This is a genomic window from Aeromonas sp. ANP5, assembly GCF_963870295.1.
GTDB lineage: Bacteria > Pseudomonadota > Gammaproteobacteria > Enterobacterales > Aeromonadaceae > Aeromonas > Aeromonas veronii.
The window spans coordinates 1-45,204 of sequence record NZ_CAWMRY010000041.1 but is presented as its reverse complement, the minus strand read 5'-3'; the positions used below and the strand labels follow the sequence as shown (position 1 = coordinate 45,204).

At 57.4% G+C, this 45,204-nt stretch carries 47 protein-coding genes; 4 read left to right on the top strand and 43 right to left on the bottom strand.

Going from position 1 to position 45,204, the window contains the following annotated elements; genetic code table 11:
• Positions 1–84: 84 nt before the first annotated feature.
• Positions 85–429, bottom strand: coding sequence for a Grx4 family monothiol glutaredoxin (locus AACT07_RS19120; RefSeq protein ID WP_005353650.1), 345 nt, complete (start codon positions 427–429; stop codon positions 85–87).
• Positions 430–717: 288 nt separating this feature from the next.
• Here AACT07_RS19120 and sodB point away from each other — a divergent pair, with 288 nt between their 5' ends.
• Complete coding sequence (gene sodB / locus AACT07_RS19115; protein WP_069529554.1) at positions 718–1,302, top strand: superoxide dismutase [Fe]; 585 nt, start codon at positions 718–720, stop codon at positions 1,300–1,302.
• A gap of 112 nt (positions 1,303–1,414) precedes the next feature.
• Here sodB and AACT07_RS19110 read toward each other — a convergent pair whose 3' ends face one another.
• From AACT07_RS19110 to fliE, 39 genes are all read right to left on the bottom strand, one after another.
• Entirely contained in the window at positions 1,415–2,227 is an 813-nt protein-coding gene (locus AACT07_RS19110) for an MlaA family lipoprotein (RefSeq protein ID WP_069529552.1), read from the bottom strand.
• A gap of 85 nt (positions 2,228–2,312) precedes the next feature.
• Positions 2,313–3,581, bottom strand: a complete 1,269-nt coding sequence (gene ccmI / locus AACT07_RS19105; protein WP_069529551.1) for a c-type cytochrome biogenesis protein CcmI — start codon at positions 3,579–3,581, stop codon at positions 2,313–2,315.
• Positions 3,578–4,057 carry a cytochrome c-type biogenesis protein gene (locus AACT07_RS19100; protein ID WP_019444734.1) on the bottom strand — a complete coding sequence of 160 codons (480 nt, stop codon included), beginning with the start codon at positions 4,055–4,057 and terminating at the stop codon, positions 3,578–3,580. Before AACT07_RS19100 ends, ccmI begins: the two co-directional genes overlap by 4 nt.
• Before the next feature lie 11 nt (positions 4,058–4,068).
• Positions 4,069–4,599 (bottom strand): DsbE family thiol:disulfide interchange protein, encoded by a 531-nt coding sequence (locus AACT07_RS19095; RefSeq protein ID WP_064335794.1) that lies wholly within the window; start codon positions 4,597–4,599, stop codon positions 4,069–4,071.
• Entirely contained in the window at positions 4,596–6,551 is a 1,956-nt protein-coding gene (locus AACT07_RS19090) for a heme lyase CcmF/NrfE family subunit (protein ID WP_069529549.1), read from the bottom strand. The genes AACT07_RS19095 and AACT07_RS19090 overlap by 4 nt, the downstream gene beginning before the upstream one ends.
• Positions 6,552–6,633: 82 nt before the next feature.
• Positions 6,634–7,125, bottom strand: coding sequence for a cytochrome c maturation protein CcmE (ccmE, locus tag AACT07_RS19085; RefSeq protein ID WP_005334685.1), 492 nt, complete (start codon positions 7,123–7,125; stop codon positions 6,634–6,636).
• The gene (ccmD, locus tag AACT07_RS19080) at positions 7,122–7,328 is read right to left on the bottom strand and encodes a heme exporter protein CcmD (protein WP_005353657.1); all 207 of its coding nucleotides are present in this window, start codon (positions 7,326–7,328) and stop codon (positions 7,122–7,124) included. Before ccmD ends, ccmE begins: the two co-directional genes overlap by 4 nt.
• Positions 7,329–7,330: 2 nt before the next feature.
• On the bottom strand, positions 7,331–8,071 hold the full coding sequence (locus tag AACT07_RS19075) for a heme ABC transporter permease (protein WP_043820935.1): 741 nt from the start codon (positions 8,069–8,071) through the stop codon (positions 7,331–7,333).
• Between the two features lie 170 nt (positions 8,072–8,241).
• Positions 8,242–8,910, bottom strand: a complete 669-nt coding sequence (gene ccmB, locus AACT07_RS19070) for a heme exporter protein CcmB (RefSeq protein WP_069529547.1) — start codon at positions 8,908–8,910, stop codon at positions 8,242–8,244.
• 4 nt (positions 8,911–8,914) lie between these two features.
• Entirely contained in the window at positions 8,915–9,559 is a 645-nt protein-coding gene (gene ccmA, locus AACT07_RS19065) for a cytochrome c biogenesis heme-transporting ATPase CcmA (protein ID WP_064335790.1), read from the bottom strand.
• A 198-nt stretch (positions 9,560–9,757) separates the two neighbouring features.
• A complete protein-coding gene (locus AACT07_RS19060) occupies positions 9,758–10,135 on the bottom strand; it encodes a DUF2802 domain-containing protein (RefSeq protein WP_005334692.1) in 378 nt (125 codons plus the stop codon).
• Positions 10,136–10,163: 28 nt separating this feature from the next.
• Entirely contained in the window at positions 10,164–10,652 is a 489-nt protein-coding gene (locus AACT07_RS19055; protein ID WP_005298836.1) for a chemotaxis protein CheW, read from the bottom strand.
• Positions 10,653–10,721: 69 nt separating this feature from the next.
• A complete protein-coding gene (locus tag AACT07_RS19050; protein ID WP_069529546.1) occupies positions 10,722–11,594 on the bottom strand; it encodes a chemotaxis protein CheW in 873 nt (290 codons plus the stop codon).
• Positions 11,591–12,385 carry a ParA family protein gene (locus AACT07_RS19045; RefSeq protein WP_005334696.1) on the bottom strand — a complete coding sequence of 265 codons (795 nt, stop codon included), beginning with the start codon at positions 12,383–12,385 and terminating at the stop codon, positions 11,591–11,593. The genes AACT07_RS19050 and AACT07_RS19045 overlap by 4 nt, the downstream gene beginning before the upstream one ends.
• 4 nt (positions 12,386–12,389) lie before the next feature.
• On the bottom strand, positions 12,390–13,310 hold the full coding sequence (locus AACT07_RS19040; protein WP_005334698.1) for a flagellar motor protein MotB: 921 nt from the start codon (positions 13,308–13,310) through the stop codon (positions 12,390–12,392).
• A 2-nt stretch (positions 13,311–13,312) separates the two neighbouring features.
• Positions 13,313–14,050, bottom strand: coding sequence for a flagellar motor protein (locus AACT07_RS19035; RefSeq protein WP_005334700.1), 738 nt, complete (start codon positions 14,048–14,050; stop codon positions 13,313–13,315).
• A gap of 2 nt (positions 14,051–14,052) precedes the next feature.
• Positions 14,053–15,168 carry a protein-glutamate methylesterase/protein-glutamine glutaminase gene (locus AACT07_RS19030; RefSeq protein ID WP_069529544.1) on the bottom strand — a complete coding sequence of 372 codons (1,116 nt, stop codon included), beginning with the start codon at positions 15,166–15,168 and terminating at the stop codon, positions 14,053–14,055.
• 32 nt (positions 15,169–15,200) lie between these two features.
• Positions 15,201–17,438: a chemotaxis protein CheA gene (locus tag AACT07_RS19025; RefSeq protein ID WP_069529543.1), complete on the bottom strand. Its 2,238-nt coding sequence runs from the start codon at positions 17,436–17,438 to the stop codon at positions 15,201–15,203.
• 11 nt (positions 17,439–17,449) lie between these two features.
• Complete coding sequence (locus AACT07_RS19020; protein ID WP_005353668.1) at positions 17,450–18,190, bottom strand: protein phosphatase CheZ; 741 nt, start codon at positions 18,188–18,190, stop codon at positions 17,450–17,452.
• A 12-nt stretch (positions 18,191–18,202) separates the two neighbouring features.
• Complete coding sequence (gene cheY, locus AACT07_RS19015) at positions 18,203–18,574, bottom strand: chemotaxis response regulator CheY (protein ID WP_005334709.1); 372 nt, start codon at positions 18,572–18,574, stop codon at positions 18,203–18,205.
• Positions 18,575–18,697: 123 nt separating this feature from the next.
• Positions 18,698–19,417: an RNA polymerase sigma factor FliA gene (locus AACT07_RS19010; protein WP_019444723.1), complete on the bottom strand. Its 720-nt coding sequence runs from the start codon at positions 19,415–19,417 to the stop codon at positions 18,698–18,700.
• Entirely contained in the window at positions 19,410–20,285 is an 876-nt protein-coding gene (locus AACT07_RS19005; RefSeq protein WP_013723550.1) for a MinD/ParA family protein, read from the bottom strand. The genes AACT07_RS19010 and AACT07_RS19005 overlap by 8 nt, the downstream gene beginning before the upstream one ends.
• A 1-nt stretch (position 20,286) precedes the next feature.
• The gene (gene flhF / locus AACT07_RS19000; RefSeq protein WP_069529541.1) at positions 20,287–21,711 is read right to left on the bottom strand and encodes a flagellar biosynthesis protein FlhF; all 1,425 of its coding nucleotides are present in this window, start codon (positions 21,709–21,711) and stop codon (positions 20,287–20,289) included.
• Between the two features lie 16 nt (positions 21,712–21,727).
• The gene (gene flhA, locus AACT07_RS18995; protein ID WP_005353675.1) at positions 21,728–23,830 is read right to left on the bottom strand and encodes a flagellar biosynthesis protein FlhA; all 2,103 of its coding nucleotides are present in this window, start codon (positions 23,828–23,830) and stop codon (positions 21,728–21,730) included.
• Between the two features lie 107 nt (positions 23,831–23,937).
• Positions 23,938–25,068: a flagellar biosynthesis protein FlhB gene (flhB, locus tag AACT07_RS18990; RefSeq protein ID WP_069529539.1), complete on the bottom strand. Its 1,131-nt coding sequence runs from the start codon at positions 25,066–25,068 to the stop codon at positions 23,938–23,940.
• Complete coding sequence (gene fliR, locus AACT07_RS18985) at positions 25,061–25,858, bottom strand: flagellar biosynthetic protein FliR (RefSeq protein WP_069529538.1); 798 nt, start codon at positions 25,856–25,858, stop codon at positions 25,061–25,063. The genes flhB and fliR overlap by 8 nt, the downstream gene beginning before the upstream one ends.
• Positions 25,855–26,124 carry a flagellar biosynthesis protein FliQ gene (gene fliQ / locus AACT07_RS18980; protein ID WP_069529536.1) on the bottom strand — a complete coding sequence of 90 codons (270 nt, stop codon included), beginning with the start codon at positions 26,122–26,124 and terminating at the stop codon, positions 25,855–25,857. The genes fliR and fliQ overlap by 4 nt, the downstream gene beginning before the upstream one ends.
• Before the next feature lie 25 nt (positions 26,125–26,149).
• A complete protein-coding gene (fliP, locus tag AACT07_RS18975; protein WP_005334729.1) occupies positions 26,150–26,923 on the bottom strand; it encodes a flagellar type III secretion system pore protein FliP in 774 nt (257 codons plus the stop codon).
• Entirely contained in the window at positions 26,910–27,290 is a 381-nt protein-coding gene (fliO, locus tag AACT07_RS18970; RefSeq protein ID WP_005362049.1) for a flagellar biosynthetic protein FliO, read from the bottom strand. The genes fliP and fliO overlap by 14 nt, the downstream gene beginning before the upstream one ends.
• A complete protein-coding gene (gene fliN / locus AACT07_RS18965; protein ID WP_005298791.1) occupies positions 27,287–27,679 on the bottom strand; it encodes a flagellar motor switch protein FliN in 393 nt (130 codons plus the stop codon). The genes fliO and fliN overlap by 4 nt, the downstream gene beginning before the upstream one ends.
• A 49-nt stretch (positions 27,680–27,728) precedes the next feature.
• Entirely contained in the window at positions 27,729–28,799 is a 1,071-nt protein-coding gene (gene fliM, locus AACT07_RS18960; protein ID WP_005334736.1) for a flagellar motor switch protein FliM, read from the bottom strand.
• Between the two features lie 7 nt (positions 28,800–28,806).
• Positions 28,807–29,322 carry a flagellar basal body-associated protein FliL gene (gene fliL / locus AACT07_RS18955; protein WP_069529534.1) on the bottom strand — a complete coding sequence of 172 codons (516 nt, stop codon included), beginning with the start codon at positions 29,320–29,322 and terminating at the stop codon, positions 28,807–28,809.
• Between the two features lie 57 nt (positions 29,323–29,379).
• Entirely contained in the window at positions 29,380–31,296 is a 1,917-nt protein-coding gene (locus AACT07_RS18950; protein WP_069529529.1) for a flagellar hook-length control protein FliK, read from the bottom strand.
• Between the two features lie 67 nt (positions 31,297–31,363).
• A complete protein-coding gene (gene fliJ / locus AACT07_RS18945) occupies positions 31,364–31,804 on the bottom strand; it encodes a flagellar export protein FliJ (protein ID WP_069529528.1) in 441 nt (146 codons plus the stop codon).
• A 27-nt stretch (positions 31,805–31,831) separates the two neighbouring features.
• Entirely contained in the window at positions 31,832–33,163 is a 1,332-nt protein-coding gene (fliI, locus tag AACT07_RS18940) for a flagellar protein export ATPase FliI (RefSeq protein ID WP_005334747.1), read from the bottom strand.
• A gap of 52 nt (positions 33,164–33,215) precedes the next feature.
• Positions 33,216–34,040, bottom strand: a complete 825-nt coding sequence (gene fliH / locus AACT07_RS18935; RefSeq protein ID WP_069529526.1) for a flagellar assembly protein FliH — start codon at positions 34,038–34,040, stop codon at positions 33,216–33,218.
• Positions 34,041–34,108: 68 nt separating this feature from the next.
• Positions 34,109–35,170, bottom strand: a complete 1,062-nt coding sequence (gene fliG / locus AACT07_RS18930; protein ID WP_005334749.1) for a flagellar motor switch protein FliG — start codon at positions 35,168–35,170, stop codon at positions 34,109–34,111.
• Positions 35,163–36,872: a flagellar basal-body MS-ring/collar protein FliF gene (gene fliF / locus AACT07_RS18925; RefSeq protein WP_005334750.1), complete on the bottom strand. Its 1,710-nt coding sequence runs from the start codon at positions 36,870–36,872 to the stop codon at positions 35,163–35,165. The genes fliG and fliF overlap by 8 nt, the downstream gene beginning before the upstream one ends.
• A 62-nt stretch (positions 36,873–36,934) precedes the next feature.
• Complete coding sequence (gene fliE / locus AACT07_RS18920; protein ID WP_005362062.1) at positions 36,935–37,252, bottom strand: flagellar hook-basal body complex protein FliE; 318 nt, start codon at positions 37,250–37,252, stop codon at positions 36,935–36,937.
• Positions 37,253–37,405: 153 nt separating this feature from the next.
• Between fliE and AACT07_RS18915 the strand changes: the two genes are divergently transcribed.
• On the top strand, positions 37,406–38,317 hold the full coding sequence (locus AACT07_RS18915; protein WP_171902786.1) for an AraC family transcriptional regulator: 912 nt from the start codon (positions 37,406–37,408) through the stop codon (positions 38,315–38,317).
• A gap of 66 nt (positions 38,318–38,383) precedes the next feature.
• Positions 38,384–40,135, top strand: coding sequence for an amidohydrolase (locus AACT07_RS18910; RefSeq protein ID WP_069529524.1), 1,752 nt, complete (start codon positions 38,384–38,386; stop codon positions 40,133–40,135).
• Positions 40,136–40,226: 91 nt separating this feature from the next.
• Here AACT07_RS18910 and befA read toward each other — a convergent pair whose 3' ends face one another.
• The 3 genes from befA to AACT07_RS18895 all read right to left on the bottom strand — a co-directional run bounded on the left by befA (position 40,227) and on the right by AACT07_RS18895 (position 43,683).
• Positions 40,227–41,012 (bottom strand): beta cell expansion factor BefA, encoded by a 786-nt coding sequence (befA, locus tag AACT07_RS18905; RefSeq protein ID WP_064340915.1) that lies wholly within the window; start codon positions 41,010–41,012, stop codon positions 40,227–40,229.
• 213 nt (positions 41,013–41,225) lie between these two features.
• Positions 41,226–42,665 (bottom strand): pyruvate kinase, encoded by a 1,440-nt coding sequence (pyk, locus tag AACT07_RS18900; protein ID WP_005362071.1) that lies wholly within the window; start codon positions 42,663–42,665, stop codon positions 41,226–41,228.
• A gap of 163 nt (positions 42,666–42,828) precedes the next feature.
• Positions 42,829–43,683, bottom strand: coding sequence for a MurR/RpiR family transcriptional regulator (locus AACT07_RS18895; RefSeq protein WP_005334759.1), 855 nt, complete (start codon positions 43,681–43,683; stop codon positions 42,829–42,831).
• A 350-nt stretch (positions 43,684–44,033) separates the two neighbouring features.
• On the opposite strand from AACT07_RS18895, the gene glk reads away from it, so the two are divergent.
• Entirely contained in the window at positions 44,034–45,002 is a 969-nt protein-coding gene (glk, locus tag AACT07_RS18890) for a glucokinase (RefSeq protein ID WP_069529523.1), read from the top strand.
• Positions 45,003–45,204: the final 202 nt, after the last annotated feature.

Sequence of the window (45,204 nt, the reverse complement as noted above, 5' to 3'; positions counted from 1 at the left end):
CATATACCCCGCGGGTTGGGACTCAAATTCTCTTAACTGACTGGCATTAGCCTATAAGGCTCCCTCTCGACAACACAGAACCGATTACTCGGCTGCAGCATCATCTTTCTTGTACTTGGCAGCAGTCTCTTTGATCAGAGCCTGCAACTCGCCGGCCTGGAACATCTCGATCATGATGTCACAGCCACCGATCAGCTCACCTTCAACCCACAGTTGGGGGAAGGTCGGCCAGTTGGCGAATTTTGGCAATTCGGCGCGGATATCCGGATTTTGCAGGATATCAACGTAGGCAAACGGCTCGCCGCAGGACATCAGAGCCTGGGAGGCCTGGGCAGAGAAGCCACAGCTGGGTAGCTTGGGGGAGCCCTTCATGTAGATGATGATGGGGTTGTCAGCCAGCTGCTGCTTGATCTTTTCAATAGTTTCCATAGGTGCCTCACTAGAGCGATTTCGGCGGCCATTCTACTGCAATCTTGCCCGAGCACAAACTGACAAAGGGGTGACCCGGCTCGAATTGTGCAAAGAACCCACACAGGATTGATCGCGATCATGGCGCCAATCAAGAGTTGTTAGGCCATCTTTGATACTGCTACAATCCCTTGGCTTTGGGCTACCCAGCCCCATCATTTTAAAAACAACTCTTTTCACATATAGAAAAGAGTACGCAATGTCTTGCAACCGTCGCCTTCGCACGGTCCAGCCAATGGAGAGTAGAAAATGGCATTCGAACTTCCCGCTCTGCCCTATGCAATCAACGCTCTGGAACCGCACATCTCCCAGGAAACTCTGGAATATCACCACGGCAAGCACCACAACACCTACGTGGTCAACCTGAACAATCTGGTGCCGGGTACCGAGTTTGAAGGCAAGTCTCTGGAAGAGATCATCAAGACCTCCAACGGCGGCATCTTCAACAACGCCGCCCAGATCTGGAACCACACCTTCTACTGGCACTGCCTCTCCCCGAATGGCGGTGGCGAGCCGACTGGCGCCCTGGCTGAGGCCATCAACAAGGCATTCGGCTCCTTCGCCGAGTTCAAAGATGCCTTCACCAAATCTGCCATCGGCAACTTCGGTTCCAGCTGGACTTGGCTGGTGAAGAAAGCTGACGGCTCTCTGGCTATCGTCAACACCTCCAACGCTGGCTGCCCGCTGACTGAAGCCGGTACCACCCCGCTGCTGACCGTTGACCTGTGGGAGCACGCCTACTACATCGACTTCCGCAACCTGCGTCCGAAGTACATGGAAACCTTCTGGGCTCTGGTTAACTGGGAATTCGTGGCCAAGAATCTGGCTGTTTAATCAGCCTCGCTTGCCAAAACGCCCCGCACTGCGGGGCGTTTTTTTATCTCGATAGGGCTGCGTAAATGAATAAGGCGCCCGCAGGCGCCTTTTACATATCGAGATGACCCGCTTACTGGTCCAACTCGTCCATGTATTCATCCAGATTGGCATCGTCAGCCTGCTCTTGCTGAGACGCTTTCAGCTCGGTCTGCTTGCCCATCACCTTGCCCTGGTTATATTGCAGGTAGAAGTCCTTGGTCAGCGCATAAGGATCGAGGGAGTTGTCGATGATCCGCTCCTGATCGATCAGCTTGGCACGTGTGCCCAAGCCATCCAGTGCCCAGTGTGCAACCTTCATCGGGAAGGTTAACAGGGCATAGGGGAAGTAGAAGCTGTCAATCGCATCGCCAACCAGCTCCCGGGTGGTAGTCGGGCCGTAGACAGGCACCATGATGTAGGCACCATTACCGATATCGGCCCTGCCCAGCACTGTGTCCATTTCCAGCTTGTTACGCTCGAGGCCGGCATGTTTGGCCACATCAAAGATACCCAGCAGACCGACCGTGGTGTTGAGGGTAAAGCGCCCTAGGTTGGTGCCCGCCCCCTTCAAATCACCGGTGATCAGATGGTTCACCATGCTGCTTGGCTCATCAAAGTTGGCAACAAAGTTGGCAATGCCATCCTTCACCCCTACCGGAATGTAGCGGGCATAGGCATGTACCACAGGACGTGCCACATAGGGCTCCAGCACATCATAGTTGACCGCCCACATGGCCCGGTTGGCCCCCTGGAAGGGATCGCGGGGATCGGCCGCCGTACTGGTGGCACCCGGATTATTCATGCCGGGATTGAGATCCAGACTCTCTGGGCCAGGCTTGGGTGGGCCACCGGCACAGCCAGCCAGCAAGAGGGCTGCCAGTATGGCCCCTGAACGAAGATACATATGATTGTCCTGACGTTTTATTTTGATTTATCAGAAGTATAGATAACCCGGCTCCTATCCAGGAGCCGGGTTATCCAAAGGCATATTAGAGGGCGTGATCGATGCGGATGTCAATCGGAGCAGCAGGGATCTCGGCCGTCTTGACCGGCACGGATACCCCTTCGAAGGCTCCTTCCTTGTTCATCACATTGCCACCGCGCGAGAGACGTGCCTTGAACTGCAGCTCCGGATAGGCCGCCAGTTTGCTGCCTTCCATCATGGCATCGCCATCCCCGAGTGACAGGGTTACAGGCAAGGTTGGCCCTGCGATACGCTTCACGGCGATGGGCATGGGCGGCCCGTTAGGCACCACGGCAAAGACGAAGAGATGGGCATCTTCCGGCATCTGAATGCCCGCCGCCAACGTGACGTGGATGGGGAACTCCCCCTCCTTCACCGCCAGCGGTTTTCTCTCAGCTTCACCCGCGTTGGCTGCGCCTGAATTCGTCACCTCGATGCCGCGCTGTTTAAGCTGCGCGCGGGCATACTCCATGGAGCGCTCGACCATCACGTAACGGGGAGTGCCTTTCTCCATCAGTGGCAACATCGCCTGCCAGCGAGCCAGCGCGGTCTGGAAGTCCTCTTTTTGCAGCGCCATAAAGGCATAGACGGAACGCGCTTCAATATTGTCCGGATCCTGCGCGATAGCAGTCTGCAACAGGGTATCCGCTTGCGCCTCATCCCCCGTCATCATCAGCGCCTGCGCATAGGGCACCGCCACCAGCGATTTCTGGGGGGCAAGCGTGTAGGCCCGCTCCAGCGCCTCGCTGGCCATCTCGGGATCATTGCCATCCAGCGCCAAGCGTCCCAGCAGCAGCCAGCCGCGGTAGTCGTTCGGTTCATCCTTGAGGCGGGTACGCAGTGCCAGCGTGAAATCCAGCAGATCCTGCTCGGTCACCTGGGCATCGCGTTCCACCAGAATGCGGTTGCTCAGCTCGCCAAGACGGCTGCTGGCATCTTGCCAGCGACTCACCTCTTGCCAGGAGCCCAACTTGTAGTAGAGCCCCAGACTCACCACCAACAGCACCAGTACACCCGGGATCCAGGTCAGACTCTTGCCACTGCGGGCAGTCTGCTCCACATCAGGGATATCATCCAAGAGGCTTCGTTGCAGCTCGACCAGCGAGTCGGACTCCTCAGCCAGGACACCCTGCTCGCGCTCTTCGCCAATCTCCAGCAGCCGCTGGCGATAGAGCTGTTTGTTGAGCGCCGAGCGACTGATGCTCTGTTTGCCTTCACCACGCCACAGCGGCACGACGAGCGCCAGACTCACCAGCACCAGCAAGCCCGCAATCACTATCCAAAAAGCGGTCATTGTTTCTCTTCCTCTTTGAGCAGCTCGGCCAGTCGGCGCTGCTCCTCCTCGCTCAGGGCGTTATCCAGTTGTTTTTTCACCGCAGGGGACCGGCGACTGCGCATCACGACCACGGCGCCACCGATCAGGATCACCAGCAGCGGACCAAGCCAGAGGATCAGGGTGGAGGCCATCAGGGGCGGGTTATAGAGGATAAAGTTGCCGTAGCGGGCCACCATGTAATCCACGATCTCCTCTTTATCCTTGCCCTCGCGCACCATCTGGTAGGTCTTGTCGCGCAAGTCCTTGGCCAGCCCCGCATTGGAGTCGGCGATATCCTGGTTCTGGCACTTGGGGCAACGCAGCTCCTTGGTCAGTTCGCGAAAGACCTGCTCCTGATTGTCGTTGTCGAAGGTGTAGACATCGATAGCGGCCATGGCCGGCGCTTGCACCACCCATCCCAGCAACAGCAGCAGGGAAGCAATAAATACTCTCATCAAGACTCCCCTCACTTCATGGCATCAAAGATAGGTTTGAGGGTCGACGCCCAGTTCTCGGGGTTGATATCCCCCACGTGGCGATACCGGATGATCCCCTTGCTGTCGATAAAGAAGGTCTCCGGCGCGCCGTATACCCCGAGATCCAGCCCCAGCATGCCGTCCGGATCATAGAGGTTGACTTGATAGGGGTTGCCCAGCTCAGCCAGCCATTTGATCGCCTTGTCGCGCTCATCCTTGTAGTTCATGCCGATGATGGGAATACCCTGCCCTGCCAGCTGTTTGAGGTAGGTGTGCTCGCCATAGCAGGTGGGACACCAGGTAGCCCAGACGTTGAGCAGCATGGGGCGACCAGTCAGGATACTGCGATCGTGCTGCTTTTTCAGATCGTAAATGTCCTGCAGGGTGAACACCGGCACCTCTTTACCCACCATCACGGACTCAAGCTTGGTGGGATCGGAGTAGAGCCCCTTAAACAGGAACACAGCCCCCAGCAAAAAGACGATAAAGGGGATTAAAAACAACCAGGTCTTTTTGTTCATGCCTTGGCCTCCTCCTCACGACGGCCGAAACGGTAACGCTTGTCCAGCATCGCCAGCACGCCACCAATGGCCATAAAAACGCCGCCGAACCAGATCCAGCGCACGAACGGCTTGTAGTAGATCCGCACCGCCCAGGCACCGTTGTCGAGCTGTTCCCCCAGCGCCGCATAGAGATCGCGGGTGATACCGGCATCGATGGCCGCTTCGGTCATCGGCATCCGGGTCACCTTGTACATCCGCTTCTCGGGCTTGAGCAGGGCGACCTGCTTGCCATTGCGGTGCACTTCCAGCACGCCCTTGAAGCCATCGTAGTTGGGGCCGTTCTTCTCCTTGATCCCGGCAAAGACGAACTCGTAATCGGCAAAGTGCACCCGATCACCCGCCTGCATCCGCAGATCCTTCTCGATGCTGTAGTTCTGGGTGCAGGCGATACCTATGATGCTGACTGCCAGCCCCACATGGCCGAGGATCATGGCCCAGTGGCTGTTGCCAAGCTTGCGCACACCTACTGCAAAGCTGTGCTTGTGGGTCGCTCGCGCCCAGGTCTCCTGCACGCTGGTGACGATGATCCAGACGCCCAGACCAATCCCTACCGCCGCCCACGGCTTGAAGGTTTCGGCCAAGAGCAGCGGCAACAGCAAGGCTGCGGCCAGACTCAGCACCAGTGCCACGACCACCTTGCTTTTGAGTTCCCCCAGCTCCTGACGACGCCAGCGAAACAGCGGGCCAACCCCCAGCAGCAGGGCAAACGGGATGATCAGCCAGCTGTAGATGTGGTTGAAGAAGGGAGTACCGATGGAAATGCTCCCCAGCCCCAGCTCCTTGTGCACCAGCGGCAGCAAGGTACCGAGCAGCACGGTCAGCAGACCTGCAACCAGCATGATGTTGTTGCAAAGCAGCAGGGTCTCGCGGCTCCACAGCTCGTGTTTGCCGTGGCTCTTCACCTGCGAGCCTTTGAAGGCAAACAGCAGCAAGGATGAGCCGATCACCGCCAGCAGGAAGCCGAGAATAAACAGACCGCGGGTCGGATCGGAGGCAAACGCATGGACCGACACCAGCACGCCGGAGCGCACTAGGAAGGTACCCAACAGGCTCAACGAGAAGGCTGACAGGGCCAGCAGCACGGTCCACGCCTTGAAGGTGGCGCGCTTCTCGCTCACCGCCAGCGAGTGCAGCAGAGCGGTACCCGCCAGCCAAGGCATAAACGAGGCGTTTTCTACCGGATCCCAGAACCACCAGCCGCCCCAACCGAGCTCGTAGTAGGCCCACCAAGAGCCGAGCACGATGCCGAGGGTCAGGAATACCCAGGCAGCCATGGTCCAGGGGCGCGACCAGCGAGCCCAGGTCGCATCGAGACGGCCGGTCATCAGCGAAGCAATGGCAAAGGCAAACGCCACCGAGAAACCCACATAACCCATGTAGAGCATCGGCGGATGGAAGATAAGACCCGGATCCTGCAGCAGCGGATTGAGGTCACGACCATCTACCGGGAAATAGGGAAAGGTGCGGGTGAAGGGATCGGAGGTGAACAGCACGAAGGCAGTGAAGCCGACCGAGATCAGCCCCAACACGCCGAGTACCCGCGCGACAGCATCGAGCGGCAGACGGCGACTGAACATGGCCACCGCCGCAGTCCAGCCACCCAGGGTCAGTACCCACAGCAGCAGGGAGCCTTCGTGGGCCCCCCATACCGCCGAGATGCGATAGGCCAGCGGCAGCAGGCTATTGGAGTTAGTGGCCACATACTGCACGGTGAAGTCGTTATCGATAAAGGCCCAGGTCAGGCAGAGAAACGACAGCAGCAGCAACAAAAACTGGGCATAGGCGAGCGGACGGGCCGCCGACATCATGCCAAGACGCCCCCAACTAGCGCCTAGCAGCGGGTAGCTGCCCAGCAGCAGGGCGGTGGCAAAGGCCAGGATCAGCGCAAACTGACCTAATTCCGGGATCATGAAGGCATTCCTTTCAATTGAACGGTGACAACAGCCGCACCACGCACGGCAGGCAAAGCGGAAAAGGCAAACACCACAGGGATCACTGCTTGGCTCCCTTCAACTGCGCCTCGGTATACTCCGGCTTGAAGTGCATACCGTTGGTGGCATCGGCCACTTCCGGCGGCATGTAGTTCTCATCGTGCTTGGCCAACACCTCGAACGCCTCTACGGTCGTGGCATCCTTGAGGGTGCCCTGGGCAACAATCCCCTGCCCTTCACGGAACAGGTCCGGCAGGATGCCGTCAAACTCGACCTTCACCAGATGACCGCCGTTATCCACCAGCTTGAAGGCAACCTTGAGGCTCTGGGGATCCCGCTGCACCGACCCCGGCACGACCAACCCACCGATGCGCAGGCGCTGCCCCTCTTCCGGCTTGATCTTGTCCGGCCCCTTCCCCTCCACCAGCTCGCTCGGGGTATAGAAGAGGTCGATATTCTGACTGAGGGCGTAGAGCACCAGCCCGCTGACGGTCGCCAGACCCAGGGTGATGGCAAGAATGATGGTGAGGCGTTTTTTGCGTCTCGGATTCATAGGGTGTTCTCCATCTGCTGGGCCGCCTTGCGACGGGCCTCACGCGCCTGTTTGCTGCGCAACTCGGCGAGCAGGCTGCGGGTTTTCATGCGGGTAGAAATAATGATGCCGACCAGACACACCAGCGTCAGGCCAAAAGAGAGCCAGACATAGAAGGCGTAACCGCCCATCGCCATAAAATCACTGAAAGAGGCAAAGTGCATGCTTACTTCTCCTGCTCTGCAATCTCTTTGACCCAGGGGCGATGCCACTCCCGCATCAGGAGTTCATTGCGAAAACGCATCAGGGTCAGGGCCCCGAGAAACGTGGCAAACGCCAGGATCATGATCAGCAGCGGCCAGAGCATCTCGGGTGAAATGGAGGGTTTGTCAAATTTGGTGATGGTGGCTCCCTGATGCAGGGTATTCCACCACTCCACCGAGTAGTGAATGATGGGCAGGTTGATCACCCCAACCAGCGCCAGAATGCCGGCCGCACGGCCAGCGACCACCTTGTCGCTGAAGGCGTTGTAGAGAGCAATCACGCCGAGGTAGAGAAACAGCAGGATCAGCTCAGAGGTGAGCCGTGCATCCCACACCCACCAGGTACCCCACATCGGTTTGCCCCAGGCGGCACCGGTAAAGAGGGCAATAAAGGTAAATACAGCGCCAACCGGTGCAATGGCTGCAACCGTCATGTCCGCCATCCGCAGTTGCCACACCAGGCCGATAAAGGCAGCCACCGCCATGGTGGAGTAGGCCCCCATGGAGAGAATGGCGGAAGGCACGTGGATATAGATGATCCGGAACGAATCTCCCTGCTGGTAATCCGCTGGCGCAAACGCGAGGCCCCAGACAGTACCGATCACAAACGAGAGCAGACTAATCACCGCAAACCAGGGCAACAGCGTGCCTGCCAGCTGATAGGCACGCTCCGGTTTGGCATAAGGGTGCAACCATTTCCACATAGCTCACAAAACCTTTTTGTTATTAATCGTTTGGCGAGGCCTACCATACCGACCGCAGGGCAGCATCAAATACCCCGAAAGCAATAAGCGGCACTCTCCTTGATCCATCGCAACATTATTTTTTGCAAAAAGACTCCGTTCGGAGCCAAATCCGGCTCAGCTCACGGCCATCAGTTGAGGCTGACCCGCAACGCCGCCGACACAGCCAGCGGTGTCAGTGTCAAAGCCCCCACCAGCATGGCGGCCAGAATGGCAAGCTGCCCACCATAGGGCAAGCTCATCCCCGCGGCATCGATGGCTGAGGTGGCAAAAATCAGTACCGGAATATAGAGCGGCAGGATCAGCAGACTGAGCAGCACCCCGCCTTTGCGCAATCCCACCGTCAACGCAACCCCGACCGCGCCGAGCAGACTCAATACCGGAGTGCCAAGTGCCAGCGTCGAGACGACAGCCAGATAGGTGTTCATATCCAGCGACAGCAAAATCGCCAGCAAGGGAGAGATCAGCAGCAGCGGCAAGCCGGTCAGCAGCCAGTGAGCGACCACTTTCGCCAGCGCCAGCAAGCCCAGCGGGTGCGGCATCAGCATCATCTGCTCCAGCGCGCCATCGGCAAAGTCGTCGCGAAACAGTCGCTCCAGCGACAGCATGGCCGCCAATAGCGCCGCCACCCAGATGATCCCCGGGGCAATACGGGCCAGCAGTTTGGGCTCAGGGCCAATGCCTAACGGAAACAGGGTGATGACGATGAGGAAAAACCAGAGCGGATTGAGAATATCGGAACGCTGGCGCAGAGCCATCAGCAGTTCACGGTGAATAAGGTGCATAACAGCGCGCAACATGGCGTTACTCCTGCAATGTCGAGGCGAAGGGGATCAACGAGATAGTCTTCAGCCGTCCCTGCATCAGGGTCAGATCCTGATGGGTGGTGAGGATCACCATGCCGCCCCGCTCAGCGTGGGCCAGAAAAAGCTGCTCGAGCACCTTGACCCCCTGCTTGTCGATGGCGGTAAAGGGCTCATCGAGGATCCAGAGTGCCGGTTTCTGTGACAGCCAGAGTCTGGCCAGAGCCACCCGGCGTTGCTGGCCTGCAGAGAGTTGCCCGGTCGGGTTCTCTTCAAATCCGGCCAGCCCAACCCGGGCCAATATCTGCCACAAGTCAGTCTCTGTTTGCTGCGGGTGATGTAACTGCTGGTAGAACTTCAGGTTTTCAAAAGGGGTCAGCGCCGCTTTGACACCGGGCTGATGGCCGAGATAGAGCAGATTGGCATGATACTCATCGCGACAGTGACGAATATTCTCCCCATTCCAGCACACCTCACCGGCAAACGGCTGCGACAGCCCGGTCAACAACCGCAACAGGCTGGTCTTGCCGACCCCGTTGGGCCCTTCAATTTGCACCAGATCGCCGGGCGCAACAGAGAAAGAGAGGTGTTCAAACAGAGTGCGATCTTCACGCACGCAGCTCAGATTGTTAACTTGAAGCAGCATGGGGATTTTTTCAGAGAAAATGAAGCGGTCTGCATCTTAACACAGTATTGGAATACGTCTTTTCAAAGATGCAACAATTGAACTGACTGGCGACCGGGATCACAAAGAAAATGCGGTAGAAACCATCCGCTCAACGCAGCTGAGGGGCAAGCGGCTGCACGCCATAAAATTCAGGAAGGCAATTGCCTTCCTGAATCATCAAGAGCGACCTTTTCGCAACGATATCAAGAGCTCAGCCTCTGCCTTTGGCAACTCGCACTCACTCATGACTTCATCAAGATCGGCGCCCAGTTCGACCATCTTTGCCGCTCGGCTGTAGAGCCTGCGTTCGGGATCCTGCATGGTCAGCTCTTGCTGGCGCTCATTGACCTGCTGCATCGCCCCTTCCACCGACTGCAGACGCTGCCCCATGCCAATGGCACCGGTATGGAGTTCCATCATCTGCTTGCGCAAGCTTTCCAACTGACCTTGCAGGGTTGCCACACTGGCCTCGGACTCCTGCTTGCTGCGCTTGCTCTTGAACCAGATATAAGAGGCAAACGCCAAGGCAATCAGGGACATCCCCAAGGCAACCATCTCGATTATCAAAACATCACCTTACTTATCAGAGGGAACCGATATCTTCCCACTCTTCATCGGAGAGCAGCTTGTTCAAGTCAACTAGGATCAGCAGTTGCCCATCACGGTTGCTCACCCCCTGAATAAACTTGGCGCTCTCTTCAGTACCGACCGCAGGTGCCGCATCGATTTCGGAAGAGCGCAGATAAACCACTTCTGCCACGCTGTCGACCATGATGCCAATCACCTGCTTCTCGGCCTCGATGATCACGATCCTGGAGTTTTCACTCACATCACCGGAAGGCAGACCGAAACGGGAACGGGTATCGATAACAGTCACCACATTGCCACGCAGGTTGATGATCCCCAGCACGTACTCAGGCGCACCCGGCACCGGTGCAATTTCGGTGTAGCGCAACACCTCCTGAACCTGCATCACATTGATGCCGTAGGTTTCGTTTTCCAGTTGGAAGGTTACCCATTGCAGCACTTCATCTTCGGCCAGATTCTGTGCAATATTGCGCTTTTCTGTCATGTTTTTATTCCTTTTATGAAAACGTCTACTGCTAAAACTAGCAATAAAACAGCTCGATTGCAGAAGTTATCAGCGACCTTCTATGTTAACCCCACGCTCCAGCAACAGGAGCAATTCGCGGACGTGTAACAGGGCACACATTTTTTCTTTAACCATGCCCGCCAACCAGGGGCGCTTGCCCTCCTGATGGCGCCATTTCACCTGGTCACGGTGTAACAATTCAGTCCCTTTGAGATGGTGGCAGGCTAATCCCCACGGCGATTCACCAAGCATAATCAGATACTTGTAATCATCCATCTCGAGATGTTGACCCGGCATGACCCACTGGGCAGTATCGACCACATTCATCTTCTGCTCGCGAGAGGTCATGATCCCCTTGTACCAGCCCGGCTGGCCAAACAGGGAGGTGATCTCGCCCAGCTGATGAATACCACCCAGCTCGGTCAACGGGACCGCAAACGTCACACCCGCGACTTCAAAGAAAAGGGCCTGAAACTCTTTGCCAGTATCGATATTTTCCCAGGTAACAGGTTCACTGGCCTCTACCGGAGCAACCTCCAGCGCTGTCTCGGTCAGGATAGTAGTATGGGGCTCCGCAACCTCGGGGAGCAGCACCTCCGCAGGCCACTCAGGCTCCACCGGCAACAGTGACTCCTCCGCCACAATCTCCAGCGGTGCGGTGAGTGTTATCTCCTGGGTGAAGGCGTCATTCTCAAACTGGACTTGTCCCACCTGAGCCAATAGCTCACCAAGTTGGGCAAGCCGTGGATCGCTTTCGAGGTAAGGTGCGGCGACTACCTCGGGGACGCTTTGGGGCTGACGTTGCAACTGTAAAACAGGGGCGGATTGAGCCTCTTCTACCTCATCCAGCACCAGTGGCTCATCGAGCAGCAGGGAATGGAAATAGTCATCCATCGCCCGAACTTGAATGGTATCTCTCATGCCGTCACCTCATGAACCCGTTGCCGCTCAAGGGCATCAAGATGATTGAGCAGCGTTTCATATGCATAGGTTCCACGACTCCCGGGAGAATAGATAGACGGGGGAATATGCAGCAAGCTGGCATCCCGAAACTTGGTATCAATAGGGATCACCGCATTCCACACTGAATCCCCATATTGATCCTTGATCGATTTCAAGGTCATCAAAGAAGCACGGGTGCGCTTGTCAAACATGGTCGGGATCACGGTATAGCGAAACTTGTCACGCTTGGAACGCTGCATGATCTCGAATGTTTTCATCATCCGCTCCAACCCCTTGAGGGCCAGAAATTCGGTCTGGACAGGCACCAGAATGCGATCGCAGGCAGCCAGCGCGTTGACCATCATCACCCCCAGCACTGGCGGGCAATCGATCAGCACGTAATCATATTGATCCTGAATGCGCAGCAGTGCCCGTTTCAGTACCAGTCCCATCCCCTCACGATTGCCCATCACCCGATCAAGGGTCGCCAAGGTAATAGATGCTGGCAGCAAGTTGATATTTTCGAATTTGGTCTTGAGCGTCAGTTTATTGACAAGCTCGGCTGTCGGTTTGACAGCTTGAAACAACTCATAGAGGGTTCCATCCAGGCGATCTGAATCAAAATCAAGATATGCAGTCAGCGAAGCATGGGGGTCGGTATCAATCAACAGCACCCGCTGGCCACGCTGGGCCAGGATCCCCGCAAGCGAGACCACTGTGGTGGTTTTACCCACACCACCTTTCTGGTTGGCAACCGTCCAAACAATCACTGTATCAATCCTGCCTTGTTGTTATGCGTATGCCACCACCGGGCAAGGTGATCACCTTTATCTCTCCTGCATCCACCGCCTGCTGTACAGCAGGAACCGGTTCAGCAACTACCGTCGGTGTTGCAACCACAGGTGCCGGCGGCACCCAGGCAAATTTGGAGATAGCGACCACAACCTTGCGATTCTGCAGTCTGCCCTGCTCGCTGCCGTTGTCAGCAAAAGGGGAAAACTCGCCATATGCCTCGAACGCCAGACGCTGGGGGGCGATCCCATCTGCAATCAAACCATTGAGTACCGCTTCGGCCCGAGCAGCAGAAAGCGCCCAGTTAGAACGATAAATTTCATTATTTATCTGTTGGTTATCGGTATAACCCCGAACCCTTACATAGTTATCGACCGGTTTGAGAATACTTGAAAGAGTATTAATGACCGGTGCAGCGTTTGGTCCCAAAAAGGCACTGCCGCTGCCAAACAACAAGCCGGAACTGAGTTCAACCGTCAGCCAGTTCTCATCTTGCGTCAGTTTGACGATACCGGCATCCACCAGCGAGCCCATGCTCTGTTGCAACTGCATATCGAGTTTTGCAAGTGTCGCGCCATCTTGCAGCACTGGCACACCAGAAATAGGAGCAAGTGAAGGAGAGGGGGATGCTGGGCTTTCCAGCAACGATGGAGAGGCAGATACCGGGTTATCCAGCAGGGAATTACCCTGCCCTTCAAGCAAGCCATTGCCGCCAGACTGCATGACACTGAACGCCTGGCTCATACCATCAATCACCGCGCGATACTTGTCCTTGTTCACCAGCGCAACAGAGTAAAGCACCACGAACAAGGCAAAGATCAGCGTCATATAATCGGCATAGGAGACCAGCCAACGGTCAAGATGCTCGCGACCCTGCAAGTGCAACCGATAGCGCTTGCGCATGGCTACTCTCCTTTCAAATAGGCCCTGAGCCGGCGTTCAACCTGCAAGCCGTTTTCACCATGGGCGATAGCCAGCAGCCCTTCCAGGGTCATCTCCTGAAAGAGTGCATAGTGATAGTGAAATGCACGTAGCCGGTTGGCGATAGGCAGGTAGATGAGGTTGGCAAACCCCACTCCATAGATGGTTGCCACAAATGCCACTGCGATCCCCGCCCCAAGTGCTGACGGGTCTTCGAGATGAAACATGGCCTGGATCAGGCCCAGCACGGCACCGATGATCCCGATGGTCGGACTGTACCCCCCCATGGCTTCAAATACCCTGGCGGCATGTTCATTGCGCTCCTGCTCGATATCGATGTCCGCTTCCAGCAGCATACGGATATCCTCTGTGGAGACCCCATCGACAATCATACCAAGCCCTTGGCGGGTAAAGTTATCCTCCTCCTGCTCGGCCTGGTTTTCAAGGGCAAGCAGCCCTTGCTGGCGCGCAAAGACGGCCCATGACTGCAACCGTTCGGCCTGCGTCGCAAGATCTTGGTGGGGAGGGGTAAAAATCCATAACAGCTGGCGCAACGCCAGCAAGATGTACTTGGCTGGGGTCTGCAACGTGACGGCACCAACGGTACCACCCAGTACGATCAAAAAAGCGGGGCCGTCCACCAGCGTCAAAAGGGAACCGCCATGCCACAGTTGCGCGATGGCAATAGCCCCCAATGCCAGGAGCAGACCGAGCAAGCCCATGATTAGCGCCCCAACTCAACCAGAATACGCTGGGCCACCTTGTCCAGAGGGAGTGATTCGCTGGCAATCCCCGCTTTGGCTACTGCTTGGGGCATACCATATACCACGCAGGAAGCCTCATCCTGAGCCCAGATGGTTGCTCCCTGCTCTTTCAGCAGTCTGGCTCCATCACGGCCATCAGCCCCCATACCGGTCAGCACAATCGCCAATACCTTGTCGGCATAGGTTTTGGCCGCAGAGGCAAAAGTGATGTCCACACAAGGCTTGTAATTGACCTTGTCGTTGCCATCCACAATGCGAATGCGGGCCCCTGCACCACGACCTTCCAGCAGCATCTGTTTGCCACCGGGAGCAAGATAGGCATGCCCTGGTTTAAGCACATCGCCATCTTCCGCTTCCTTGACGCCAATCTGACATAACCCGTTGAGACGGGCAGCAAACGCGGCAGTAAAAGTGGCTGGCATATGCTGGATAAGCAGGATGGGATGGGGAAAATCCCCCGGCAACTTGGTCAGCACATTTTGCAAAGCAACTGGTCCGCCGGTAGAAGTGCCAATCGCCACCAACTGATAACTCTTGCCACTGCGCTTGAATGAGGCACTTGGCACCGTACGTTGCAGGTCAAGCTGACGATCAGGAGTTCTGGGCGCAGTGCTGCCCAGCGGAGCACGAGTAACCGGTTCAGGTGCTTTGGGGCGAGCAGCAGATGTCATCAGGAAGCGCTTGCGGGAGATCTCCTTCACCCGCTGTTGCAACAGTCTGACCGCTTCATCTTTGTCTCTGGCAATGTCCTCAAACTTCTTGGGTAAGAAGTCGAGGGCACCGGCGTCCAGCGCATCCAGCGTAGCCTTGGCCCCTTCATGGGTCAGGGAGGAGAACATCAGAATGGGGGTTGGGCACTTGGCCATGATCTCCCGCACCGCACTGATGCCATCCATCACGGGCATTTCGATGTCCATGGTGATCACATCAGGGCGCAGCGACATCGCCTTGTCCACCGCCTCACGTCCATTCTGGGCCGTATCAATCACCGTCAGCATGGGATCCTGATTGATGATCTCGCTCACCCGACGGCGAAAGAAGCTCGAATCGTCGACAACTAATACCTTGACTGCCATTGTTGTTTTTCTAACTCCTTGGGCCTGAGCTATTAATGTCTACGCGCATATGCTTTGAGCAGACTCGGCACATCCAAAATAAGAGCAATTCCACCATCACTGGTAATGGTCGCCCCGGCCATGCCAGGGGTGCCTTGCAGCAGGTTATCGAGTGGCTTGATCACCACCTCTTCCTGACCAATCAGACTGTCTACCACAAACCCGATTTGCTGAGTGCCAATCTGCACGATCACCACATGTCCGGTATCCTGACGTGAACGCTTGTTGGCGCCACGAATCAACCATTTATGCAGATAGAAGAGCGGTATCGCCTTCTCGCGCACAATGATGGTGAGCTGGCCATCAACCATGTTGGCCTTTTTCAGATCCAGATGGAAAATCTCGTTCACACAACCAAGGGGAAGTGCGAAGGTCTGCTCACCCACTTCCACCATCAGAGTCGGCAGAATGGCTAGCGTCAACGGAACCTTGATTTCGAGACGGGTACCTTTCCCCCAGGTGGAATCGATGTGCACCGACCCATTGAGACTGACAATGCTGGTTTTAACCACATCCATTCCGACACCACGGCCAGAGATATCGGAGATCTCGGCCTTGGTTGAAAAGCCCGGGGCAAAGATCAGGTTATAGGCATCGTTGTCGCTCATGCGAGCGGCAGTATCTGCATCCAGAACACCGCGACTGATTGCGATGGACTTGAGTTTCTCAGGATCCATCCCTGCTCCATCATCCTCGATGCAAAGCAGAATATGGTCACCTTGCTGGGAGGCGCTAAGGGTGATCGTCCCTTGCCGCGGTTTGCCCGCTTTCTCCCGCACATCCGGCATTTCGACCCCGTGATCGCATGAGTTGCGAACAAGGTGAACCAGAGGATCGGCGAGCGCCTCCACCAGGTTTTTATCCAGATCTGTCTCTTCCCCCACCATCACCAGCTCAATCTCTTTCTTAAGGGTTCTGGCCAGATCACGCACCACACGCGGGAAACGACCAAATACCTTCTTGATTGGCTGCATGCGGGTTTTCATGACCGCACCTTGCAGGTCAGCCGTTACCACATCCAGATTGGCAACCGCCTTTGACATCTCTTCATCATTACTGGCAATACCCAGGCTCACCAGCCGGTTACGAACCAGTACTAACTCACCTACCATGTTCATGATGACATCGAGGGTCTTGGTATCCACCCGCACCGTCGTATCACTTTGCACGGCACTGTTTTCTGCTGGCGCAGGCGCAGACTTGGCGGCTGGCGCTGGTGCCTTGGCTGCTTCGGCAGGTTTTGCGGGGGCAGCCGGTGCAGATTTGGCTACAGGAGTGGTCGGTTTGGGCGGAGTCACCGCAGCAGGTGCAGCAGGTGCAGCAGGTGCGGCAGGTGCAGCAGGTGCGGCAGGTGCGGCAGGTGCGGCAGGTGCGGCAGGTGCGGCAGGTGCCATAGTACTCTGAGGCCCTTGGCCACGGCCATGCAATTCATCAAGCAGACGCTCAAACTCATCATCATCGATAAGCTCGTCCACCTCTTTTTGCACCGACTTCAGAGGATTTACCTCTGGCGCCCCCATGTGCTGTCCCTGGCCATGTAGCTGGTCCAGCAAGGCCTCAAACTCATCATCGGTGATATCGCCAGAGCCACCAGCTATCGGGGCTGCTGCAGCCGTCTTGGTCGGAGCCCCACCCACGCCGTGGAGCTCGTCCAGCAGACGTTCAAATTCGTCTGCAGAAATTTCATCGATCGAGCCGCCGCCATTGACAGGAGCAGGCTCGCTGCTGATGGCTGCGGGTTCAACAACTTCTGGAGCAACTTCTTCAACAACTACCGGTGCTGCAGGTTCAGATTCTACAGCCGCTGCCGCACTGGTAGCCGTGCGCAGTTGCTCTTCCCCTTCCGGCTTGCACAACTCATGGAGGTCATGAAGCAAATCATCTGACGCAGGGCTGGGTGCTTCGCGATTTTGAACCTGGGCGAACATGACATTGATGGCATCCAGCGCTTGCAGGATCACATCCATCAGCTCCGCAGTAACGGTTCGCTTGCCATTACGCAAGATATCGAACACGTTTTCCGCACCGTGGCATACATCAACAAGTTCACCGAGCGACAGAAAACCTGCCCCCCCTTTCACGGTATGGAAACCGCGAAAGATGGCATTCAACAGGTTCTTGTCATCGGGCCGCTTTTCCAAGTCGACCAGTTGTTCAGACAACTGTTCCAATATTTCGGATGCTTCGACCAGAAAGTCTTGCAGTATGTCTTCATCAACTTCGAAGGCCATGCGTCACTCCATTAGAATCCCAAGCTAGACAGCAGATCGTCCACATCATCCTGACCATTGACCACATCGGCACGAGCCTCGGGGTTCATGATAGGGCCCTCTGCTTCAATCCCGTTGACAGGAATACTACGAGTTGAATGCTCAGCAGAAGCCTCACCAAACATGGTCAGCATTTCTATTAATTTTGTTTCAACTTCCTGAACAAGCTTGATGACCTTGCGGATCATCTGACCTGTCAAATCCTGAAAATCTTGTGCCATCAGGATTTCTGTCAGCAGTTGCCGTAATTTATCGGCATCAGACTCTGAAGCCTTAATAAAATCATCAAGTTGGTGACATAAGGATTTGAACTGCCCCACGCTCATGTCACGAGACATGAGGGCATTCCAGTTCGGCATCACCAGCTGGATATTGTCATTCAGGCGATCCGCTATCGGCAAACTGGCTTCCACCGCATCCATTGTGCGATTGGCCGCTTTGTCGGTCATATCGATAACGTAGCTCAAGCGTTCCCGAGCATCGGGAATATCATGAGTAGCCAAATCGGGAATACGGGGATCGAGGCGAAATTCTTGAAGTGAATCATGCAGTTGTCGGGTCAGCTGACCTACTTTTTCAAACAGATCGGCTGCGTTGGGGGCACATACTTCGGCAAGCAGTTCATCGGCCAGCTCAAATTCGCCTTGCTCCAGATGAGCAACAAGCATCCTTGCCTGGTCGAGCGAAATCATTGCTCTCGTTTTGGCCATCATCCCTGCAGCTCCTTAGCCAATTCGTTCGAAAATTTTGTCGAGTTTTTCTTTGAGCGTTGCTGCGGTGAAGGGCTTGACGATGTAACCGTTGACGCCAGCTTGGGCGGCTTCAATGATCTGCTCACGTTTGGCTTCAGCGGTTACCATCAGAACCGGCAGATGCTTGAGCTTCTCATCGACACGGATGGCTTTAAGCAGGTCAATACCTTGCATGCCAGGCATGTTCCAGTCGGTAACTACAAACTGAAAATCACCATTTTTCAGCATCGGCAGCGCTGTATTGCCGTCATCCGCCTCATGGGTATTGTTGAATCCCAAGTCGCGCAGCAAGTTCTTGATAATCCGGCGCATCGTTGAAAAATCGTCAACAATGAGGATTTTCATGTTCTTGTCCAAAATTCCCTCCTAAATAGCCACCAGAGTGGCTCACTTACATGATGCTAAAAACGGGTTGTGTCGTGCGGATTATGCCTTAGAGTTTCATCTCAGTGTAGCCAGTACAAACACTTATAGATGCCAATCTCTCAAACGAGCACGCAATCTGTGCATTGCCTGACTGTGGATCTGGCTCACACGCGACTCGCTGACATTCAAAACCTCGCCAATTTCACGCAAATTCAGCTCTTCATCGTAGTAAAGAGAGAGAACCAAAGCTTCTCTCTCTGGTAGACGACCAATTTGCTCGGATAATTGAATCTGAAATCGCTCGGCAGCCAATTCATCGAATCCCGAGCCTGAAGGAGCATCATCGGGGTTACCGATCACATCCTCGCTGACCCCCAGATCCTCGATACCGATAATTTTGCCGCAAGAGACGTCTTGCAGCATCGCATGGTAATCAGCGATGGAGACCCCCATCTCGGCAGCAACCTCGGTATCTCGCGCGTCACGCCCGTGAGTCTGCTCGACATTCTCGATCGCTTCTGCAATAGCCCGACTGTTGCGATGCACAGAGCGGGGTACCCAGTCACCACGCCGGATCTCATCCAGCATGGCGCCACGGATCCGGATCCCGGCATACGTCTCGAAGCTGGCCCCCTTGCTACCGTCAAAGTTGCGGGAGGCTTCAAGCAGCCCAATCATACCTGCCTGGATCAGGTCATCCAGCAAGACACTGCTGGGCAGGCGAGCCAACAAATGCTGGGCAATTCGCTTGACCAGGGGAGCATGACGCTCCACCAGCACGTAGGAATCCTGATGACGCAAGTACGCTTGGGCTTTATTCACGGGAACCTTCCTGTGTTGTGGCCGGTTTCTGCAACAAATTTTCCAGGAAAAACTCCAGATGGCCGCCCGGCTGGTTGGGCACCGGCCAGCTCGCCGCCTTGTTGGCAAGGGCCCGGAACGCCAGTGCGGCCGGCGACTTGGGAAACGCCTCGACAATCAGCTTCTGCTTGCGCACGGCGGCACGCAGATTGGTGTCATAGGGTACACAGGCGACCAGTTCCAGCGAGGTGTCGAGGAAACGATCCGTGACCCGGGTCAGTTTGGCAAAGAGCTCCTGCCCTTCGCGCAGACTGCGCACCATATTGGCCACCACCTTGAAACGAAACACGCCGTGATCCTTGGATAGGATCTTGATGAGGGCGTAGGCATCGGTGATGGAGGTCGGCTCATCACAGACCACCACCATGATGTCCTGAGCGGCACGGGTGAAGCTCAGCACCATGTCGGAGATCCCCGCAGCCGTATCCACCAGCAGGATGTCGACCTGGGTCTTCATTTCGCTGAAGGCACGGATAAGCTCGGCATGCTGCACCGGAGAAAGCTCGACCATGGACTGGGTGCCCGAGGTCGCAGGCACGATCATCATGCCGTAAGGACCTTCGACGATGATGTCGTCGATGGTGCATTCACCCGCCAGCACGTGAGAGAGGTTACGATGAACCCGCAGCCCCAGCATGACGTCGACGTTGGCCAGACCCAAGTCGGCATCCAGCACCATCACCCGCTTGCCTTGGGCGGCCATGGCTCCGGCCACGTTCAGGGTCACGTTGGTCTTGCCCACGCCACCTTTACCACCGGAAACGGCGATTACTTTTACTCGATTGTTTTGACGCATTTTGCGCAGACCACTCGCCTGATCCATATACATGTTACTCATAAAACTCCGAATCTTCGGCCTCGCCAAAGCCTGCGCCCCAGAAATAGGGCTCCTCTGTTTCTCGCTCCAGCGAGCCCATGGCAGCTCCGACGAGCTGCGCCGCATTGGCAACCTGAATATCTTCCGGAACCCTTTGTCCATCAGTGATATAGCTGATGGGTAATGAATTCTGGATACACACGTTAATCACTTCGCCCAGATTCAGACTTTCATCCAATTTGGTAAGTATGCAGCCGCTTAATGGAATACGCCGGAAATGGTCAACCGCCTCCTGCATCACCCGACGCTGGGAAGTTGCCGACATCACCAGATAACTGCGGATCCGCACCTTGGCATTCTTGACCAGGGTATCGAGCTGCTCGGTCAGCCGGATATCCCGCTGACCCACCCCGGCCGTATCGATAAGTACCAGCCGACGGTGGCGGAACTGATAAAGGGCATTGGCCAGCTCTTCTGCATCACGCACCTGCCGCACCGGACACCCCATGATGCGACCATAGGTCTGCAGCTGTTCATGGGCACCAATCCGGTAGTTGTCGGTGGTGATCAGCGCCACCTGCTCGGCACCATACTTCATGGCGAAACGGGCCGCCAGCTTGGCAATAGTGGTGGTTTTGCCCACCCCGGTCGGGCCAAGCAGCGCCACCGCGCCGCCCTGACGCATGATCTCGTCCTCACTGATCTTGAGCTGGGCCGTCAGCACCTCGGCCAACTGGGCCATCGCCTGATGGATGGACATATCTTCGGGGATCAGTCCCGCCAGTTGATCGGCAAACGCATCGTCAAAGCCCAGCTTCTTGAGCTCCTTGATCAGCAGGGCCCGCATCGGCTCGCGGCGCTCCACCTCTTGCCACATCAGCCCGGATATCTGATGCTCCAGCAGTTTGCGGATGCTGGCCATCTCCTTGCGCATCCCTTCCATCTCCTGATCCCGCTGGGCAGGTTGAGGGGCGCGCTGGCCGGAGGCAACCCGGGCCTTGGGTTTGGCAGGTTCCGGAGCGGCGCCCCACTGCCCCTGCTCGGCCAATGTTCTGGGCGCTGCATTGGCAGCGGCCAGCCCGGCCGATTGGGTATTGCCCATTGGCGCCCCATTGCCCGGCTTGAGCTTCTGCTGGCGCGCCAGCAAGGCGGCCAGGGTATCGGCATAATGTTCGTTCTGCTCCTTCGCCGGCGTCGGCTCGGGGCGGATCATCTGCCGTGCAGCAGACGAAATATTGACGCTCTCATCGTTCAGCTGACGGCGAACCGGCGCATCTTTGGGCCCCGGGACCTGGGATTGATAATCGACTGCGGCGACTATCTCTACCCCTCCGGTGACCTTCTTGTTGGACATAATGACGGCATCCGGCCCGAGAGTCTCCTTGACCTCGGCCAGAGCCGTTCGCATATCCTTGGCAAAAAACCGCTTAATCTTCACCCGTCGTCTCCGCTAACTAGTTCTGCCCTACCGCACTGACGATGCGGATCTGCTTGTCGTCGGGCACTTCCTGATAAGACAGAACGCGCAATCCAGGAATGGCATTCTTGACAAATTTCGCCAGGGTATTGCGCAAGATCCCCGATGTCAGAAGCACGGCCGGTTGGCCTTCCAATTCTTGTCGTTGAGTGGCCTCCACCAGCGAACGCTGCATCCGCTCTGCCAGACCCGGTTCAATACCGGCACCATCACCGCCACCAGCCTGCAGGGATTGATGCAATATACGTTCCAATTCCGGCGCCAAGGTAATCACCGGCAGCTCGGGATCGGGGCCTGCAATCTCCTGCACAATCAGGCGACGCAGGGCAATCCGGCAAGCGGCCGTGAGCACTTCCGGATCCGGACTGCGCGGTGCGTATTCAACCAGGGTCTGCAGGATAGTGCGCATATCGCGGATTGGCACGCCTTCATTGAGCAAATTCTGCAATACCTTCACAAGGTTACCCATGCTGATCACTTCCGGCACCAGCCCTTCGACCAGCTTGCTCTGATGTTTGCCAATCATGTCGAGCAGCTGTTGTACCTCGTCATGACCCAGCAGCAGAGCCGCATGGTTGGTCAGGATCTGGCTCAGATGGGTAGCCACCACGGTCGCGGTATCCACCACCGTATACCCCAGTGTCTGTGCCTGAGAGACCATCTCCTTGGCAACCCAGACCGCTTCCAGTCCGAAGGCGGGATCCCGGGTGGCTATCCCCTGGATCTGGCCGAACACCTGCCCCGGATTGATGGCCATCTCCTTATCATGGTAGACATTGGCCTCGCCGGTACTGACCCCCATCAAGGTGATGCGGTATTGGTTTGGCGCCAGATCCAGGTTGTCGCGAATGTGGACGGCCGGGACCAGAAAGCCCAGCTCTTGCGAGAGTTTCTTGCGCACCCCTTTGATCCGGTTGAGCAGTTCGCCACCCTGATTGCGATCCACCAGCGGGATCAGCTGATAACCCACTTCAAGCCCGATGATGTCCACCGGCATCACATCATCCCAGCTCAGCTCTTTCTGCTCATGAGGTTGTTCGGCAGTGGCAGGCAGCAGCTCGCCCTTAGCCGCTTTGGCGGCCGCCAGTTTCTCGCGGCGCAGCAACCACCAGGCGCCAGCGGCGGCAAGAGCCCCCAGACTCAGGAAGGCGAAATGCGGCATCCCCGGCACCAGCCCCATCATCAGCAGAATCCCGGCCGAGATGATCAGGGCTTTGGGATTGTCAAACAGCTGGCCTAGTACTGCGGTACCCATGTCCTGATCGGTATTCTGACGGGTCACTATGATGGCGGCAGCGATGGAGAGCAGCAGGGAGGGGATCTGCGCCACCAGACCGTCACCGATGGCCAACAGGGTATAGATCTCGGCAGATTCGCTGAAGGTCAGCTGGTGCTGCATCATCCCGATGATGAAGCCGCCGATGATGTTGATAAAGAGGATCATGATGCCCGCAATGGCATCCCCTTTGACAAACTTGGAAGCACCATCCATGGAGCCGTAGAAGTCAGCTTCCTGGGTTACATCCTGACGACGCTTCTTCGCCTCTTCCTGATTGATGAGACCTGCGTTCAAATCGGCATCGATGGCCATCTGTTTGCCCGGCATCGCATCAAGGGTAAAACGGGCACTCACTTCCGCGATCCGCCCGGCACCCTTGGTGATCACCACAAAGTTGATGATCATCAAGATGGTGAAAACGATGATGCCGACCGCATAGTTGCCGCCGATCACCACGTTACCGAACGCCTCGATCACATGGCCGGCCGCCGCACTGCCATTATGACCTTCCAGCAACACCACCCGGGTCGAGGCAACGTTCAACGCCAACCGCAGCAAGGTAGCGAGCAGCAGTACGGTCGGGAAGGCAGCAAATTCGAGGGGGCGGCGGGTATAGACGGATACCAGCAGCACCACGATGGAGAGCGCAATGTTAAAGGAGAAGAGCACGTCCAGCATCAGCGGCGGGATGGGTAACACCACCATGCCGAGCGCGGCCAATACCAGTAGAGGGGTACCAAGGCCTTTGCCCAATACTCCCCGGTACTCTTTGAACTGGCCCAATACTGCCTTGAATTCCATCGCGCTTCTCAATTTCAACCTGCTGGTGCCAGATTAAAGCAAACATCAAGCCAACAATACAAGACATTGAAATGCAATGGATTTATTTTGACTACGTCAGAACTTTGTCATTTCCGATATTCGGTCGGAATAGGCAGATCTTTAGCCAGCGGCTGGGGACGGCGCCCCTGACCACGGCGGAATTTCTTGAGCTGGAAGACATAGGCGAGCACCTGGGCAACCGCCGCAAACAGCCCTTCCGGGATCTCGTGGCCCAGCTCGGTTGAGTGGTAAATAGCCCGGGTCAAGGCTGGTGACGGCATGATGGGGATCTCGTACTCTCTGGCGATCTCCCTGATCTTCATTGCAATTTCATCGGTGCCCTTGGCCACGACCTTGGGCGCGGCACCGGGTTTGCCCGCATCATACTTGAGCGCTACCGAGTAGTGGGTCGGGTTGGTGATCACCACATCAGCCTTGGGTACATCCCCCATCATTCGACGCATCGCCATCTGCATCTGCAACTGGCGGATCTTGCCCTTTACCTCGGGCTTACCTTCGCTGTCCTTGAACTCGTCCTTGACCTCCTGCTTGGTCATCTTGAGCTGACGCATGTGGTTCCACTGCTGGAACGGCACGTCGATGGCAACGATGGGAAGCAGGGCGCAGCAGAGGATGATCAACATCCAGAGAAACAACTCCAGCGCATCGATAATACCGCCGGGGAAACCCTCCATGGAGAGGTTGAGCAGGTGATTGAACTGGCTGGATAACATCCACCAGGCAAACAGGGTGATGAACACCACCTTGGCGATGGATTTGACCAGCTCAATCAGTGACTGCACCCCGAACATTCGCTTGATGCCGCTGAGTGGACTCAGCTTGCTCATCTTGGGCATCATGGCTTCAGTGGAGAAGTTCATCCCCCCCATCAGGGAGTTGCCGATAAAAGCGGCAATCGCCACCAGTGCAAACAAGAGTCCCAGCGGAAGCACCAGTTCCCCCAGCAGCGCCGGCAGCATGGCGATCATGGCATTGGGATCGAAAGCCTGCTCCCTGTCCAGAGTAAAGCCCATGGTGACAACCTTGACCATGGCGGTCGCCAGCGAGCCCTTGAGCATCAACAGGCCAAAGACCGCCGAGAGCAGAACGCTAGCGGTCCCCAGCTCTTTTGAACGTGCAATCTGCCCTTTTTCACGAGCCTGTTGCAGTCGTTTGCCCGTGGGTTGTTCGGTACGTTCCTGGTCGGTATCAGCCATGAGCGCCCCCGAAGCACTGGGTGTTGATCAGCTCGCAGCTGACCTCCTGCACCCGCTCCCACATGATGTCGAAGTGACCGAGGAACCCGCCGATAGTAAGCCAGAGGATCAGCAGACCCGACATCATGCTGACCGCAAAACCGATACTGAAAATGTTGAGTTGCGGCGCCGCCCGGGTCATGACACCAAAGGCGAAGTTGATTAAGAGCAAGGCGACGATGGCAGAAAGGGCCATCACCAGTGAAGCCTGATACATCACACCGAGAAAACCGATCAGGGTACGGATGGCCGGTAAAGTGAGCCCTGAGTCCGACACCGGCAAGGTCTCAAAACTGAGGATCACCAGCCGCAGCATCACCAGATGACCATCCAGCGCCAGAAACACTAGGGTCGCCAGCATCAGATAAAACTGCCCCACCACGGGGGCCGACTGGCCATTCATCGGATCCACCAAGGTGGCAAAGCCGAGGCTGGTTTGCATGGCGATGACCTGACCGGCCATCACGAAGCTCTCCATCAGAAACTGGGTCATCAGACCAAGGGCAATACCGATCAGCAACTGCTGGCCCAATACCAGAAAACTGCCGGCCGAGAAGAGTTCAATTGAAGGCATTTTCGGGAGCAGCGGGGCAATCAGAAAGGTGATGGCAAGAGCCAGCCCCATCCGTACCCGCGCAGGAGCGAGGCGGCTGCCGAACACCGCCATCACCATCAGCAGGCTGCTCACCCGCGCCAGCGGCCAGAGGATGGAAGACAACCACTCCATGATCAGAGCGGTTGTGTAGGTCATCCCACCACCTCGGGGATTTGATTGACCATCAGTATGAAGAAGTCCATCAGACTCTGCAGACCCCAGTGAGCGCCCGCCCCCAGCGCAAACAGAGTCACGATAAGACGGGGCAGAAAGCTCAGGGTCTGTTCGTTGATGGAGGTGGCCGCCTGAAAAATGGCTACCACCAGCCCGATAGCGAGGCTGGGCAGGATCACGGCGCTGACCATGATATTGACCAGCCAGAGCGCCTCGCGAAAGACGTCGACAAAGGTTTCAGGACTCATGTTCGGGCTCCTTGCGCTCGACCGGCTAACCGGCACCCAGTCCGAAACTGTTGGCCAATGACCCCAGAATGAGATTCCAGCCATCCACCATCACGAACAGCATCAACTTGAAGGGCAGCGAGACGATCATCGGCGAGAGCATCATCATCCCCATCGCCATCAGAATACTGGCGACCACCAGATCGATGACTAGAAATGGCAAGAACAGCATAAAACCAATCTGGAAGGCGGTTTTCAGCTCGCTGGTGACAAACGCCGGGATCAGCACCCGTAGCGGCACATCGGCAGGTTTCTCCACCTGCACGTTGGCGATCTCCATAAAGGTATTGAGATCCTTGATCCGGGTCTGGGCCAGCATGAACTGGTGGATGGGCAACTCGGCCCGCTCCAGCGCCTCCTTTGCCTGAATGGTTTCGGCCAGATAGGGCTGCAACGCCTCATCATTGATGCGATCCAGCACCGGCGACATGATGAAGAACGACATAAACAGGGCGATGCCGATCAACACCTGGTTGGAGGGACTCTGTTGCAGACCGATCGCCTGGCGCAAGATACCCAACACCACAATGATGCGGGTAAACGAGGTCATCATGATCACCATGGCCGGCAAGAAGGAGAGCGCGGTCATCAGCGCCAGTACTTGCAGGGTCAGGCTGTACTCCTGAGAGCCATCCCCCATGGTCTTGACGGTCACCGCCGACATGGCATCCTGTGCCAGCGCAGGCCAAGAGCAAAACAGTGGTATCAGCAGGCTGACCAGCAGCCCCGTTTTCAGCCATAAGCCGTTAGCTTTTTTCATGCTTGCCCATCAATTTGCCAAGCTGCTGGGAAAACGCCTGCGGCTGGTTTTCGTCCAGCGGCTCCTCCAGCCGGTAGAGAAAGTTGACCTGCTGCGGTGTTACGCCGACCAGCAGTTGCTGTTCGCCCACCTTGACCACCAGCAGCTTCTCTTTGTAACCCACCGGCAACGAGGCGATGACCCGCATCTGGCCGCCACCCATGGCGGTCGCCAGCTTGCTCTTCTTGAGCAGAAAGCCCAGCACCAGAATGAGACCAATCACCATCAGACTGGAGAGCAACCAGGAGCTCAGACTAGGCACGTTGGCAGATGCCGCTGTCTCGGCAAAGGCCGGAACAGGCAGCAATAACAACAGGAGGCGCATCATTTAAGCTTCTTGATCCGTTCAATCTGGCTGATGACGTCGGTCAGGCGAATACCGAACTTGTCGTTCACCACCACCACCTCGCCGTGAGCGATCAGGGTACCGTTGACCAATACATCCAGCGGCTCGCCTGCAACACGATCCAGCTCCACCACCGAGCCCTGGTTCAGCTGCAACAGGTTGCGAATACTGATCTGGCTGCGGCCCACCTCCATGGCGATAGTGACCGGAATATCGAGAATGGTGTCGAGCTTGCGACGCTCCTCGGCACTGATGGGGGCATCATCTTTCAACTCTTCCAGCGGGGCTGGCTTGGCTTCCGCCGTCACCTGCTCCTCCAGAGCCGCAGCCCAGGCATCAGCCATCAGATCCTCTTCCTCAGTTCCGCTCATCTTGTTTCCTTATGCTACTTCGTGACCGTTTACCGTAATAAACCGTCAATTATCGCTGTTGATCTTCGATACTGCGCTCGAGCTCTTCCAGCTCGGCCTCGCCATCAATTCGTACCCCGCCCCGGGTCACCAGATGCATCTCCGTCTTGACCCCTTCAGGACGTTTGAGCTTGTCGGTGATCTTGAGCGCCACATTATCCTTGGTGCGGCCCATCTTGGCGTGGAAAGTGGGCAAGTCCTCGACAAAAACCAGCAGATTTTCCGGCATATCGACCGGAATGATATCGCCAGGTCGCAGCTCCATCAGCTCACGCAGGGTGAGTTCGGTCTCCAGCAGCTTGGCGCGCAGCTCTACCTTGACATCCATGATCTCGTCACGCAGCGCCTTGCTCCAGCGTACGTCGGTATCCCCCTTGTCACTCTGCACACCGGCGTCCAGCAGCTCGCGGATCGGCTCCAGCATGGAGTAAGGCATCGCCACGTGGAAGTCGCCGCCGCCACCATCGAGCTCGATGTGGAACGAGCTGACCACGATCACCTCGGTCGGGCTGACGATGTTGGCCATCGCTGGGTTCACTTCGGAGTCGAGATACTCGAACCCCACGTCCATCACCGGCGCCCAGGCATCCTTGTAATCCTCAAACACCAGTTTGAGCAGCATCTGGATAATGCGCCGCTCGGTCGGGGTAAATTCGCGCCCTTCAATCTTGGCGTGATAACGACCATCGCCACCGAAGAAGTTCTCCACCAGAATGAAGACCAGTCTGGCCTCCATGGTGATGAGCGCCGTCCCCTTGAGCGGGCGGAAGCGCACCATGTTGAGACTGGTCGGCACAAACAGGGTATGAACATACTCGCCAAACTTGAGCATCTGCACGCCGTTGATCGAGACCTCGGCGGTACGACGCATCATGTTGAACAGGCTGATCCGCATATGGCGGGCGAAACGCTCATTCACCAGCTCCAGCGTCGGCATGCGACCACGGACGATGCGGTCCTGGGAGGAGAAGTCAAATTGGGCTACGCCGGGGTCTCCAGCGCCGCCTATCTCTTCCTCTTCGACATCATCGACACCGTGCAAGAGGGCATCAATTTCGTCCTGACTTAACAGATCGCTCACGCTTCACCTACTGCATTACAAAGCCGGTAAACAGCACTTGTTCGATAACGGGGGAAGAGACCAGGTCCTTGAGCACCCGACGGCACTCTTCCAGTGAATCCTTGCGCAGCTTCTCCTTGCCTTCAAAGGTCATCAGCTGTTCGGCACTGGCTGCGCTGAATACCCGCAGCAAGGTGCCTTCAATCAGGGGAATATTCTGTTTGGCCAGCGTCTCGTCGGCGGTACCGCGCACCATCAGCTGGATCTTGATCTGCACCAGTCGATCTCGCTGGGCACCTGCGACGTTGAAAACAAAGGGACGCGGCATACCGACATAGAGGGAAGGTTTAGGCGCTTCCTCCTTGGGTGTGGCCTCGGCACCTTCCGCCGCTTCAGCGGGCGGTTTATCGGAGCCGGAGAGCATCAGGAAGGCACCAGCACCACCAGCGCCCAGCAAAATTACCGCCAGGGCAATGATAATGATCAGCTTCTTTTTCTTGCCCGCAGCCGGGTCTTTTAGCGTCAACTCGTTATCGTCAGCCATCCCTTGTCCACCCTAGTCTCAAACTTGTTCGATATCATAAACTTACTCGGGATTGCATCAAGCATAGAAATCAATTCCGGAACCGTTTGTCGATTCCACCAGCAAACTGGGGTTAGATGTGGTGAGTTCCCCTTCAACCAGCCCGTTACCGGACCGCTGCTGACCACTACTCTGACCCTGCTGCCCCTGCCCGTTAAAGGTGGGCTGGCCCTGTTGCTGCTGTTGTTGCGACTGCTGCTGTACCTGCGTCTGACCAAGCTGGATCCCCTGCCCTGCCAGCATGTCACGCAGCCGGGGCATCGCCTGCTCCAGCATCTCGCGGGTCTGGCCATGTTGTACCACAAAATGGACGTTGGCCTGGCTGTCGGCTCCCATCTGGATCTGGATCTTCATCTTGCCAAGGCCGAGGGGGTCGAGCTGAATTTCCGCCTGTTGCAGTTTTTCGGCCAACATCACATTGACCTTCTGGTGCAATTCGGCAGGTGCTTCCTGACTGGCCAGTTTCAAATGGGGTAAATTCTGCGGCTCACGGCGCAGCGTCGTCTCAGCGGCGGGCGCCCGGCTATCGGCTACCTGTGGCTGAGTCTGGCTGTTCTGGCCATGCTGAACGGTCTGGCTCGGACTGCTCTCACTGCTAGATGTCGTCGCAACCAGGCTCTTCTCCGCCTCACCGGCCTTCGGTTTTACCTCCAGCTGCACCGCTTTGCGTACCTCGTCGGTGCCCGTTACTTCCATCTGTTTGATGCCGGCTGAAATGGTCGACAACGGCGCTTGCGGCCCCTGAGATTCAGCCTGTGCCAACACCTGCTGTGGCGCCACCATCACGGGGGCGGCAGCGCTATCGGTCTGAGCCGTCGCATTTGCTGTCACGCTGCTCTGGGCTGCGGCACTTTGAGCCGTCGTCACGGGCGCCGAACCTTGATTCGCGGCGGTGGCTGGCTGCTGGCTTCCCTCGGCAGCACTCTTTTCTGCCCCCTTTCCAGCTACCCCACTTCCATCCGCAGTTGCTGAAGTGGTTGCAGCGCCCGCCTCAGGCTGCTTGAGCCCCTCGCTGAAGGCCTTGAGCGCAGCCCCCTGAGTCGCGGCTTGCATCGCCTGCCCCTTGTTAGTCAAAGCATTGCTGGCGGCGGGATCGGATTTGCTGTCGCCAGCCTCTTTTGCAGCGAGAGACTCCGCGGATTTGGCGGTGCTTGCCAACTCATCGACCGGCAGCACCTTGGCCAGCAGGGCCATTCGCTCTACCCCCGTGAGGGGCTTGGTCTGCTTGCCATCTGCCCCGAGGGTTTCGCCCTTGGCAAAGGCTTTCTCCCCGGTCTGCTCATCCGCAGTAGTGGCGGCATCTTCACCTTCAGAGGAGAGAACGGCAGCAGAGGCATCGCCCTGTGCCACCACTCGCGCCGCTGAGGACGATACGGTGGTTTCTGAAGTCGAGTTGGCGGTCGTCGCCAGCGGCGACTGCGCCCCGGTCTGACCTGAAAGCTGTTGGGCAATCCTGGCAGCGGCAGGAGTCTGCTCGCCTTCATCAAGCACAATCCCCTCGAGCTCACCCTCTTGCGGCAACGGATTGCCGTCTACCGCAGTGGCGCTCTGTTGGGCCGCCACCGCCAGCTGGGGAGTCACTAGCGAGGTATCGAGCTTGAGGGAGTCTTGCAGGCGCAGCAGAAAGTCGGTGGCAGGGACCTCCTCCACCTTGTTGTCGGCGTCAGGATCCTGCTCCTTGCCGGTCTCCTCTTTGGGAGAGGCGCTCTCGGTCGCCAAAGATTTGGCTGATCGGACATGGTTACCGCCCTGAGTAGCCTCGGCAGCGCCCTGTTCGCTGTTCCGGGCCTTGGCAATCAGGGTGGCGAAATCCCCCTTGCTGTCGCTGCCGGTTCCCCCATCGATACTTTTGCTCTCGACGGAACCGCTCAGAGGCGCTTTGTCCAACCCGTTGGCCGGAGCCGAAGGCGTTTGTGTCAACAGTGTCTGCATCATGATGGGATCCCTGAATTCTGGTGGCCCCCAAAGAGATGGCCGCCGACAATGTCCATATCAAAGCAAGTTACAGGCCAGATTGATGAAAGCGTCGCGACATGGCGTACTCATCCAGCATCTTCTGCTCCTGACGCTGGGCTTTCTGCTGCTCGCGGCTCGCTTGCTTATCCAGCAACAGCTCTACCGCCTTGCGCCGCTGCTGGGCCGCCAGCCACTCTTCACGGCGCTGTTCCAGCGCCTGACGCACCTGCAACACCCCTTCGTACTGCTGGGTCGCTGCCTGTTCGAGCTTGTTGATAAAGGCGTGATACTGGGTATTTTGCTGGGGCGAAATCCCCTGCAGGCCGCGATCGGTCCACTGCTGGTGATAGATCTGGCGGTACTGGTTGAGGGCATTTTGCTGATCCATGAACAGCTTGAGATCCTGCTGCGCCTTCACCAGCGCCAGCGCACACTGCTGCTCCGCCTCCACCAGCCGATCGGCCAACAATACCAACCCTTTACTCATCGTCGACCTCTCTGTTACCGACCATCATCAGCGCATCAATGGCATCGCCACCATCTGCAAGGCTTGCAGGCCATCATCGTAGTGAATGACCTCGCGCATCCCCTGCTGCAAGAACTGATCCAGATAGGGTTTTTGAATGATGGCACGGTCGATGCGCGGATCGGAACCCTGGCTGTAAGCACCGATGGTGATGAGGTCACGGTTCTGCTGATAAAGGGAGTAGAACTGCTTGAGGGTACGCGCCAAATCCATATGTTCCGGCGAGGTGACCATGGGCATGACCCGACTAATGGATTTTTCGATATCGATGGCTGGATAGTGCCCCGCATCAGCCAATTCGCGCGACAACACTATGTGGCCATCGAGGATCGCCCGCGCCGCATCGGCAATGGGATCTTGCAGGTCATCCCCCTCGGTCAGTACGGTGAAGAATGCCGTGATGGAGCCCTGGCCGTCACTGCCGTTACCCGCCCGCTCCACCAGCGCCGGTAATTTGGCAAATACCGACGGTGGATAGCCCTTGGTTGCAGGCGGCTCGCCCACCGCCAGCGCGATTTCACGCTGGGCTTGGGCATAACGGGTCAGTGAATCCATCAAGAGCAGCACATTAAGCCCCTGATCGCGGAAATATTCGGCAATGGCCAGCGCCGTTTCACACCCCTTTAGCCGCATCAGCGGCGAGGCGTCGGCGGGAGCCGCTACCACCACGGAGCGGGCTCGCCCCTCCTCTCCCAGAATGTCTTCAATAAACTCTTTCACTTCCCGGCCCCGTTCACCGATGAGGCCGACCACCACCACATCCGCCACCGAGCCACGGGTCATCATGCCAAGCAGCACCGATTTGCCGACACCGGAACCGGCAAACAACCCCATCCGCTGGCCCTGCCCCACCGTCAGCACAGCATTGATAGCGCGTACCCCTACGTCCATCGGCTGATGGATTGGGCGGCGAGAAAGCGGGTTGATGCGGTGCTGGGCAAACTGCACGGTCTGGGAGGAGAGAATGGGACCGAGGCCATCGAGTGGCTGGCCGATGCCGTCGATGACCCGACCGAGCAGGTTCATCCCAACCGGAATGCCGTGCTCTTCGGTAATGGGCACCACTCGGGCACCGGGGATCACCCCCTTGAGCTGCTCGCTCGGCATCAGATAGAGGCGATCGCCAGAGAAGCCGACCACCTCAGCCTCCAGCGTCCCATCAAGGGTATCGATACGGCAGAGGGCACCAATGGCGGCGCGGCAGCCAATGGCTTCGAGGGTCAGCCCCACCACCCGGGTCAATTTGCCGGCGACCGGCGGTTTGGGGGCGCTGTCGCGTACCTTGTACCCTTGCAACCGGTTCAGTAGCGAGCCGCTCATCTGGCCTCCTGAGAGCTAAAAAGTGCAGCCGGACGGCAACGTCCGGCATCGGTTATGGACGTGAGTCCTGCGAAGCCGGTTTCTGCGACGCATTGTCCCGCAAGAAGTTACGCAGCAACTGATCGATGCGACCGGAGAGGGTCAAATCGATGCTGGATAGCTCGGTCGCCAGTTGCAGATCGCCGGGAGAGAGGGTGGGATCGCTTTGCAATCGCCAGTGGCGCTTGGCGCACTCTTCGGCGCCAAATGCCTGTTCGATTCGCGCGATATCGTCGGGATGCAACATCAGAGTTACCCCCTGTTCGGCGGCAGGCAGCAAGGCCAGCCCCTCTTTAAGCGCCTCCAGCAAAATGCGTGGGGTGGTCTCCGCTTCGTGACGAATAAGCGCGCGGGCCAGTTGCATCACCAGCGAGACCAACTGCTGCTCCACCGCCTGATCCAGCTCGTTAAGCGGATTGGCAAGGCGCGCGGCGAGCCCCTGCCAGTGGGCAATCTCCTGCTCCACCAGCTCGCGGCCCATGGCCAGCCCCTCCTCGCGCCCCTGTTCGAGACCGGCAGAGTGGCCCTGTTGCAATCCTTCCAGCTTGCCCTCTTCCATACCCTTGGCATAACCGGACTCGCGCCCCTCAGCCATTCCCTCTTCCCAGGCGGCCTGACGGATCGCTTCAAGCTCTTCGGCGGTGATGCTGGGGGCCGGCTCCTGTTCGGGCTCCGGCTCCACCACCTCCTCTTCCTGCTGATACCAGTCAGGGGCAAGGCCGAGGGCATTGGTAGGCGCTCCCGCCTCCACCTCGACCTCCATCTCGGGCCAGCCCCAGGTCTCAACCCGGGCATCATCACCCTCGGGGCGCACATAACCACGCAGTTTGTTGTTCATGCTTTGCGCGGCTCCTCACCACTGCCTGATGCGGGCTTGGCATCGCGGTTTTGTTTATGGGCCATGGCTTAGAGGAACTCCTCACCGCCACCGGCACCCAACATGATCTCGCCGGCATCCGCCAGACGACGGGCGATGGAGAGGATCTCTTTCTGGGCCGCTTCCACTTCGGAGACCCGGATCGGCCCCATGGCCTCCAGATCGTCCGCCAGCATTTCGGCCGCCCGTTTGGACATGTTCTTGAAGATCTTCTCGCGCATCTGATCGTCGGAGCCCTTGAGGGCGCGTTGCAGCAGATCCCCCGGCACTTCCCGCAGCATGGTCTGGATGCCGCGATCGTCCACATCGATGAGGTTTTCGAACACGAACATCAAATCCTGGATCTGCTGGCTCATCTCTTCGTCCGACTCGCGGATGGAGTCCATCAGCTGGCCTTCGATGTTGGTATCCAGGTAGTTCATGATGTTGGCGGCTGCTTTCAGGCCGCCCATCTTGGCTGCCTGGGCACCGGCCGCACCGGCGAACTGTTTCTCCATGATGTCGTTCAGCTCTTGCAGTGCTGCCGGTTGTACCTCTTCGAGGTTGGCGATACGCATCACCAGATCGAGGCGCACCTGCTCCGGGAACTGGCTCAGGATCTCGGCGGACTGCTCCGGCTCCAGATAGGAGAGCACGATAGTCTGGATCTGCGGGTGTTCGTTCTGGATGATGCTGGCCACCTGACGGGCATCCATCCACTTGAGCGAATCGAGGCCACGGGCGCCGGAACCGAGAATGATCTGGTCCACCAGGTTGCTCGCCTTGTCCTCGCCAAGGGCCGCCACCAACGCCTTGCGCACGAAGTCTTCGCTGCCGATACCGATGTTGGTGTACTTCTGGATATCGTCGATGAATTGACGGTGCACCGCAGCCACCCGATCGTGACTGAAGTCGGACATGGAGGCCATTGACATACCGAGCCGCTGCACCTGCTTGGGCTCGAGATGACGGAAGATCTGGGCGGCATCCTCTTCATTGAGGCTCAGCATCAACACCGCAGCCATCTCCATTCCCGACATCTGGTCGAGGATCTGGCGCTGACTGTCGGTGATGTCATTGCCGGTGACTTGACTCTTCTTTTCTTCAGGCATCTTTGTTCGTTACCCATTCTTTAATGACCTGAGCGGCCAGATCCGGCTCGTTCGCCACCAGCGCACGTACCGCCTTGAGCAAGTCTTCGTCACGGTGCAGATCCGGCAGTTTCAGCTGGCCATCGCGTACACCAAATACCTGATCGTTCTCGACTTGTGCTGACAGCAGACTCAACTCGTCGTCGCCACCCAGTACGGTGTGGTTGTCGAAATCCACTTCCCCTTCCGGTTTGGCATCCGGGTAGAGCAGTCGCTTGAGCATGGGGCGAACCACTGTGACGATCAAGACAATGATCACCAGTACCGAGGCGGCAATCCGCACCGCACGCCAGAACCAGGGCTGATCGTAGAGCGGCACCTCGGCCACGGTATCCAGCTCTGGGCGATTGAACGGAATCGCGACCACCTCAAGGGTATCACCACGGGTCACATCAAAGCCAAGACCACCGCTCAGCAAACGGCGCAATGTATCGAGTTCTGCCTGGGTGCGCGCCTCACGAGTCACGGCCCCGTCGGCACCGGGTACTGCTTTGTAATCCACGGCAACCGAGACGGTCATGCGGCGAATGCCACCCATCTGGCGACGGGTATGGCTGACGGTGGTATCCAGCTCGAAGTTGCGAGTCGCCTCTTTGCGGGAACGGCCAGAAGCGGCAGCGCTGGCACCATCACCACCGGTCGCCTCCTCGGGAATATTGGAGGCGGCAGGGGGCTGGTTGGAGAGGGCGCCGGGCACACCACCGTTGCTGCCGCTGGCGCTGTTCTCTTCCATGGTCATTTCGGAGCGCACAGCAGGCAAGTCAGGGTTGTAAGTCTTGCGGGTCTGCTCCTGCTGGGAGAAGTCGAGGGAGAGATCCACTTCCGCCGTATAGTTGTCGGCCCCCAGCACCGGGATCAGAATGGCGTCAATTTTTTGTTTGTACTCCAGCTCCTGCTTCTGCTGCATGGCAAACTCTTTGCGAGTCTGGGCCGAGATCGGGTCTTGCGAGCCGGAGTTGAGCAGACGGCCATTCTGGTCGGTGACGGTGACGCGGGTCGGCTCAAGGCCATGCACGGCGGAAGCGACCATATCGACGATGGAGTCCACCTCCCCCTGCCCCAGCGCCGCCCCTTTCAGGTTGAGTACCACGGTGGCACTGGGTTTACGTTCGTTGCGGGCAAACACGTTGTCTTTCGGAATGGCCAGCAGCACCTGGGCCTTGGCCACATTCTGGAACTGCTCGATGGCGCTCGCCAGCTGACGCTCGCGGCTCAGTTTCAGACGTTCGCTCTCCATCCGCTGGCTGACGCCGAAACTGGAATCTTTGAGCAGGATATCTTCACCACCGATGTTGCTATCGGTGGCATTGGCAAGACCGGCACGGGTCAGGGCCAGCTGGATAGTGGGGTAACTTTCGGCGTTGACCAGCACGCTCTTGCCATCCACCTCGTAGGGGATCTTCTGCTGATCGAGGAAGTCGAGAGTCTTCACCAGCTCCTGGGTGGTGTAGGTGCCGAGGGGACGCATATCCGGCTCCTTGCCCCACAGCAGGATAAACACCGCGATGGCCAGACAGATGGCAAGCCCCAGGATCAGGGTGATTTGCCGCAGCACATCGGTGTTGGACAGGAAGCCCAGCGCCGAACTCTTCTGCTCATTTTCATCGAGGGCGGCGGTGCCCTCATCGTTTATCAGCAGATCGCCGTTTTGGTCAGTAGCCACGATTTATGTCCTTATTGCTGACATGTTCATGATGTTCAGTCGTCATGGTTTATTGGCGTCGCTTATACCGGCATGTTCATGATGGTCTTGTAGGCATCGACCATCTTGTTGCGCACCTGTACCGTGGCTTCAAAGGCGATGGACGATTTTTGGCCCGCGATCATCACCTCGGCCAGATCCACCGACTTGTCACCCATGTCGAAACGGGTGCGAAGGTCATTGGCGGCGCCTTGCAGCTCGTTGACGTTGCCAAGCGCCTGTTGCAGCAGCTGACCAAAGTCGGAGGTTACCTGACGACCGGGTTGTGCCAGCGGCGTTGCGCCTGCTTCGATCTTGAGCGCCTGCATCTCTTGCATCAGGCTGCTTGCACTAATTTCCATTTTCCATCCCCAGACAAATCATTGACGCTGGCATGCAATAAGCAATTAGAGTGCCAATGCGTTAAAGCATGACACGGATGAGTGGCCTGACCAGGCTGGACGGGTTCGACAACGGCAGATGGCTCTGATTAAATCCGACTCTGACGCCCACTTTTGCTGGCTGGCAAGGAGTCCGATCTGGATTATCGCAAACCCGTGTTCAAGGCGATGGACTACATCAGCCACCATCTGGATGACAATCCGGGCCTGGATGAGGTCGCAGCGGCGGCGGCCATCTCCACCTTCCACTTCCACCGTATTTTCAAGACGATGGTCGGCGAGACCATTGCCGGATTTACCCGGCGCCTGCGTATGGAGCGCGCTGCCCGTCGCTTGTTAGCCTCCCCCCAAAGCGACATCACCACCCTCGCACTGGCCGCCGGGTTCTCCAGCTCGCAGAATTTCGCCAAGGCCTTTCGCCTGCACTTCGCCATGAGCCCTTCGGAATACCGCCAGCAGCAGGGGGGAAACTGGAAAAGCAAGATTGGAAACGATCCCCTTCCCTTTGACACCTATGATGGCCTGGTCATGCACCCGGTCACCGAACACCCGGGTCTGTTGCAGGGGGCTAGCGTCAGGCAGATGCCCGCCCGGCGCGTGGCGTACATGCGCCGCCTGGGTCCCTATGGCAAAGAGACCTGCGAGCAAGCTCATCGGGATTTGCTCGCGCTGTTCGCCTCAGACGAGGCGATGACACCGGCGGGTACCCTGAGTCTCTATTGGGATATCCCCGATATCACTGATGAGACCCGTTGCCGTACTGACGTCTGCATCGAGCTGGGGCCAGAGATCCCCGCTGGGCGCCAGTTAACCACCCAGACCATCGCAGCGGGCCCCTATGCGGTTTGTCAGTTTATCGCTCGCGGCGATCAACTGGTCGCTTGCTGGGAAACGGCGTTTCGCTGGGTAGTGGGCCAAGGGCTGAACTGCGACGATCGCCCGTGTTACGAGCAATACCACGCAGGCACGGACCCCGACCGGGATCATTACGTGTTTGATATCTGTATCCCGCTGATCAACCGATAAGCCGATACCTCATTTCCATTTACCCACTTCGGTGCCTTCGGGCACCGAAGCGACGGAGTCATGCCCATGAATATCAAAACGCTGTTTCTAGCCAGCCTGCTGGTAACGCTTCCCGCTGCCGCCAATGCCCAGTCACAGAGCCAGACGCTGATCTTTGGCGGCACCATCTACAGTGGTGATCCGGCGAACCCTCACCCGGAAGCGGTCGGCATTGAAGGTAAAAAGATAGTGGCAGTCGGCAGCTATCAGGAGGTCAGCGCCCGCCTCGGCAACCATGCCAAGCGTCTTGATCTGAAAGGAAAGTACCTGATGCCAGGGCTCATCGACAGCCATGTTCATGCGGCATTTGCCGGTTTTCAGGGGATGACAGTTAACTTTCCCGATGCCATGAGTGAGGTTGAGCAGGTGCAGCAATTTCTGACCCGCAGCAAGGATGACCCCCGCCTGACACTGGGCGATATAGAGCTATACAGCAATGTCTCCCTCGACTACTGGCATCAGCTTCCCCTGCTCGATCAGGTGTTCAATGGCCCGCAATACCAGCAAATACCCGTAGTACTGGCCGGTTCGGATGCCCACACCGGTTGGGCAAATCAGGCCATGCTGCGCAAGGCTGGCATTGATGCCGACACCCTTGCCGGTCGTTATGCTCCGCTGAAAGGCAATTTTGGCCTCACCCCATCCGGCAAGCTCAATGGCTTTGCCTCGGAAGGCGGCTGGGATGCCATCCTCAAGGCGCTGCCACCTGTCAGCGACGAGACGATTGCCAGTGCCATCATGACTGCCGCCAAACAACTCAATCAGGTGGGCATTACCGCCTGGATGGACCCTATCAGCAACATTCGCCCCCTCGCCCCCATCTTCAACGCCGAGCCGGATCGCCGCGATACCGGCCTGCTGCCGGCGTACAGCATGCTCTCCCGGGAAGGCAAGCTGACCGGACATGTGTCCGCACTGGCACTGGTGGGGATACATGCATCACCCGCCATCATTGATGACGTATTGGCGCTGCAACAGCAGTTTCAAGATGCCCCGGACGTGAAACTGGTGGGGATCAAGATCCTGCAGGATGGTGTCATCGAGTATCCATCCCAGACCGCCAAGTTGAGCGAACCCTACCTCAACCGTCCCGGTTACAGCGGCAAGGACGATTTGGACAAGCAGCGTTTCAACGAGCTGATCCGCACCGCGGATGCCCATCAACTTATCGCTCACTTTCATGCCATCGGCGATCGGGCCGTCCGTGAATCCCTCGATGCCATCGCCTATGCCCGGGCCCACAATCAGGATCACAGCCTGCTGCACAGCATCACCCATCTGGAGGTGGTGAGCCCGGCCAGCATTGCCCGCTTCAAACCGCTCAATGTGGCCGCATCGATGCAACTGTTGTGGGCCGGGAAAAACGTGGCGACCACCCTGTTGCTTGAGGGAAAAGTGCCTCCGGCACTGCTAGCCCGCCTCTATCCGGCAGGCAGCTTGCTGCAAAGCGGCGCCATTATCGCCGGGGCCAGTGACTGGCCGGTCTCCAGCCCCAACCCTTTCCTCGCCATGTATACCGCGATCACTCGTCAAGGGGAGCTTGGCTTGCTGCCCCCCGCCAGCGAGCAGATCAGCCGTCAGGCCATCTTGCAGGCCTATACCCTCAACGCCGCCAAGGTAATTGGACGGGAGAAAGAGATTGGCTCCATCAGCGCGGGCAAGAGTGCTGACCTGATCTTGCTGGATCGCAATCTGGAACAGGTAGAAAGCGAAGAGCTCAAGGAGACCAAGGTGCTCTGGACCATGTTCAAGGGCAAGCAGGTCTATTCAGCCCACTGACACCAAGAGAACAAACAGGCCCGCATTGCGGGCCTGTTTGCGAGATCACGACAAGCGTATGGCATGCAGTGAGCAACCGATAATGGCGGGATTAGCGGCTCGTTTCAGTCAAGTCCTTGTCAATCCAGTACTTGGAGCCGGAGATATTGGCATCGAGCAGCAGGCCCTTCTCACCAATCTGGTAGATGGCCATGCCGCCATTGTATTTGGCGGTCAGTTCGGCGCTCTCCTTGCCTGCCACCACGCCCACTTCGGAGGTAGCCTCCCACCCCTGGGTCACGAAGGCATCGAATCTGGCCTTGTCTTCAAACAGGATCACCTGCTGATAGAACTTGCCGCCAATCCCGGCCGCCAGACCCGCACCAAACATCTTCATATAGGTGTGCTTGCCGGTTTTGCGATTGACTGCCACCCCGGCCCCCTGATTGGTATGCAGCATCAGGGAGAACTTGCGCGAATCGAACACTGCATAACCATAAGCCTTGTCAAACAACAACTTGGCTGATGGCTGCTCGTTGAACAACCGGATCAGTGCAGTGTCGGCCATGGTATTGAGCGCGATCCTCGCCTCTTTCGCCGTCTTGGGGTTGAGCATCTCGTTGAGCTCCTTGTCGGCCGCCTTCAGCCACTCCTTGCCGGTCGCGATGCTCTTGTCGGTCCAGACCCCAGCGGTATTGAACGCCTCTTCTCCCCAGGCCGAGATGGAGGCCCAGCTCTTCTTGGAGAAATCGCTGACATCCTGCCACACCTCCTTGCTGGTCTCGCTCACTGCCGCTCCCAGATCGGACGCTGCGGCCTTGAGCTTGGCCCAGTCGGCATAACAGGGTGAGAAGGCCAGACTCAGTGACAAGGCCAGCAACCAGTTACGCTTGTTCATCTTTTCACTCCCGTATTGTCGAGTGTCTGGGTTACCTGGGACGATCACCTACAACAGGCTACCCGCTGAAAATCACTCCCGCATTATCGGAAGGGGAATCCGGTTAAGCAATCATTGAGTCCTGTTTATCCCGCCACAGCCCGACAGCAGTTAACAAAAAGGCTGCTCATCAAAGAGGAGCAGCCTTGTTAAGCACAGTAAAACCGGACGGGCTTATTCGACCATCATCACCTTGCAGGTGTTGGTACTACCCACGGTTTCCATCTTGTCACCGTGAGTCAGCAGCACCATGTCACCGCTTTGCAGCAGCCCCTTCTCTTTGAGCACGGCCAGCGCATCGCGGCACACTTCGTAGACCGGTTTGGTCTCGTCACCGTCAAACATCACTGGGGTGACGCCACGGTAGAGATTGGTCCAGGCCAGGGTCTTGTTGTGGGGAGACATGGCAAAGATCGGCAGACCGGAGCTGATACGGGACATCAGCAGCGGAGTGGTGCCGGACTCGGTCAGTGCCACGATCGCCTTCACCCCTTCCAGGTGGTTGGCCGCATACATGGTGGACATTGCTACAGCTTCTTCAACGGAAGTGAAGGTGTAGCTCATGCGGTGGTTGGAGACGTTCAGGCTCGGGTGCTTCTCGGCACCGACACAGACGCTAGCCATGGAGGTCACGGTCTCGATGGGGAACTGACCGGCGGCAGTCTCGGCGGAGAGCATCACCGCATCGGTACCATCCAGCACGGCGTTGGCCACGTCCATGACCTCTGCACGAGTCGGCAGCGGCGCATTGATCATCGATTCCATCATCTGGGTCGCGGTGATCACCACACGGTTCAGACGACGGGAGTGGCGGATCAGCTTCTTCTGTACTCCAACCAGCTCGGGGTCACCGATCTCGACACCCAGATCGCCACGGGCGACCATCACAGCATCGGAACCGAGGATGATGTCTTCCATCGCCTCATCGGTGGCGACGGTTTCGGCGCGCTCAACCTTGGCCACGATCTTGGCATTGGAACCGGCTTCGCGGGCCAGCTCGCGGGCATAACGCAGATCATCGCCACAGCGCGGGAAGGAGACAGCCAGATAGTCCACATTCATGCGGGCAGCGGTCTTGATGTCTTCCTTGTCTTTCTCGGTCAGGGCCGGAGCTGAGAGACCGCCCCCTTTCTTGTTGATGCCCTTGTTGTTGGAGAGCGGCCCGGCCACGGTCACCGTGGTGTGAATGCGGGTGCCTTCAACCTGCTCGACCTTCAGCTGCACACGGCCATCGTCCAGCAGCAGGATGTCGCCCTGAACCACATCGTCTGGCAGGCTCTTGTAATCGATGCCAACCTGCTCCTGGCAACCCTCACCCTTGCCGAGTGCCGCGTCGAGAATGAACTTGTCACCGATGGCCAGATAGATTTTGCCATCCTTGAAAGTGGAAACACGGATTTTCGGGCCTTGCAGATCCCCCATGATGGCGACGTGACGACCGAGCTTGGCAGCAATGTCACGCACCTGATTGGCGCGCAGGATATGGTCTTCAGCAGTGCCGTGAGAGAAGTTCATCCGCACCATGTCGGCCCCGGCGCGGATGATCCCTTCGAGGATCCCTTCGCGGTCGGTAGCCGGACCGAGTGTGGTTACAATCTTTGTACGTCTAGGCATGAAAGACTCCAATATGAAGTTGATATGACTTGAGATTCTGCCCCATCAAGCCCATGGCTCGATGCACCCGTTTACAAACCATCTGGGTGGTTTTTGTTATTAAATTACAATACTACACCAAGGCGGGTGGCATAGACAGTCGGGGGCCGGAGCCCCCGACGGTTCAGGAAGAGTGCGGGGTTTCGAAGCGGGATTCGCGCAATCCCTCTTTCACTTTCTTCAGATTTTCGCGAAATTTCATCCCCCGGCGCAGGGTAAAACCGGTCGCCAGCACATCCACCAGCGCCAGTTGGGCGATGCGGGATGCCATCGGCATATAGACATCGGTATCTTCCGGCACATCCATGGAGAGCACCAGATTGCACTCTCGGGCCAGCGGGGAGTCCTTGGCGGTCATGCCGATCACGGTGGCGTCGTTCTCGCGAGCCAGCGCGGCGATCTCGACCAACGCCTTGGTGCGGCCGGTGTGGGAGATGAGCACCACAACATCCCCTTCGCTGCTGTTGATGCAGCTCATGCGCATCATGACTATATCGTCAAAGCTCACTACCGGAATGTTGAAGCGAAAGAATTTGTTCTGGGCATCGCGGGCAACGGCAGAGGAGGCGCCAAGGCCGAAGAAGCTGATCTTCTTGGACTGGGTCAGGATATCGACGCAGCGGTTGATGGCAGAGATATCCAGGCTGTTTTTGGCGGCATCCAGACAGGCCATGGTGGATTCGAAAATCTTGGCGGTGTAGGTATCCGGCCCATCTTCCGCTTCCACATGACGATTTACGTAAGGGGTGCCATTGGCCAGGCTCTGGGCCAGATGGAGTTTGAAATCAGGAAAGCCCTTGGTATCGAGACGGCGGCAAAAGCGGTTGACGGTCGGTTCACTGACGTCGGCCATCTTGGCCAGAGCGGCGATGCTGGAGTGGATGGCGGTCTGGGGAGACGCCAGGATCACCTCGGCAACCTTGCGTTCTGATTTACTGAAACTTTCCAAGTTGTTCGTAATTTTATCAAGGGTATTCATCATCACCACCAGGCGTTTTTGTAATTTAGCTTCAGTGTCTTTGCACTCAATCTACGGCTAAGCAAGTTTCCATTCAAGCTAAGGACTATACAAGACAAGCGGTTATCGCAACTAACGCCTGCCATACAAAGTATGACTCATCTCTAATTATTTCGTACTTTTCGTTACAAAACGTCACCTTGCCATGAAAGCGCTTACAAATGTTGCAAAGCAACAACACTGTGAGCAGGCGCACGTTTGTATCGATCCGGCGGGTGAGCAAGCCTGAGCTCGGATAGAATGGGCCGTCATAATCCAACAATAATCTCGGGACACCAGAGTCGTCCCCATCCTGTAACGAAGGAGTTGTTATGCAGCATACCCATGCGCTGGTCGGCGATGTCGGCGGCACCAATGCGCGTCTGGCCCTGTGTGAGCTGGCCACCGGTACTATCTCTCAGGCAAAGACCTACTCAGGTCTGGCCCATCCCACCCTTGAAGCCGTGGTACGCCTCTATCTGGAGGAACACAAGGTTCAGGTGGCTGAAGCCTGCATCGCCATCGCCTGCCCCATCAACGGTGACTGGGTTGCCATGACCAACCACAGCTGGGAGTTCTCCATCAGCGAGATGCAGAGCAATCTCGGGCTGGCACGCCTGCAAGTGATCAACGACTTTACTGCGGTCTCGATGGCTGTGCCGGTGTTGGCTGAATCGGATCGCATCCAGCTTGGCGGCGCCGCGCCGGTAGCGGGCAAGCCCATCGCCATCTATGGTGCAGGCACAGGCCTTGGGGTCTCCCATCTGGTCAAGGCGGGTGAGCAGTGGCTGAGCCTGCCGGGTGAAGGTGGTCATGTGGATTTTGCTGCCAACACCGAAGAGGAAGATGCGGTGCTGCAAGTAATGCGAGGCGAATTGGGCCATGTCTCGGCAGAGCGTTTCCTCTCCGGCCCGGGCCTGGTCAATCTCTATCGCGGGCTGGTGAAATCCGATGGCCGTGAGCCAGAACCGTTTGCCCCCAAAGACATTACCGAGCGCGCACTGGCCGGGGAGTGCCTCGATTGCCGTCGCACCCTGAGCCTGTTCTGCGTGCTGATGGGCCGCTTTGCCGGCAATCTGGCCCTCAATATGGGTACCTTTGGCGGCGTCTATATCGCAGGTGGCATAGTGCCGCGCTTCCAGGAGTTCTTTACCGGTTCCGGTTTCCGGGTCGCCTTTGAAGACAAGGGGCGCTTCAAGTCCTACCTCAAGGAGATCCCGGTGTTCCTGATCACCCATGAAGGGCCAGGGCTGCTCGGTGCGGGCGCTTACTTGCGCCAGTCGATGGGGATCACTATCTGATTGAAAAGGGGAACGAGGCGGGATCATCCATGGTTCAGCCTCGATTCAGTGTGAATGGCATAAAGTAGCCGCACGTAACCAAGAGGGTTGTGCTTCACAAGGAGTGGAAAGCGACTCTCATCCGCTGGATACGTTTGTCACCTGACAAGCCTGAACTGTTTCAACCGGCCTTTTGGCCGGTTTTTTTTATGTCTGTGTCCCG

Bases quoted from the DNA above. Each gene is read 5' to 3' on its own strand.
- AACT07_RS19120 (WP_005353650.1), bottom strand. From the start codon at position 429: ATGGAAACTATTGAAAAGATCAAGCAGCAGCTGGCTGACAACCCCATC.
- ccmB (WP_069529547.1), bottom strand. From the start codon at position 8,910: ATGTTGCGCGCTGTTATGCACCTTATTCACCGTGAACTGCTGATGGCT.
- AACT07_RS19110 (WP_069529552.1), bottom strand. From the start codon at position 2,227: ATGTATCTTCGTTCAGGGGCCATACTGGCAGCCCTCTTGCTGGCTGGC.
- AACT07_RS19020 (WP_005353668.1), bottom strand. From the start codon at position 18,190: ATGATGGCCAAAACGAGAGCAATGATTTCGCTCGACCAGGCAAGGATG.
- fliP (WP_005334729.1), bottom strand. From the start codon at position 26,923: ATGAAAAAAGCTAACGGCTTATGGCTGAAAACGGGGCTGCTGGTCAGC.
- AACT07_RS18910 (WP_069529524.1), top strand. From the start codon at position 38,384: ATGAATATCAAAACGCTGTTTCTAGCCAGCCTGCTGGTAACGCTTCCC.
- glk (WP_069529523.1), top strand. From the start codon at position 44,034: ATGCAGCATACCCATGCGCTGGTCGGCGATGTCGGCGGCACCAATGCG.
- AACT07_RS19050 (WP_069529546.1), bottom strand. From the start codon at position 11,594: ATGAGAGATACCATTCAAGTTCGGGCGATGGATGACTATTTCCATTCC.
- sodB (WP_069529554.1), top strand. From the start codon at position 718: ATGGCATTCGAACTTCCCGCTCTGCCCTATGCAATCAACGCTCTGGAA.
- ccmE (WP_005334685.1), bottom strand. From the start codon at position 7,125: ATGAATCCGAGACGCAAAAAACGCCTCACCATCATTCTTGCCATCACC.
- AACT07_RS19075 (WP_043820935.1), bottom strand. From the start codon at position 8,071: ATGTGGAAATGGTTGCACCCTTATGCCAAACCGGAGCGTGCCTATCAG.
- fliQ (WP_069529536.1), bottom strand. From the start codon at position 26,124: ATGAGTCCTGAAACCTTTGTCGACGTCTTTCGCGAGGCGCTCTGGCTG.
- AACT07_RS19090 (WP_069529549.1), bottom strand. From the start codon at position 6,551: ATGATCCCGGAATTAGGTCAGTTTGCGCTGATCCTGGCCTTTGCCACC.
- AACT07_RS19060 (WP_005334692.1), bottom strand. From the start codon at position 10,135: ATGGTTGCCTTGGGGATGTCCCTGATTGCCTTGGCGTTTGCCTCTTAT.
- AACT07_RS18895 (WP_005334759.1), bottom strand. From the start codon at position 43,683: ATGAATACCCTTGATAAAATTACGAACAACTTGGAAAGTTTCAGTAAA.
- flhA (WP_005353675.1), bottom strand. From the start codon at position 23,830: ATGGAATTCAAGGCAGTATTGGGCCAGTTCAAAGAGTACCGGGGAGTA.
- fliL (WP_069529534.1), bottom strand. From the start codon at position 29,322: ATGGCTGACGATAACGAGTTGACGCTAAAAGACCCGGCTGCGGGCAAG.
- AACT07_RS19100 (WP_019444734.1), bottom strand. From the start codon at position 4,057: ATGAGAGTATTTATTGCTTCCCTGCTGCTGTTGCTGGGATGGGTGGTG.
- AACT07_RS18950 (WP_069529529.1), bottom strand. From the start codon at position 31,296: ATGATGCAGACACTGTTGACACAAACGCCTTCGGCTCCGGCCAACGGG.
- ccmI (WP_069529551.1), bottom strand. From the start codon at position 3,581: ATGACCGCTTTTTGGATAGTGATTGCGGGCTTGCTGGTGCTGGTGAGT.
- AACT07_RS19005 (WP_013723550.1), bottom strand. From the start codon at position 20,285: ATGTATATGGATCAGGCGAGTGGTCTGCGCAAAATGCGTCAAAACAAT.
- flhB (WP_069529539.1), bottom strand. From the start codon at position 25,068: ATGGCTGATACCGACCAGGAACGTACCGAACAACCCACGGGCAAACGA.
- fliR (WP_069529538.1), bottom strand. From the start codon at position 25,858: ATGACCTACACAACCGCTCTGATCATGGAGTGGTTGTCTTCCATCCTC.
- fliJ (WP_069529528.1), bottom strand. From the start codon at position 31,804: ATGAGTAAAGGGTTGGTATTGTTGGCCGATCGGCTGGTGGAGGCGGAG.
- AACT07_RS19055 (WP_005298836.1), bottom strand. From the start codon at position 10,652: ATGACAGAAAAGCGCAATATTGCACAGAATCTGGCCGAAGATGAAGTG.
- fliN (WP_005298791.1), bottom strand. From the start codon at position 27,679: ATGAGCGGAACTGAGGAAGAGGATCTGATGGCTGATGCCTGGGCTGCG.
- pyk (WP_005362071.1), bottom strand. From the start codon at position 42,665: ATGCCTAGACGTACAAAGATTGTAACCACACTCGGTCCGGCTACCGAC.
- fliG (WP_005334749.1), bottom strand. From the start codon at position 35,170: ATGCCTGAAGAAAAGAAGAGTCAAGTCACCGGCAATGACATCACCGAC.
- fliI (WP_005334747.1), bottom strand. From the start codon at position 33,163: ATGAGCGGCTCGCTACTGAACCGGTTGCAAGGGTACAAGGTACGCGAC.
- fliH (WP_069529526.1), bottom strand. From the start codon at position 34,040: ATGAACAACAAACTGCGTGGTTATGTGCGCCCCGAGGGTGATGATGCC.
- befA (WP_064340915.1), bottom strand. From the start codon at position 41,012: ATGAACAAGCGTAACTGGTTGCTGGCCTTGTCACTGAGTCTGGCCTTC.
- AACT07_RS19030 (WP_069529544.1), bottom strand. From the start codon at position 15,168: ATGGCAGTCAAGGTATTAGTTGTCGACGATTCGAGCTTCTTTCGCCGT.
- AACT07_RS19025 (WP_069529543.1), bottom strand. From the start codon at position 17,438: ATGGCCTTCGAAGTTGATGAAGACATACTGCAAGACTTTCTGGTCGAA.
- fliO (WP_005362049.1), bottom strand. From the start codon at position 27,290: ATGATGCGCCTCCTGTTGTTATTGCTGCCTGTTCCGGCCTTTGCCGAG.
- ccmA (WP_064335790.1), bottom strand. From the start codon at position 9,559: ATGCTGCTTCAAGTTAACAATCTGAGCTGCGTGCGTGAAGATCGCACT.
- AACT07_RS19035 (WP_005334700.1), bottom strand. From the start codon at position 14,050: ATGGGCTTGCTCGGTCTGCTCCTGGCATTGGGGGCTATTGCCATCGCG.
- cheY (WP_005334709.1), bottom strand. From the start codon at position 18,574: ATGAAAATCCTCATTGTTGACGATTTTTCAACGATGCGCCGGATTATC.
- fliE (WP_005362062.1), bottom strand. From the start codon at position 37,252: ATGGAAATTAGTGCAAGCAGCCTGATGCAAGAGATGCAGGCGCTCAAG.
- AACT07_RS19040 (WP_005334698.1), bottom strand. From the start codon at position 13,310: ATGCGCAAGCGCTATCGGTTGCACTTGCAGGGTCGCGAGCATCTTGAC.
- ccmD (WP_005353657.1), bottom strand. From the start codon at position 7,328: ATGCACTTTGCCTCTTTCAGTGATTTTATGGCGATGGGCGGTTACGCC.
- AACT07_RS19095 (WP_064335794.1), bottom strand. From the start codon at position 4,599: ATGAACAAAAAGACCTGGTTGTTTTTAATCCCCTTTATCGTCTTTTTG.